This is a genomic window from Streptomyces sp. NPDC059852 (genome assembly GCF_042731455.1).
Lineage (GTDB): Bacteria > Actinomycetota > Actinomycetes > Streptomycetales > Streptomycetaceae > Streptomyces.
Window position 1 is genome coordinate 362,470 of the sequence record NZ_JBHWJK010000003.1, and the last position, 46,508, is coordinate 408,977.

Annotated in this window: 51 protein-coding genes and 1 riboswitch (1 of these 52 running past the window's edge); of the genes, 26 read left to right on the forward strand and 25 right to left on the reverse strand. The window is 73.1% G+C overall.

Annotated features, from left to right (window positions below):
• Window positions 1–417, reverse strand: the 5' portion of a protein-coding gene (locus ACFV46_RS05970) for a maleylpyruvate isomerase family mycothiol-dependent enzyme (RefSeq protein ID WP_385497141.1). The gene continues 258 nt to the left of window position 1, outside the view; only the first 417 of its 675 coding nucleotides appear in the window; its start codon is at window positions 415–417; its stop codon lies off the left edge, out of view.
• A 46-nt stretch (window positions 418–463) separates the two neighbouring features.
• On the opposite strand from ACFV46_RS05970, the gene ACFV46_RS05975 reads away from it, so the two are divergent.
• Together ACFV46_RS05975 and ACFV46_RS05980 are read left to right on the forward strand one after the other, a co-directional pair.
• A complete protein-coding gene (locus ACFV46_RS05975) occupies window positions 464–1,105 on the forward strand; it encodes a hypothetical protein (RefSeq protein ID WP_385497142.1) in 642 nt (213 codons plus the stop codon).
• 27 nt (window positions 1,106–1,132) lie between these two features.
• Window positions 1,133–2,257, forward strand: coding sequence for a GNAT family N-acetyltransferase (locus ACFV46_RS05980; protein ID WP_385497143.1), 1,125 nt, complete (start codon window positions 1,133–1,135; stop codon window positions 2,255–2,257).
• Here the strand turns inward: ACFV46_RS05980 and ACFV46_RS05985 are convergent.
• Together ACFV46_RS05985 and ACFV46_RS05990 are read right to left on the reverse strand one after the other, a co-directional pair.
• The gene (locus tag ACFV46_RS05985) at window positions 2,251–2,520 is read right to left on the reverse strand and encodes a DUF4031 domain-containing protein (protein WP_108707483.1); all 270 of its coding nucleotides are present in this window, start codon (window positions 2,518–2,520) and stop codon (window positions 2,251–2,253) included. The genes ACFV46_RS05980 and ACFV46_RS05985 overlap by 7 nt on opposite strands.
• A complete protein-coding gene (locus ACFV46_RS05990; protein ID WP_361922811.1) occupies window positions 2,517–2,900 on the reverse strand; it encodes a hypothetical protein in 384 nt (127 codons plus the stop codon). Before ACFV46_RS05990 ends, ACFV46_RS05985 begins: the two co-directional genes overlap by 4 nt.
• Window positions 2,901–2,955: 55 nt before the next feature.
• Here ACFV46_RS05990 and ACFV46_RS05995 point away from each other — a divergent pair, with 55 nt between their 5' ends.
• Window positions 2,956–3,858 (forward strand): MurR/RpiR family transcriptional regulator, encoded by a 903-nt coding sequence (locus ACFV46_RS05995; RefSeq protein ID WP_385497144.1) that lies wholly within the window; start codon window positions 2,956–2,958, stop codon window positions 3,856–3,858.
• Between the two features lie 38 nt (window positions 3,859–3,896).
• A complete protein-coding gene (murQ, locus tag ACFV46_RS06000; RefSeq protein ID WP_376727101.1) occupies window positions 3,897–4,832 on the forward strand; it encodes an N-acetylmuramic acid 6-phosphate etherase in 936 nt (311 codons plus the stop codon).
• Here murQ and ACFV46_RS06005 read toward each other — a convergent pair.
• Entirely contained in the window at window positions 4,780–5,022 is a 243-nt protein-coding gene (locus ACFV46_RS06005) for a hypothetical protein (protein WP_361923707.1), read from the reverse strand. The genes murQ and ACFV46_RS06005 overlap by 53 nt on opposite strands.
• Window positions 5,023–5,137: 115 nt before the next feature.
• Between ACFV46_RS06005 and ACFV46_RS06010 the strand changes: the two genes are divergently transcribed.
• The 4 genes from ACFV46_RS06010 to ACFV46_RS06025 are packed head-to-tail and all read left to right on the forward strand — an operon-like array spanning window position 5,138 to window position 7,335.
• Window positions 5,138–5,977 carry a Scr1 family TA system antitoxin-like transcriptional regulator gene (locus tag ACFV46_RS06010; protein WP_385497145.1) on the forward strand — a complete coding sequence of 280 codons (840 nt, stop codon included), beginning with the start codon at window positions 5,138–5,140 and terminating at the stop codon, window positions 5,975–5,977.
• Window positions 5,961–6,164 (forward strand): DUF397 domain-containing protein, encoded by a 204-nt coding sequence (locus ACFV46_RS06015; protein WP_361922799.1) that lies wholly within the window; start codon window positions 5,961–5,963, stop codon window positions 6,162–6,164. The genes ACFV46_RS06010 and ACFV46_RS06015 overlap by 17 nt, the downstream gene beginning before the upstream one ends.
• 25 nt (window positions 6,165–6,189) lie before the next feature.
• On the forward strand, window positions 6,190–6,723 hold the full coding sequence (locus ACFV46_RS06020; protein ID WP_376727099.1) for a DinB family protein: 534 nt from the start codon (window positions 6,190–6,192) through the stop codon (window positions 6,721–6,723).
• 42 nt (window positions 6,724–6,765) lie between these two features.
• Window positions 6,766–7,335: a hypothetical protein gene (locus ACFV46_RS06025; protein ID WP_361922794.1), complete on the forward strand. Its 570-nt coding sequence runs from the start codon at window positions 6,766–6,768 to the stop codon at window positions 7,333–7,335.
• A gap of 3 nt (window positions 7,336–7,338) precedes the next feature.
• On the opposite strand, the gene ACFV46_RS06030 is transcribed toward ACFV46_RS06025, so the two are convergent.
• The 6 genes from ACFV46_RS06030 to thrC form a co-directional block, all read right to left on the reverse strand.
• Window positions 7,339–8,814 carry an MFS transporter gene (locus ACFV46_RS06030; protein ID WP_385497146.1) on the reverse strand — a complete coding sequence of 492 codons (1,476 nt, stop codon included), beginning with the start codon at window positions 8,812–8,814 and terminating at the stop codon, window positions 7,339–7,341.
• Between the two features lie 177 nt (window positions 8,815–8,991).
• Window positions 8,992–10,119, reverse strand: a complete 1,128-nt coding sequence (locus ACFV46_RS06035; RefSeq protein ID WP_385497147.1) for an NADH:flavin oxidoreductase — start codon at window positions 10,117–10,119, stop codon at window positions 8,992–8,994.
• A gap of 220 nt (window positions 10,120–10,339) precedes the next feature.
• On the reverse strand, window positions 10,340–11,962 hold the full coding sequence (gene groL, locus ACFV46_RS06040; protein WP_361922785.1) for a chaperonin GroEL: 1,623 nt from the start codon (window positions 11,960–11,962) through the stop codon (window positions 10,340–10,342).
• Window positions 11,963–12,272: 310 nt separating this feature from the next.
• Window positions 12,273–12,479 (reverse strand): cold-shock protein, encoded by a 207-nt coding sequence (locus tag ACFV46_RS06045; protein WP_007493268.1) that lies wholly within the window; start codon window positions 12,477–12,479, stop codon window positions 12,273–12,275.
• A gap of 444 nt (window positions 12,480–12,923) precedes the next feature.
• Window positions 12,924–13,199 (reverse strand): MoaD/ThiS family protein, encoded by a 276-nt coding sequence (locus tag ACFV46_RS06050; RefSeq protein WP_108707492.1) that lies wholly within the window; start codon window positions 13,197–13,199, stop codon window positions 12,924–12,926.
• Window positions 13,196–14,479: a threonine synthase gene (gene thrC / locus ACFV46_RS06055; protein WP_361922781.1), complete on the reverse strand. Its 1,284-nt coding sequence runs from the start codon at window positions 14,477–14,479 to the stop codon at window positions 13,196–13,198. The genes ACFV46_RS06050 and thrC overlap by 4 nt, the downstream gene beginning before the upstream one ends.
• Window positions 14,480–14,497: 18 nt before the next feature.
• A riboswitch (SAM riboswitch) is annotated at window positions 14,498–14,667 on the reverse strand.
• Between the two features lie 186 nt (window positions 14,668–14,853).
• Between thrC and ACFV46_RS06060 the strand changes: the two genes are divergently transcribed.
• Both ACFV46_RS06060 and ACFV46_RS06065 read left to right on the forward strand, forming a co-directional pair.
• Window positions 14,854–15,798, forward strand: coding sequence for a glucosyl-3-phosphoglycerate synthase (locus ACFV46_RS06060; RefSeq protein ID WP_361922778.1), 945 nt, complete (start codon window positions 14,854–14,856; stop codon window positions 15,796–15,798).
• 94 nt (window positions 15,799–15,892) lie between these two features.
• Window positions 15,893–17,305 (forward strand): trehalose-6-phosphate synthase, encoded by a 1,413-nt coding sequence (locus ACFV46_RS06065; RefSeq protein ID WP_385497149.1) that lies wholly within the window; start codon window positions 15,893–15,895, stop codon window positions 17,303–17,305.
• Window positions 17,306–17,327: 22 nt separating this feature from the next.
• On the opposite strand, the gene otsB is transcribed toward ACFV46_RS06065, so the two are convergent.
• From otsB to ACFV46_RS06080, 3 genes are read right to left on the reverse strand one after another with little or no spacing between them, the layout of a single operon-like run.
• Window positions 17,328–18,218, reverse strand: coding sequence for a trehalose-phosphatase (gene otsB / locus ACFV46_RS06070; protein WP_385497151.1), 891 nt, complete (start codon window positions 18,216–18,218; stop codon window positions 17,328–17,330).
• 41 nt (window positions 18,219–18,259) lie between these two features.
• Window positions 18,260–18,511, reverse strand: a complete 252-nt coding sequence (locus ACFV46_RS06075; RefSeq protein WP_062669042.1) for a DUF3263 domain-containing protein — start codon at window positions 18,509–18,511, stop codon at window positions 18,260–18,262.
• A 36-nt stretch (window positions 18,512–18,547) separates the two neighbouring features.
• Window positions 18,548–19,768, reverse strand: coding sequence for an extracellular solute-binding protein (locus tag ACFV46_RS06080; protein WP_361923671.1), 1,221 nt, complete (start codon window positions 19,766–19,768; stop codon window positions 18,548–18,550).
• A 179-nt stretch (window positions 19,769–19,947) separates the two neighbouring features.
• Here ACFV46_RS06080 and ACFV46_RS06085 point away from each other — a divergent pair, with 179 nt between their 5' ends.
• The 3 genes from ACFV46_RS06085 to ACFV46_RS06095 all read left to right on the forward strand — a co-directional run bounded on the left by ACFV46_RS06085 (window position 19,948) and on the right by ACFV46_RS06095 (window position 23,199).
• Window positions 19,948–20,892 (forward strand): ROK family protein, encoded by a 945-nt coding sequence (locus ACFV46_RS06085; protein WP_385497152.1) that lies wholly within the window; start codon window positions 19,948–19,950, stop codon window positions 20,890–20,892.
• The gene (gene nagA, locus ACFV46_RS06090) at window positions 20,892–22,127 is read left to right on the forward strand and encodes an N-acetylglucosamine-6-phosphate deacetylase (RefSeq protein WP_361922767.1); all 1,236 of its coding nucleotides are present in this window, start codon (window positions 20,892–20,894) and stop codon (window positions 22,125–22,127) included. Before ACFV46_RS06085 ends, nagA begins: the two co-directional genes overlap by 1 nt.
• A 142-nt stretch (window positions 22,128–22,269) precedes the next feature.
• A complete protein-coding gene (locus ACFV46_RS06095; RefSeq protein WP_385497153.1) occupies window positions 22,270–23,199 on the forward strand; it encodes a 1-phosphofructokinase family hexose kinase in 930 nt (309 codons plus the stop codon).
• A gap of 28 nt (window positions 23,200–23,227) precedes the next feature.
• On the opposite strand, the gene ACFV46_RS06100 is transcribed toward ACFV46_RS06095, so the two are convergent.
• Window positions 23,228–24,169, reverse strand: coding sequence for a CBM35 domain-containing protein (locus ACFV46_RS06100; protein ID WP_376727094.1), 942 nt, complete (start codon window positions 24,167–24,169; stop codon window positions 23,228–23,230).
• Between the two features lie 117 nt (window positions 24,170–24,286).
• Window positions 24,287–25,942, reverse strand: a complete 1,656-nt coding sequence (cdgB, locus tag ACFV46_RS06105; protein ID WP_361350267.1) for a diguanylate cyclase CdgB — start codon at window positions 25,940–25,942, stop codon at window positions 24,287–24,289.
• Between the two features lie 433 nt (window positions 25,943–26,375).
• On the opposite strand from cdgB, the gene ACFV46_RS06110 reads away from it, so the two are divergent.
• Both ACFV46_RS06110 and ACFV46_RS06115 read left to right on the forward strand, forming a co-directional pair.
• Window positions 26,376–26,867, forward strand: a complete 492-nt coding sequence (locus ACFV46_RS06110; RefSeq protein WP_376727293.1) for a flavin reductase family protein — start codon at window positions 26,376–26,378, stop codon at window positions 26,865–26,867.
• A gap of 76 nt (window positions 26,868–26,943) precedes the next feature.
• A complete protein-coding gene (locus tag ACFV46_RS06115) occupies window positions 26,944–27,435 on the forward strand; it encodes a GNAT family N-acetyltransferase (protein ID WP_376727093.1) in 492 nt (163 codons plus the stop codon).
• Between the two features lie 18 nt (window positions 27,436–27,453).
• Here the strand turns inward: ACFV46_RS06115 and arfB are convergent, their stop codons facing one another.
• Window positions 27,454–27,891 carry an alternative ribosome rescue aminoacyl-tRNA hydrolase ArfB gene (arfB, locus tag ACFV46_RS06120; RefSeq protein WP_055625125.1) on the reverse strand — a complete coding sequence of 146 codons (438 nt, stop codon included), beginning with the start codon at window positions 27,889–27,891 and terminating at the stop codon, window positions 27,454–27,456.
• Between the two features lie 171 nt (window positions 27,892–28,062).
• On the opposite strand from arfB, the gene ACFV46_RS06125 reads away from it, so the two are divergent.
• The 3 genes from ACFV46_RS06125 (at window position 28,063) to ACFV46_RS06135 (ending at window position 30,158) form a co-directional block, all read left to right on the forward strand.
• Window positions 28,063–28,638 carry a TerD family protein gene (locus ACFV46_RS06125; RefSeq protein ID WP_048459028.1) on the forward strand — a complete coding sequence of 192 codons (576 nt, stop codon included), beginning with the start codon at window positions 28,063–28,065 and terminating at the stop codon, window positions 28,636–28,638.
• 89 nt (window positions 28,639–28,727) lie between these two features.
• Window positions 28,728–29,687, forward strand: a complete 960-nt coding sequence (locus ACFV46_RS06130; protein WP_385497155.1) for a GNAT family N-acetyltransferase — start codon at window positions 28,728–28,730, stop codon at window positions 29,685–29,687.
• Window positions 29,688–29,693: 6 nt separating this feature from the next.
• A complete protein-coding gene (locus tag ACFV46_RS06135; protein WP_385497156.1) occupies window positions 29,694–30,158 on the forward strand; it encodes a hypothetical protein in 465 nt (154 codons plus the stop codon).
• A 26-nt stretch (window positions 30,159–30,184) separates the two neighbouring features.
• On the opposite strand, the gene ACFV46_RS06140 is transcribed toward ACFV46_RS06135, so the two are convergent.
• Window positions 30,185–31,594, reverse strand: coding sequence for a M1 family metallopeptidase (locus ACFV46_RS06140; protein ID WP_376727090.1), 1,410 nt, complete (start codon window positions 31,592–31,594; stop codon window positions 30,185–30,187).
• Between the two features lie 42 nt (window positions 31,595–31,636).
• Here ACFV46_RS06140 and ACFV46_RS06145 point away from each other — a divergent pair, with 42 nt between their 5' ends.
• Window positions 31,637–32,137 carry a hypothetical protein gene (locus ACFV46_RS06145; protein ID WP_376727292.1) on the forward strand — a complete coding sequence of 167 codons (501 nt, stop codon included), beginning with the start codon at window positions 31,637–31,639 and terminating at the stop codon, window positions 32,135–32,137.
• A 19-nt stretch (window positions 32,138–32,156) separates the two neighbouring features.
• On the opposite strand, the gene ACFV46_RS06150 is transcribed toward ACFV46_RS06145, so the two are convergent.
• Window positions 32,157–32,858: a pentapeptide repeat-containing protein gene (locus ACFV46_RS06150; RefSeq protein ID WP_385497157.1), complete on the reverse strand. Its 702-nt coding sequence runs from the start codon at window positions 32,856–32,858 to the stop codon at window positions 32,157–32,159.
• Between the two features lie 146 nt (window positions 32,859–33,004).
• Here ACFV46_RS06150 and ACFV46_RS06155 point away from each other — a divergent pair, with 146 nt between their 5' ends.
• The 3 genes from ACFV46_RS06155 (at window position 33,005) to ACFV46_RS06165 (ending at window position 36,787) form a co-directional block, all read left to right on the forward strand.
• Window positions 33,005–34,165: an NAD(P)-binding protein gene (locus tag ACFV46_RS06155; RefSeq protein ID WP_385497159.1), complete on the forward strand. Its 1,161-nt coding sequence runs from the start codon at window positions 33,005–33,007 to the stop codon at window positions 34,163–34,165.
• Window positions 34,166–34,244: 79 nt separating this feature from the next.
• Window positions 34,245–35,222 carry a zinc-binding dehydrogenase gene (locus ACFV46_RS06160; RefSeq protein WP_385497160.1) on the forward strand — a complete coding sequence of 326 codons (978 nt, stop codon included), beginning with the start codon at window positions 34,245–34,247 and terminating at the stop codon, window positions 35,220–35,222.
• A 68-nt stretch (window positions 35,223–35,290) separates the two neighbouring features.
• Window positions 35,291–36,787, forward strand: coding sequence for an MFS transporter (locus tag ACFV46_RS06165; protein WP_361922736.1), 1,497 nt, complete (start codon window positions 35,291–35,293; stop codon window positions 36,785–36,787).
• Between the two features lie 4 nt (window positions 36,788–36,791).
• Here ACFV46_RS06165 and ACFV46_RS06170 read toward each other — a convergent pair whose 3' ends face one another.
• Window positions 36,792–38,198 carry an NAD(P)/FAD-dependent oxidoreductase gene (locus ACFV46_RS06170; RefSeq protein ID WP_385497161.1) on the reverse strand — a complete coding sequence of 469 codons (1,407 nt, stop codon included), beginning with the start codon at window positions 38,196–38,198 and terminating at the stop codon, window positions 36,792–36,794.
• A gap of 53 nt (window positions 38,199–38,251) precedes the next feature.
• Between ACFV46_RS06170 and ACFV46_RS06175 the strand changes: the two genes are divergently transcribed.
• Together ACFV46_RS06175 and ACFV46_RS06180 are read left to right on the forward strand one after the other, a co-directional pair.
• Window positions 38,252–39,136: an aminoglycoside phosphotransferase family protein gene (locus ACFV46_RS06175; RefSeq protein WP_385497162.1), complete on the forward strand. Its 885-nt coding sequence runs from the start codon at window positions 38,252–38,254 to the stop codon at window positions 39,134–39,136.
• Window positions 39,137–39,145: 9 nt separating this feature from the next.
• Complete coding sequence (locus ACFV46_RS06180; protein WP_361922728.1) at window positions 39,146–39,634, forward strand: GNAT family N-acetyltransferase; 489 nt, start codon at window positions 39,146–39,148, stop codon at window positions 39,632–39,634.
• 1 nt (window position 39,635) lies between these two features.
• Here ACFV46_RS06180 and ACFV46_RS06185 read toward each other — a convergent pair whose 3' ends face one another.
• From ACFV46_RS06185 to ACFV46_RS06210, 6 genes are all read right to left on the reverse strand, one after another.
• On the reverse strand, window positions 39,636–40,919 hold the full coding sequence (locus tag ACFV46_RS06185) for a wax ester/triacylglycerol synthase domain-containing protein (RefSeq protein WP_385497163.1): 1,284 nt from the start codon (window positions 40,917–40,919) through the stop codon (window positions 39,636–39,638).
• Window positions 40,920–40,970: 51 nt separating this feature from the next.
• On the reverse strand, window positions 40,971–42,179 hold the full coding sequence (locus tag ACFV46_RS06190) for a beta-ketoacyl-[acyl-carrier-protein] synthase family protein (protein WP_385497164.1): 1,209 nt from the start codon (window positions 42,177–42,179) through the stop codon (window positions 40,971–40,973).
• Entirely contained in the window at window positions 42,176–42,457 is a 282-nt protein-coding gene (locus ACFV46_RS06195; protein ID WP_385497166.1) for an acyl carrier protein, read from the reverse strand. The genes ACFV46_RS06190 and ACFV46_RS06195 overlap by 4 nt, the downstream gene beginning before the upstream one ends.
• 34 nt (window positions 42,458–42,491) lie before the next feature.
• Entirely contained in the window at window positions 42,492–43,760 is a 1,269-nt protein-coding gene (locus tag ACFV46_RS06200; RefSeq protein WP_385497167.1) for a wax ester/triacylglycerol synthase domain-containing protein, read from the reverse strand.
• A 153-nt stretch (window positions 43,761–43,913) separates the two neighbouring features.
• Window positions 43,914–44,195 (reverse strand): hypothetical protein, encoded by a 282-nt coding sequence (locus ACFV46_RS06205; protein WP_062669066.1) that lies wholly within the window; start codon window positions 44,193–44,195, stop codon window positions 43,914–43,916.
• A gap of 54 nt (window positions 44,196–44,249) precedes the next feature.
• On the reverse strand, window positions 44,250–45,053 hold the full coding sequence (locus tag ACFV46_RS06210) for a hypothetical protein (RefSeq protein ID WP_385497168.1): 804 nt from the start codon (window positions 45,051–45,053) through the stop codon (window positions 44,250–44,252).
• 361 nt (window positions 45,054–45,414) lie between these two features.
• Between ACFV46_RS06210 and ACFV46_RS06215 the strand changes: the two genes are divergently transcribed.
• Together ACFV46_RS06215 and ACFV46_RS06220 are read left to right on the forward strand one after the other, a co-directional pair.
• Window positions 45,415–45,915: a hypothetical protein gene (locus tag ACFV46_RS06215; protein ID WP_385497170.1), complete on the forward strand. Its 501-nt coding sequence runs from the start codon at window positions 45,415–45,417 to the stop codon at window positions 45,913–45,915.
• Between the two features lie 156 nt (window positions 45,916–46,071).
• On the forward strand, window positions 46,072–46,365 hold the full coding sequence (locus ACFV46_RS06220) for a hypothetical protein (protein WP_055625143.1): 294 nt from the start codon (window positions 46,072–46,074) through the stop codon (window positions 46,363–46,365).
• Window positions 46,366–46,508 lie beyond the last annotated feature (143 nt).

Genomic DNA, 46,508 nt, shown 5'->3' on the forward strand with positions numbered 1-46,508 from the left:
CGCCCCCGGCTCGCCCAGCGCCTCGCGCACGTCACCGGCGTGCACCCACTCGCCGAGCCCGACCCCGTCCAGGGCCCCGCCCGCCTTGGCGATCACCGGCCCCGCCTCCGTCATCGCGTGCTCCAGCTCGTCGACGATCCGGGCGGTGCTCCATCCGGCCCGCTCGGCGATGTCCCGGTCGTTGGAGGCGGGCGAGAACACTCCTTCCTCCAGCCGGTCGTCCACGACCCGGGTCAGCGCGGCCGAGCAGTGCGCCAGCACGTCCCGCACCGACCACCCCGGGCAGGCGGCGGCCGGACGGGCGAAGTCCTCGTCGGTCCGGGTCCGCAGCAGCGGGACCAGGGTGTCCCGCTCGACGGCCAGCAGCCGCCCCGGCCGCTCTGGATCCCGTACGTCGTACACGTCTGCAGAAGTCATGCCGACCACGCTAGGGGCCGGAAGCGCCGGTGGGCAGAATGACGTCATGGCCGATCTCGATGATCTCCGCGCCCGCTGGCTGCGCACCCTGCTCGCCGCGCGCTCCGACGGCACCGCAGCGCCCGAGCCGTACGGGGAGGCGTTGCTGAAGCGCTGGTCCGAGCCGCAGCGGCGGTATCACACCGTGGACCATCTGGCGGCGGTGCTCGAGCACGTCGACGTGCTGGCCGAGCACGCCCGGGACGTCGAGGCCGTACGGCTCGCCGCCTGGTTCCACGACGCCGTGTACCTGCCCGAGCGGTCCGAGAACGAGGAGCGGTCCGCCCGGCTCGCCGAGCGGGCCCTTCCCGAGGCCGGGGTGCCCGCCGAGCGGACCGCCGAGGTGGCCCGGCTGGTGCGGCTCACCGTCACGCACGATCCGGCGCCCGACGACCCGAACGGCGAGGTGCTGTGCGACGCCGACCTCGCGATCCTCGCCGCGCCGCCGTCGGCGTACGCCGCCTACACGGCCGCCGTCCGCGAGGAGTACCACTTCGTCCCGAACGACGCCTTCCGCGCCGGGCGCGCCGACGTGCTGCGTCAACTCCTGACCCTGCCCAGCCTGTTCCGCACGCCGTACGGCCGGGAGACGTGGGAGGCGACCGCCCGCTACAACCTCTCCTCGGAGCTGGAAATGCTGTCGCTCTGAGCCATGCGGAGCCGTAGCCTGCACGGCATGCGACACATGGGCGGGGAACGCGTGACCGAGGCCGTGGCCGATGCCGTGGCGCTGCTGCGCACGGTGGCGGACCGGGACTGGGACGGGGTGAAGGCCGGGCGTCTGGACTGGAGTTGCCGTGCCACGGCCGAGCACGTCGCGGGTGACCTCATCGCCTACGCGGGGCAGCTCGCGGGGCGGGCGCGGCGCGCGTACGTCCCGTTCGAGATCACCCTGGACGAGGGCACCGGCAACGACGGGCTGCTCGACGTCGTCGAGACGACCGGCGTCCTGCTCACGGCGGTCCTGCGCACCACGCCGCCCGAGGTGCGCGCCTTCCACCCGTACCCGTTCCGCAGCGCGAACCGCGAGGGGTTCGCCGCGATGGGCGTCGCCGAGGTGCTGCTGCACACCCATGACATCGCCGTCGGGCTGGGGCTGGCCTACGAACCCCCGGCCCACCTCCCCCGGTTCGTGCTGACCACGATCTTCCCGGAGGTCCGCCCGGACGCGGATTCCTGGCGCACCCTGCTGTGGGCCACCGGACGCGGCGACCTGCCCGGCCGCGCCCCGGTCGACGCCTGGCGCTGGAAGAACGACCTCGTCCTCACCTCCGGGCGGCTCACCCTGCAGGGGCTCACCCCGGCCACGGCCGCCGATCTCGCCCAGGGCGGCGACGGCGGGTTCGACTGGGTCGTCGGCGGCCCCTACGAGGGGACGCGGGAGGCCGCCGGGATGCTGACGCAGGCGTACGAGGCGGGTCTGCACCGCCCCGAGTTCGGCGTGTTCGTCCTCGTACGGCGGGAGGACGGCCTCGCGGTCGGCGGGATCGGCTTCCACGGCGCCCCGGACGAGGAGGGCCGCGCGGAGATCGGCTACGACCTGGTGGAGGGCGCCCGCGGCCGGGGCTACGCGACGGAGGCGCTGGACGCCCTGTCCCGGTGGGCGCTGGCCCGCGACGACGTCCACAGCCTGTGCGCGACGGTCGAGGAGGACAACGCCCCCTCGCAGCGCGTCGCCGAGCGCGCCGGATACGTCCGCGCCGGCGCCGAGGAGGAACGCGCGGTCCAGGACCGGCACGAGTCGGAGGGCGCGCTCCTGCTGTACGTCCGCCGGGACCCGGGCACGCCGTCCGGTCAGTGACGCATGTCCTTCTTGCGCCGGCGCAGCCCGGCCCCGTACAGCAGCCGCACCACCTCGCGGCTGCTGACCTCCACCGCGCCGGCCCGGACCGCGTCGGCGTACCGGTGCGCGGGGAGGTCGTAGTGGTCCCGTTCGAACGCCCGGCGCGGGACGCCGATGCCGTCGGCGAAGCGGTGCAGCTCGTCGTAGGAGACGTCGCTGACGACGTGCGACCACAGGCGGCCGTGGCCCGGCCAGGTGGGCGGGTCGATGTAGATCGTCACGCGGGCGGCGTCCCGCCGAGCGCGGACCCGAGCGAGCCGACCGCCGCGACCTTCACCCCGGCCTTGTGGCACACCCAGTGCGGGTCGGGGCCCAGTTCGGGCTCGACGTCCAGCGCGTGCGGCTCGCCGGTGCCGCACGCCGGGCACAGCGGCCAGCGGCCGTGCCGGTCCAGCAGCGCGTCCTGCACGTCCTGGGCGACCAGTCCCGCCACGTACGCGGCGCCGTCCGGCCACTGCTCCACCCACCAGCGCCGTTCGGCGACGGACTGCTCCACCAGGGAGACGACGTCCGCCTCGGCGACCTCGTCGGCGGCCAGGTCGGCGAGCACCAGGGCGCGGGCCGTGTGCAGCGCCTGTTCGAGCGGGGTGACGGGGTCCATGCGTCTATTGTGCGCACTCTTGACCACGACCCGGCATTGAAAATACGTTTCATATGTGACCAATGACGTGAAGGAAACTTTCGGCCGCGCGCCCGCGCCCGCCGCCCTCGCGGCCAAGGTGCGCACGCTCGCCCCGTCGATGACCCGCTCCATGCAGCGCGTCGCCGAAGCGGTGGCGAACGACCCTGCGGGCTGTGCCGCCCTCACGGTCACCGGACTCGCCGAGCTCACCGGCACCAGCGAGGCCACCGTCGTGCGCACCGCCCGCCTCCTCGGCTACCCCGGCTACCGCGACCTGCGGCTCGCCCTGGCCGGCCTGGCCGCCCAGCAGGAGTCGGGCCGCGCCCCCGCCATCACCACCGACATCGCGGTGGACGACCCGATCGCCGACGTCGTCGCCAAGCTGGCCTACGACGAGCAGCAGACCCTCGCCGACACGGCGGCCGGTCTCGACACCGTCCAGCTGGGCGCGGCGGTCACCGTCGCCGCGGCGGCCCGCCGGATCGACGTGTACGGCATCGGGGCGAGCGGGCTGGTCGCCCAGGACCTCACCCAGAAGCTGCTGCGGATAGGGCTGATAGCGCACGCGCACAGCGATCCGCACCTCGCGGTGACGAACGCCGTCCAGCTGCGCGCCGGCGACGTGGCCATCGCGATCACGCACTCCGGCTCCACCGGGGACGTCATCGAGCCGCTGCGGGTCGCCTTCGAGCGCGGGGCCACCACCGTCGCGATCACCGGCCGCCCCGACGGCCCGGTCACGCAGTACGCCGACCACGTCCTCACGACGTCGACGGCCCGCGAGAGCGAGCTGCGCCCGGCCGCGATGTCGTCCCGCACGAGCCAGCTCCTCGTCGTGGACTGCCTGTTCGTCGGGGTGGCCCAGCGGACGTACGACACCGCGGCACCGGCGCTGGCCGCCTCCTACGAGGCCCTGGCCCACCGGCACCGCCGCTAGCGTCACCGTCGTCGAGCAACGAAGAGAGCCGCCCGCGCATGACCTCCGCTTCCACTCCTCGTGACCTCCGCGCCGAGCTGGAGACCCTGACCACCGAGGCGTTCCGGCCCGAGTTCGCCGAGATCGACCGGCTGCCGACCCTGGACATCGCCCGGCTCATGAACGGCGAGGACGGCTCGGTGCCCGCCGCCGTCGCCCGGCGGCTGCCCGAGATCGCCGCCGCCGTGGACGCCGTGGCGGAGCGGATGGCGCGCGGCGGGCGCCTCGTCTACGCGGGCGCGGGCACGGCGGGCCGGCTGGGCGTGCTCGACGCCTCCGAGTGCCCGCCCACCTTCAACACCGATCCGGGGCAGGTCGTCGGCGTCATCGCGGGCGGCCCGCAGGCCGTCGTCACCTCCGTGGAGGGGGCCGAGGACTCCGCCGAGCTGGCCCGCGCCGACCTCGACGCCCTCGCGCTGACCCCGCTCGACACGGTGGTCGGCGTCTCGGCGTCCGGACGCACCCCCTACGCCGTCGGCGCGGTCGAACACGCCCGGCGGCTCGGCGCGTTGACGATCGGCCTGTCCTGCAACGCGGACAGCGCGCTGGCGGCCGCCGCCGAGCACGGCATCGAGGTCGTCGTCGGCCCCGAGCTGCTGACCGGCTCGACCCGGCTGAAGGCCGGCACCGCCCAGAAGCTGGTCCTCAACATGCTGTCGACGATCACGATGATCCGGCTCGGCAAGACGTACGGGAACCTGATGGTCGACGTCCGCGCCTCCAACGAGAAGCTGCGGGCCCGCTCCCGCCGGATCGTCTCCCTCGCCACGGGCGCGGACGACGCGGCCGTCGAACGGGCCCTGACGGAGGCGGACGGCGAGGTCAAGGCGGCGATCCTCGTCCTCCTCGCGGACGTCGACGGCCCGAGGGCCACCGAGCTGCTCAGCGCGGCGAAGGGGCATCTGCGGGTGGCGCTGCGAGAGGCGGGCGCCTGACCTCCGCCGCGTCCCGGAGCACGGCCAGCAGCCGCTCGGCGGTCCGTACGTTGCAGCGCCCCAGCTGCACGAGCGCGAACGGCTCCTTGCCGGCCCCGGTGACGGGGTCCACGCACAGGGAGGGCAGGACGACACCGACGGCCGCGAGCGCTTCACGCAGGGCCGCGACGATCTCTTCGGACGACCTCATGGGCGGTCACCTCTCCACGCTGAGTCACTGATTCGGTACACAGAGTGGCGGGTGAGTGCCTAGGCTGGCCAGAGGGGGTGTCCCAACACCCTCGGCTGTCCGACCGGGAGGTGTCATGCCGGGTCCCAAGGATCTCGATCCGTCGTCGTCGCCGCGCGCGCTGCTCGGCGCCGAGTTGCGCCACGCGCGCGAGAAGGCGGGGCTGAGCCAGGAGAAGCTGGGGCAACTGCTGTTCGTCAGCGGTTCGTTCGTCGGCCAGCTGGAGACCGGCACCCGCCGGATCCAGACCGGGCAGGCCCGCGTGCTGGACGAGGTGCTGGGGACCGGGGACTTCTTCCAGCGCAACTGCCGGGTGACGGCCACCTCCCGGTATCCGGAGCACTTCGCACAAGCGGCGGAGGCCGAGGCGACCGCCACAGAGATCCGCGAGTACGCACCGCTTCTCGTCCCCGGCCTGTTGCAGACGCCCGCCTACGCCGAGGCGGTGTGCCGCGCCTACCAGCCGACCGCCCCGCAGGAGACCATCGACCGGCTGGTGAGCGCGCGGATGGAGCGGACGCGCCTGCTCGGCGATCCAACACACCCGTTGTTGTGGGTGGTTCTGGACGAGGCCGCGCTGCGGCGGCTCACCGGCGGGCCCGAGGTGATGGCGGAGGCCCTGCGGCACATCGCCGCCCTCGTGCGCCGCAGCCGGGTCATCGTCCAGGTGCTGCCCTTCGAGGCCGGGGCCCACGCCGCCATGCAGGGCGCGCTCAAGCTGATGGACTTCGCCGACGCACCGCCGCTCGTCTACTTCGAGGGGATCGGCACCGGACGGCTGGAGGACGACCCCGCCACGGTCCGCCGCCGACGGCACACCTACGACCTGCTCGCGGCCTGCGCGCTCTCTCCCCGGAAGTCCCTGGCCCTCATCGAGGCCATGGCCCAGGATTACGCGCATGAGGAGCATCCCTGAGCAGGACCTGAAGGCGGCCACCTGGCACAAGTCCCGTCACAGCGGCGGCGACGGCGGCAACTGCCTCGAAGTCACCCACGACTTCCCCTCCGTCGTCCCCGTCCGTGACTCCAAGACCCCGCACGGCCCCACCCTCGTCTTCTCCGGGACCGTCTGGGCGACCTTCGTCGAAGCGGTCAGGATCTGACCTAATCGGCTTCTACGGTGGGCTCATGACCGACACCACGAACACCACCGTCGTAGACGAGCGCGCCGACCTGCTGGAGGCGCTCGCCAAGCACCGGCACTTCCTGCGGTTCACCACGCGTGACCTGACCGACGAGCAGGCCGGCGCCCGGACCACCGCCAGCGCGCTGTGTCTGGGCGGGCTGATCAAGCACGTCGCGTCGGTGGAGCGGAGCTGGGCCGCCTTCATCGTGGAGGGGCCGTCGGCGATGCCCGACTTCTCCGCGATGACCGAGGCGGACTTCGCGAAGCGGGCCGACGAGTTCAGGATGCTGCCGGGCGAGACGCTGGCCGGTGTGCTGGCGGAGTACGAGGAGGTCGCCCGGAGCACCGACGAGCTGGTCGCGAAGCTCCCGGACCTGAACGCCTCCCACCCGCTGCCCCGGGCGCCGTGGAACGACGCGGACGCCCGCTGGTCGGCCCGCAGGGTGCTGCTGCACATCATCGCCGAGACCGCGCAGCACGCCGGGCACGCCGACATCATCCGGGAGTCCCTGGACGGTGCGAGGACGATGGGCTGACGAGATGGCGTAAAGGGGTGGGGACTGCCCAGACTGGGGTCCATGAACCACGCCCAGATGACCGCCCTGGGCCGTGCTCTCCGTCTCGTCGGTGAGCACGGCGACGCCCTCACCGCGGACACGCCCGACGCCCGGCTGCACGAGATGAAGGCGGATCTGCGCCGCGCGCTGGAGCTGCTGGACGAGAGCGTCACCGGCGCCGCGCCCGCGACGCGCTGCCCCGAGCATCCGAACGGGCCGGTCGACGAGAACGCGCACGACCTGTGTCTGCTCTGCGAGACCCGCCGCCGGGCCGCGCGGCGCTCGGAGTTCAACGGCCCGGACGTGCCCCGCTCCCCCGAGCGCACGGCACCCTCCCGGTACGGGGTGCGGGGCGACCGCCCGCAGCCCCAGCAGCGCTGGCTGCCGGAGCTGTGGAACGGGCAGGAGTGGCAGTTGTGCGGCACACCGCGCCGCGACCGCCGGGAGGCCGAGCTGTATCTCGCCGCCCAGCGGCGCGGGCCGCGCCCCGCGATGGCCTACCGGCTGGTGCACGAGTTCACCGACTACGAGGTGCTGCGGATCTGGGGCACCCCGGTGAAGGTGGACATCGAGCCGCTGGGCAATCTGTAGCCGCTACTTCACCGTGGCGGGCTCGGGGGCCGACTCGGCGGCGGGCTCGCCGGGGCCGGAGGTGTCCGGCTTCGGGATGAAGGACGCCACCACGAACGCGAGCAGTGCCGCGCCGGCGCCGACCGCGAGGACCACCTTGAAGGCGTTCTCGGACGGCAGGGCGTAGCCGCCGAGGTCCGTGGTCATCTGGGCGAGGATCACCCCCGCGACCGCGCTCGCGGTCGACGTGCCGAGGGAGCGCATCAGCGTGTTGAGGCTGTTGGCGGCGGCCGTCTCCGACGCGGGGACGGCCCCCATGATCAGGGCCGGCATGGAGCCGTAGGCGAAGCCGATGCCCATGCCGATGACGCAGGCCACCAGGATGAAGTGCCAGACCTCGGACATCAGGACGATGTTGAGGCCGTAGCCCGCGGCGACGACGAGGACGCCGATCATCAGCGTGACCTTGGGGCCCCTGGTCCGGGAGATCGCCGCCGACACGGGGGCCGTGACCATCATGACCAGGCCGGAGGGGGCCAGGCACAGGCCCGCGACCAGCATCGACCTGCCGAGGCCGTAGCCGGTCCCGGCGGGCAGCTGGAGCAGCTGCGGGAGCACCAGGCTCATCGCGAACATCGCGAAGCCCACCGCGATGGACGCCAGGTTGGTGACGAGCACCTGGCGGCGGGCCGTCGTGCGCAGGTCGACCAGCGGCTCGGCGGTGCGCAGCTCCCACCAGCCCCACACGAGCAGGATCACGACGGCCGCCACGAACAGGCCGACCGTGGTGCCGCTGCCCCAGCCCCAGTCGGCGCCCTTGGAGATGACCAGCAGCAGGCAGACGAGGCCGGCCGCCATGCCGACGCCGCCGACGACGTCGAAGCGCCCGCCGGTGCGCACCCGCGACTCGGGGACGAACAGCAGCACGCAGATCAGCGCGACGACCCCCATGGCCGCCGACGTCCAGAACAGCATGTGCCAGTCGAAGTTGTCCGCGATGAGGGCGGCGGCGGGCAGGCCGAGGGCGCCGCCGATGCCGAGGGAGGCGCTCATCAGGGCGGTGGCGGAGCCGAGCCGCTCGGCGGGCAGTTCGTCGCGCATGATGCTGATGCCGAGCGGGATCACACCGGAGGCCAGGCCCTGGAGGACACGTCCCACGACCATCGGGACGAGCGACTCGCTGAACCCGCACGTCACGGACCCGACGATCAGCAGGACGACGCTGACGAGCAGCATCCGCCGCTTGCCGTACATGTCGCCGAGGCGGCCCATGACGGGCGTGGCGACGGCGGCGGCGAGCAGCGTGGCCGTGACCGCCCAGGCCGTGTCGGAGGCCGGGGCGTCCAGCAGCTTCGGCAGTTCCGGGACGATCGGGATGACCAGGGTCTGCATCAGCGAGACGACGATGCCCGCGAAGGCCAGGACCGCGACCACGGCGTTCGCCCTCGGCGGGGTGTCACCCCCGGCCACCGCGGTGGGAGGGGCAGGGGTGTGGGACATGGGATGCCTCCGTCGGGCGTGCGGGCGTGAGGGCCACGCACTGATTGACGAAGGCAACCTTAAGTCAGTTGATTGACTTACTCAACCGAACATGAGGGGACCCCCGGCCGTGCGGCACGGGGGTCGTGGGCCCGAGGGGGCCGGGGGTCAGCTGCCGGGGGTCGGCTTAGCCGGGGGTCAGCTGAGGGTCTTCAGCGACGCCGCGTCGTACGGCTTCAGCTCGTCGAAGCGGCCGTCGAGGACCTTCGCGGCCCACTGCGGGTCCTGCAGGAGGGCCCGGCCGACGGCCACCATGTCGTACTCCTCGCGCTCCAGCGCGTCCAGCAGGTCGTCGAAGCCCTTGGTGACGGAGCCCTCTCCGGCGAACGCCCGAATGAAGTCGCCGTCGAGGCCGACCGAACCGACCGTGATGGTGGCCTTGCCGGTCAGCTTCTTCGTCCAGCCCGCGAGGTTGAGGTCGGAGCCGTCGAACTCCGGGATCCAGTAGCGGCGGGTGGAGGCGTGGAAGGCGTCGACACCGGCCGCGGCGAGCGGTGCCAGGATGGCCTCCAGCTCCTGCGGGGTCTCGGCGAGGCGCGCGTCGTACGCCTCCTGCTTCCACTGCGAGTAGCGGAAGATCACCGGGAAGGAGGGGGACACCCGCTCGCGCACGGCGGCCACGATCTCCGCGGCGAAGAGCGTGCGGGCGACCGGGTCGCCGCCGTAGGCGTCGGTGCGGCGGTTGGTGCCCGACCACAGGAACTGGTCGACGAGGTAGCCGTGGGCGCCGTGGATCTCCACGCCGTCGAAGCCGATGCGCTCGGCGGCCGCGGCGGCGTCGGCGAAGGCGCCGATCACGTCGTCCAGGTCCTGCCGGGTCATCGCCCGGCCGGTGGGCTCGTCGGCACCGATGCGCAGCCCCGAGGGCCCGACGGCCGGGGCGTCCGTGAAGGGCGGCTGGCCCTGCTCGCGGACCATGCCGATGTGCCACAGCTGCGGCACGATCGTGCCGCCCGCCGCGTGCACCGCCTCGGCGACCTTCGCCCACCCGGCGAGCTGCTCCTCGCCGTGGAACCGGGGCACCCGGCCGCTCTGCCCGGCCGAGGGGTGCCCGACATAGGTGCCCTCGGTGACGATCAGGCCGACGCCGGCCGCCGCACGCCGCGCGTAGTACGACCGGACGTCCTCACCGGGGACGCCGCCCGGCGAGAACATCCGGGTCATCGGCGCCATCACGATGCGGTTCGGGACGGTGAGGCCGTTGATCACGGCGGGCCGGGACAGGATCTCGGCCGCTCGGGAGGCGGTGGGCTGGGCGAGGGTCATACGGGGGGCTCCTCGGGAGGGGTTCCGGTCGACTGACCGAGCAGTATGTGCATGTGCATTGTTGCACCACCTTAAGCACTTCTCGGTGCCTCGCGCACCCCGCTCGCCGCCCCGCCCCGCTGTGAGCCCGGACACGCCGAAGGGCGGCACCTCCTGCGAACAGGAAGCACCGCCCTCCGTGTAGGACGTGGACCGTCCGGAGCCGGAGCCCCGTGGACGATCAGAAGTCCATGTCACCGCCCGGCATGCCGCCGCCGGCCGGGGCCGCGGCCTTCTCCGGCTTGTCGGCGATGACGGCCTCGGTGGTGAGGAACAGCGCGGCGATCGACGCGGCGTTCTGCAGCGCGGAGCGCGTCACCTTGGCCGGGTCGATGATGCCCTCGGCGACCAGGTCGACGTACTCACCGGTCGCGGCGTTCAGGCCGTGACCCGGGGTGAGGTTGCGGACCTTCTCCACCACGACGCCGCCCTCGAGGCCGGCGTTGACCGCGATCTGCTTCAGCGGGGCCTCGAGCGCCAGCTTCACGGCGGCGGCACCGGTGGCCTCGTCGCCCTCCAGCTCCAGCTTCTCGAAGACCTGGGAGGCCTGCAGCAGGGCCACGCCACCACCGGCGACGATGCCCTCCTCGACGGCCGCCTTGGCGTTGCGCACGGCGTCCTCGATGCGGTGCTTGCGCTCCTTGAGCTCCACCTCGGTGGCGGCACCGGCCTTGATGACCGCGACACCGCCGGCGAGCTTCGCCAGGCGCTCCTGCAGCTTCTCGCGGTCGTAGTCCGAGTCGCTGTTCTCGATCTCGGCGCGGATCTGGTTGACCCGGCCCTGGACCTGCTCGGAGGAGCCGGCACCGTCGACGATCGTGGTCTCGTCCTTGGTGATGACGACCTTGCGGGCCTTGCCCAGGAGGTCCAGGGAGGTGTTCTCGAGCTTGAGACCGACCTCCTCGGAGATGACCTCGCCGCCGGTGAGGATGGCGATGTCGTTCAGCATCGCCTTGCGGCGGTCGCCGAAGCCCGGGGCCTTGACCGCGACGGACTTGAAGGTGCCGCGGATCTTGTTGACGACCAGGGTCGACAGGGCCTCGCCCTCGACGTCCTCGGCGATGATCAGCAGCGGCTTGCCCGACTGCATGACCTTCTCCAGGAGCGGGAGCAGGTCCTTGACGTTGGCGATCTTGGAGTTCGCGATCAGGATGTACGGGTCGTCGAGGACGGCCTCCATACGCTCCATGTCGGTGGCGAAGTACGCCGAGATGTAGCCCTTGTCGAAGCGCATACCCTCGGTGAGCTCCAGCTCCAGACCGAAGGTCTGGGACTCCTCGACGGTGATGACGCCTTCCTTGCCGACCTTGTCCATGGCCTCGGCGATGAGCTCGCCGATCTGGGTGTCGGCGGCGGAGATGGAGGCCGTGGAAGCGATCTGCTCCTTGGTCTCGACATCCTTCGCCTGCTCCAGCAGGGCGGCGCTGACGGCCTCGACGGCACGCTCGATGCCGCGCTTGAGGGCCATCGGGTTGGCGCCGGCGGCCACGTTGCGCAGGCCCTCCTTGACCAGGGCCTGGGCGAGGACGGTCGCGGTGGTCGTACCGTCACCGGCGACGTCGTCCGTCTTCTTGGCGACTTCCTTGACCAGCTCGGCGCCGATCTTCTCGTACGGGTCCTCGAGCTCGATCTCCTTGGCGATGGACACACCATCGTTGGTGATCGTGGGGGCGCCCCACTTCTTCTCGAGGACGACGTTGCGGCCCTTGGGGCCGAGCGTCACCTTGACGGCGTCCGCGAGCTGGTTCATGCCGCGCTCGAGGCCGCGCCGCGCCTCCTCGTCGAACGCGATGATCTTGGCCATGTGAAGTGGTCCCTCCAGGACTGGGGGTGATTCCTTCGGACCGCGCCCGCGCCCGCGACGGACGGCTCGCCGGCCGCGTGGTTCCTTGCCCCACCTGGCCTGCGGGCCTCACCGACCCGGTCCTCCTTTGTCACTCTCACCTTCAGAGTGCTAACGCCAATGATTAGCACTCGGGGTACGAGAGTGCAAGGCGCCCGGGCCTCGCGCCCGTCGGCACACGGGGGCGCGAGGGCACGGCGAAGGGCCCGCGCCCCCCAGGAGGCGCGGGCCCTTCGAAGAAGAACGTCGCTGCTGTTCGTCGACGCGTGCTTCAGCCGGTCGCCAGCCGGACCATGTCCGCCTGCGGCCCCTTCTGACCCTGCGAGATCTCGAAATCGACCCGCTGGCCCTCTTCCAGGGTGCGGTACCCGTCCATCTGGATCGCGCTGTAGTGGACGAAAACATCCGCACCACCGTCGACCGCGATGAAGCCGTACCCCTTCTCCGCGTTGAACCACTTGACGGTGCCCTGAGCCATGCCTAACTCCCCTATTACTGGCCCTTGCACAGATCCACACTTCGCGGATCCGGGTCAGACCTCACCCCCCAAATCGGTCGGGGGCGTGCGCCGGAACGCGTCGACCGCGGCTGAATGTATCTGCCCAACTGCCGTCTGCAACAGGTCAATCGGACGAGAAATCCGGGCACGACCGGTCGGGAATGTGGCGACAATTCCGCTGACTTCAGGTCAAGTCGGGCCGGGCAAACGGAACAAAAGCCGCATAGGACCCGCGGAGTTTGGCTACTTCTTGTCGGGTCGGCGGCAGAAATCAAAGACGGCCGGTCCGGGGACCGGCGGTGCGTTCCCCAACTGTACCCCGCTCAATCACACAGAATTGCCTCCTCCGCTTCTCTCACGGAGGAGGCAATTCGATGAACGCTCGGTAACCGGGATTACCGAAGGTAATGTTCGGTCATCCGGTCAGCCGCCGGCGACGGCCGGAATGATGGAGACGCCGGCACCGTCCGGGGTCGCGGTCTCAAGACCCTGCTCGAAACGCACGTCGTCGTCGTTGACGTAGACGTTGACGAAGCGCCGGAGCTTGCCCTGGTCGTCCAGCACCCGGGCCGCGATCCCCGTGTGGTTCTTCTCGAGGTCGGAGATGACCTCGGCCAGGGTGGCGCCCTCGGCGGCGACCTCGGCCCGCCCGCCGGTGTAGGTGCGCAGGATGGTCGGGATGCGAACGGTCACGCTCATGCGAGGCCAGCCTCTCGGAAGGAGTCAAGGTTGGGACGAATCGTCGCGGTGAGGCCCGTACCCGCCACCGCGTCCAGCGTCTTGAGGCCGTCGCCGGTGTTCAGGACGACGGTGGTCTTGGCGGGGTCGAGCACCCCGCTCTCGATGAGCTTCTTCGTGACGCCCACGGTCACGCCGCCCGCGGTCTCGGCGAAGACGCCCTCGGTCCGCGCGAGCAGCTTGATCGCCGCGACGATCTCGGCGTCCGTCACGTCCTCCACCGCGCCGCCCGTGCGGCGGGCGATGTCCAGGACGTAGGGGCCGTCGGCCGGGTTGCCGATGGCGAGCGACTTGGCGATGGTGTCCGGCTTCTGCGGGCGGACCACGTCGTGACCGGCCTTGAAGGCGGTGGACACCGGCGAGCAGCCCTCGGCCTGGGCGCCGAAGATCTTGTACGGCTTGTCCTCGACCAGGCCGAGCTTGATCAGCTCCTGGAGCCCCTTGTCGATCTTCGTGAGCTGCGAGCCGGAGGCGATCGGCACGACGAGCTGGTCCGGCAGCCGCCAGCCGAGCTGCTCGCAGATCTCGTACGCGAGCGTCTTGGAGCCCTCGGCGTAGTACGGCCGCAGGTTGACGTTCACGAAGCCCCAGCCCTCGCCGGCGGGGTCGCCGATCAGCTCGGAGCAGAAACGGTTCACGTCGTCGTAGTTGCCCTCGATGCCGACGAGCTCGCCGCCGTAGACCGCGGCCATGACGACCTTGCCCTGCTCCAGGTCGTGCGGGATGAACACGCACGAGCGGAAGCCGGCGCGGGCCGCGGCGGCGCCCACCGCGCCGGCGAGGTTGCCGGTCGACGAGCAGGACAGGGTGGTGAAGCCGAAGGCGCGCGCGGCCTCCAGGGCCTGCGCGACCACGCGGTCCTTGAAGCTGTGCGTCGGGTTGCCGGAGTCGTCCTTGACGTACAGGCCGCCGGTGACGCCCAGTTCGCGGGCGAGGTTGTCGGCCTTGACGAGCTTGGTCCAGCCGGGGTTGATGTTCGGCTTGTCCGCCACGTCGGCCGGGACGGGCAGCAGGGGCGCGTAGCGCCAGATGTTCGCGGGGCCCGCCTCGATGCTCTGACGGAGCTTCTCGGTGTCGTAGCCCGAGAAGTCGTAGGCGATCTCCAGCGGGCCGAAACACTCCTCGCAGGCGAAGACCGGGCCGAGCGGGACCCGGTGGCCGCACTCGCGACAGGACAGCGCGGCGGCGGGACCGAGGTCTACGGTGGAGTCGGTGCTGCTTGCAACAGTCTGCACAGCCATGTGAGGCGAGGCCCTTTCTCCTCATCTTCCTCACGACGCATCTCGCCGTGAGACGGATTTGGCACCTTCCCTAGCCGGGAGCCTCGCGGAGACGATCAACGGTGACGATCGACGCTGATCTACGAGAACCGACTGGAGGGTTGCCGGGGCTTCATCGGGCCGTGTCCCTCTGCCCCTCTGGATGAGCGGTATGCGGTTGTCCTGCGGTTGTGAACGCCGGGCGACCCTGACATGCGATGGTCACTCGCGTTGTTCAAGACTGTAACCGAAGGCCAGGACAGTTGAGAGAGCAGTCCGAACCGCGAGATGGATCACCGAGGTCGTTCGACCGATTCGTCAGTTCGACAGAATGCGACAGTGAGGAGCCGCCGACCGTGCTGGAAGAAGTCGAGCGCTGGCTGATCAGCCGCTCCTGGTCCCTGGCCGACCGTCCGCTGCACCATGTGCTGGCCGCCAAGCAGCGCTCGGGCCAGTCGGTCTCGGTCGTCCTGCCCGCCCTCAACGAGGAGGAGACGGTCGGCGACATCGTCGCGATCATCGCCCACGACCTCGTGCACCAGGTGCCGCTGGTCGACGAGATCGTCGTCGTCGACTCCGGGTCCACCGACCGCACCGCCCAGGTCGCCGCGGCGGCCGGGGCGCGGGTCGTCCACCGCGACGACATCCTGCCCCGCATCCCCGCCGTGCCCGGCAAGGGCGAGGTGCTGTGGCGCTCGCTGCTGGTGACGGGCGGGGACATCGTCTGCTTCGTCGACGCCGACCTGCGGGAATTCTCCTCCGACTTCGTCCTCGGCATCGTCGGCCCGCTGCTCACCGACCCCGGCGTCGACCTGGTCAAGGCGATGTACGACCGCCCGCTCGGCGGCGCGTCCGGGCAGGGCGGCCGGGTCACCGAGCTGATGGCCCGCCCCCTGCTGAACATGCACTGGCCGCAGCTGGCCGGATTCGTGCAGCCGCTCGGCGGCGAGTACGCGGCCCGGCGCAGCCTCCTTGAGCAGCTGCCCTTCCCGGTCGGGTACGGCGTCGAGCTGGGCATGCTGGTGGACGCCCTGCATCTGGTGGGCCTGGACGCCCTCGCGCAGGTGGACGTCGGGGTGCGCAAGCACCGGCACCAGGACGGGCAGGCGCTGGGGCGCATGTCCGCGGCGATCTACCGCACCGCCCAGCTGCGGCTGGCGCGCGGGCATCTGGTGCGCCCGGCGCTGACCCAGTTCGAGCGCGGCCAGGACGGTTTCGAGCCACGGACGTACTCGGTGGACACCGAGGAACGGCCGCCCATGGTGGAGATCGCGGAGTACGCGGCGCGCAAGGTCGCGTGAACGCGGCATCCCGGCCGTATACAGCGCGTACGTGAGCCCCCACTGAGCCGAACCGCACGTTTGAGCGTTTCCGGGCCGGGCTAGGTTGAGGCGTATGGCTTCCTCGCAGACTGCTGCCCAGGTACTGGTCGCCTCGAACCGCGGCCCGGTCTCGTACGAGGTGCGCGACGACGGTTCGCTGCACAGCAAGAGGGGCGGCGGAGGCATGGTCTCCGGGCTGTCGGCGATCGGGCCGGACGCGGGCGCCCTGTGGGTGTGCTCGGCGCTGTCCGACGGCGACCGCGAGGCGGTGCGCCGCGGCGCCGGCGAGGACGGCGTGCTGATGCTGGACATCCCGGCGGACGTGCACGCGGACGCCTACAACGGCATCGCGAACTCGGTCCTGTGGTTCGTGCACCACATGCTCTACCAGACCCCGGTGGAGCCGGTGTTCGACGCGGAGTTCCGGCGGCAGTGGGCCTCGTACGAGACCTACAACCGCGCCTTCGCCGAGGCCCTGGCCGAGCGGGCGGCCCCCGGGGCGGCCGTGCTGGTGCAGGACTACCACCTGACGCTGGTGCCCGGGATGCTGCGCGAGCTGCGCCCGGACCTGCGGATCGGGCACTTCTCGCACACGCCGTGGGCGCCGCCGGAGTACTTCGCGATGCTGCCCGACGACATCGCCCGGCAGGTGCTGGGCGGGATGCTCGGCGCGGACCGCCTCGGCTTCCTCACCCGGCGCTGGGCGGACGCCTTCGAGGCGTGCTGCGAGCGGTTCGCCGGCGGGCTCGGCGGCACGCGGACCGGGGTGCACGGGCTGGGCGCGGACGCCGACTTCCTGCGGGCGCGGTCGCACGAGGACGACGTGGCCGAGCGGATGACGGCGCTGCGCGAGGAGATCGGCACCGCCCCCGACGGCTCGCCCCGCCGCACGGTGGTCCGGGTCGACCGCACCGAGCTGTCGAAGAACATCGTGCGCGGGCTGCTGGCGTACCGGCAGCTGCTGGACGACCATCCCGAGTGGCGCGAGCGGGTGGTGCACGTCGCCTTCGCCTACCCCTCGCGGCAGGACCTCGCCGTCTACCGCGACTACACGGCCGAGGTGCAGCGGGTCGCCCGGGAGATCAACGACGCGTACGGGACGCCCGGCTGGACGCCGGTCGTGCTGCACGTCAAGGACGACTTCGCGCGCTCCCTGGCCGCGTACCGGCTGGCCGACGTGGCTCTGGTGAACCCGATCCGGGACGGTATGAACCTGGTCGCCAAGGAGGTGCCGCTCGTCTCCGACGAGGGGTGCGTCCTGGTGCTGTCCCGCGAGGCCGGCGCCTTCGAGGAGCTCGGCGAGGACGCCGTCCCGGTCAACCCGTACGACGTGATCGCCACGGCCGAGGCGCTGCACGAGGCGCTGTCGGTGCCGCCGGCGGAACGGGCTGAACGCTCCAAGCGCCTTGCGGCCGCGGCGACGGCCCTGCCCCCCGCCCAGTGGTTCCTGGACCAGCTGAACGCGCTGCGCGACGAACAGGACTGAGCCGGGGGGCCGACGGTGAGGGTCAGCCGGTGGCCGACTTGATGCTCTCCGCCAGCGTGCGGAGCAGGGTGACGACGCCCTGCGGGCCGTTCACCACCAGGTCCGCGCGTTTCGAGAGGGCCGTGACCTCCTCGCTGCCGCTGCAGACCAGGAGGCCGGGGACGCCCTTGGCGCGCAGGTCGTCGACGGCGGCGTAGGCGGGGAGGTCGCCGAGGTCGTCGCCGGCGTAGAGGACCGCCTCGGCGCCCAGGTCGTGGGCGAGGTCGCGCAGGGCCTTGCCCTTGTCCATGCCGGGCGGGCGCAGTTCGAGGACCATCCGGCCGGGCTCGACGATCAGGCCGTTGCGTCCGGCGAGGTCGGTGAGCGGGCCGCGCAGGGCGTCGAAGGTGCCCTGCGGGTCGGCGGCGCGGCGCGTGTGCACGGCGACCGCGTGCCCCTTGTCCTCGATCCAGGTGCCGTCCTCGTGGCCGGCCAGCACGGCGGGCAGGGCCGCGCGGACGGCCGCGACCCCGGGGTGCGGGTCGGGCGCGGACACCTCGCCGCTCACCGCGTCCCAGCGCTCGGCGCCGTAGTGCCCCAGCACCACCAGGTGCTCCAGACCCGCGACCCCGGCGAAGCCGCCGTGGTGCACGGCCACCTCGGCGGGCCTGCCGGTGATCACGGCCACCGCGGCGACCTCGGGCGCGAGCGCGGCGAGCGCCGGCACCGCCTCCGGGTGGGCTCGGGCCTTCTCGGGGTCGGGCACGATCGGTGCGAGGGTCCCGTCGAAGTCCAGCGCGATCAGCGCGCGGGCGGGCCGGGCGAGCAGCGCGGCGAGCCCGTCCCGGCCGGGTCCGGTGGCCGGCTCCGGGAGGGTCGCGCCGCGCGAGGACGGGGACGGGGTCGGGTCGGTCTGGTCGTTGTGACGGGCCATGTTCGTGACCCTATCCAGCGGCGCCGGACCTATCCCTGCCGTCAGCGCTCCGCCCGGCGCGCCTCGCGCACCCGGCGCAGCCGGTTCACCGTCACCGGGTCGTGGGCCAGGGCCCGCGGGTCGTCCAGCAGGGCGTTGAGCAGCTGGTAGTAGCGCACGGGGGCGAGGCCCAGCTCCTCGCGTATGGCGCGCTCCTTGGCGCCGGGGCCGGAGAAGCCCCGGCGCTCCAGGGCGAGCACGGCCCGTTCGCGGTCGGCGAGGGCGGCGTCGGGCCGGTCCTGGTGCTGGTCCATGCCTGGCACCGTAACCCCCGCCACCGACAGCGGCTCCTACTCGGCCCCGTCCAGCCTGGTCGCGGTCGCCTGGAGCCGGGCCAGGACCGCCGAGGGGCTGCCGCCGGAGGCGACCGCCGAGCCGATGGTCTTCTTGACGTCCGCGCTGACCGCGGCCCAGGAGGTCCGGCCGACCGGGTACAGCTCGGAGGACGGCAGTTGCTCCAGGAAGGGCTTGAGGTCGGCGTCCTGCTTGGCGCCGGCCATCACCTCGGACGCGGAGGTGGTGACGGGCAGCAGGTCGTAGCGCCGGGAGAAGTCCAGGACGTTCTGCGTGTCGTAGACGAAGTCGAGGAACGTGCCGATCTCCTCGGCGTGGTCGTTCTGCTTGAACGCCATCATCCAGTCGGCCACACCCATGGACAGCTTGGTGGGACCGTCGACGCCGGGCATGGGCACCATGCCGACCTTCACGCCCTTCTTCCGGGCGGTCTGCATCAGCGAGGGGTGGCCGTTGAGCATGCCGACGTCCCCCTTCGCGAAGGCGGCGAAGGCGTCGGCGCGGTTGAGCTCGCCGGGCGCGACGGGCCCGGTGAGGCCCTTGCCGACCAGGTCGTCCTTCAGCCAGGTGAAGGTGGCGACGTTCTCCGGGGAGTCGATGCTGTAGGTGCCGAGCTGCGGGTCGGTGTAGCCGCCCCCGCCGCTGAGCAGCCACTGCATGGTCTCGGCCTGCGCCTCCTCGGACCCGAGCGGCAGCGCGTACGGGTACGTCACGCCCCGTGCCTTGAGCGCGGCGGCGTCGGCCGCCAGCTCCTTCCAGGTCCGCGGCGCGGTGAGGCCGGCCTGCTCGAAGAGCGACTTGTTGTAGAAGAGCAGCCGCGTGGAGGACGCGAACGGGATGCCGTACTGCACGCCGTCGACCTGGCCCGCCTCGGCGAGCTGCGGGACGAGGTCGGCCTGCACCGGGATGGAGAGCAGGTCGTCGGCCTCGTAGAGCAGGTCCTTCGCTGCGTAGTCGGCGTAGGCGCCGATCTGCGCGAGGTCGGGCGCCTCGCCCGCGGCGACCATCTCCTTGACCTTGGCGTCGACCTCGTTCCAGGAGTACACCTCGACGTCGACGGTCACCCCGGGATGCTCGGCCTCGTACGCGTCGGTGAGCTTGTCCCAGTACGCCCGTGAGCTGGTCGCCTTGCCGTCGCCGTAGTCGGCGGCCACCAGCTCGAGCGTGACGTCGTCCGAGCCGCCGGTCACCCCGCAGCCGCCGAGCACCGCCGTCATGTCCAGCGCGGACACCACCGCCACGACCGCTCCTGTACGCCTCCGACCACGCCGCTGCACGCGAATCCGCCCCACGCCTCTGTTCGAAATCTTCGAATCGTCATACATATTGCCCCCACAGGTCTACACCACGTAAGTGGACTAGACCTCTCGCGGGTCGGCAAGCCACACTGTCCCCCGTGAGACATGTCATCGCCCTCGACGTGGGCGGCACCGGGATGAAGGCCGCCCTGGCCGGAGCGGGCGGTGAACTGCTCCATCAGGCACGCCGCCCGACCGGCCGCGCCCGCGGCCCGGAGGCGGTCGCCGAGGGCATCCTCGACTTCGCCGCCGAGCTGCGCGCCTACGGCGAGGAGCACTTCGGCGAGCCCGCGGCCGCCGCCGGGGTGGCGGTCCCCGGGATCGTCGACGCCGAGCGCGGCCTCGCCGTGTACGCCGCCAACCTGGGCTGGCGGGACCTCCCGCTGCGCGACCTGCTCGCCGAACGGCTCGGCGGCATCCCCGTCGCCCTCGGCCACGACGTCCGCACCGGCGGCCTCGCCGAGGGCCGCGTCGGCGCGGGCCACGGGGCCGACCGCTTCCTGTTCGTGCCCCTCGGCACCGGGATCGCCGGCGCCATCGGCATCGACGGCCGGGTCGAGGCGGGCGCGCACGGCTTCGCCGGCGAGATCGGCCATGTCGTCGTCCGGCCCGGCGGCGCCCCCTGCCCCTGCGGGCAGCACGGCTGCCTGGAGCGGTACGCCTCGGCGGCCGCCGTCAGCGAGGCGTGGGCCGCCGCCTGCGGCGACCCGGACGCGGACGCGGCGGACTGCGCCAAGGCCGTCGCGTCCGGTGACCCGAACGCCGTCCGCGTCTGGCAGGCCGCCGTGGACGCGCTCGCCGACGGCCTGGTCACGGCCCTCACCCTGCTGGACCCGCGCACCCTGATCATCGGTGGCGGCCTGGCCGAAGCGGGGGAAACCTTGTTCACACCCCTGCGGGACGCGGTCCGGCAGCGGGTCACCTTCCAGAAGCTGCCGTCCATCGTCCCCGCGGCCCTGGGCGACACGGCGGGATGCCTGGGTGCCGGGCTCCTGGCGTGGGATCTCCTCGACAACACCGACCGTACGGAGGTAACTCCCTGATGGCGAACGCCCTAGGGGCCCGGGACAGCGCCGAAGAGCGGCTCCGCCGCGGAGCGCGACCAGCCACGACGCACCCGCGGCCGACGGCGGACGAGGTGCCCCTCATCCTGTCCGGCGCCAACGTGGTCCTGCCGACAGGAACGCTCGAAGAGGGCCAGGTGATCGTCGACGGCCCCCGGATCGCCGGCACGGCACCGGAGAACGCCCACCGCGTCGACCTCACCGGGCACTGGATCGTGCCCGGCTTCGTCGACATCCACAACCACGGCGGCGGCGGGGCCTCGTTCACCTCCGGCACGCCCGACGACGTCCTCAAGGGCATCCACACCCACCGGCTGCACGGCACCACCACCCTGGTCGCCTCCACCGTCACCGGCGACATGGACTTCCTGACCCGCCGGGCCGGGCTGCTCGCCGAGCTCGCCGAGCAGGGCGACATCGCGGGCATCCACTTCGAGGGGCCGTTCATCTCGCCGTGCCGCAAGGGCGCGCACTCCGAGGAGCTGCTGCGCGACCCGGACCCGGCGGACGTCCGCAGGCTGATCGACGCGGCCCGCGGCCACGCGGCGATGGTCACCCTCGCCACCGAGCTGCCGGGCGGCATCGACTCCGTACGGCTGCTGGCCGAGCACGGGGTGATCGCCGCGATCGGGCACACGGACGCCAGCTACGAGCAGACCGTGGAGGCGATCGACGCCGGCGCGACGGTCGCCACGCACCTGTTCAACGCGATGCCCCCGCTCGGCCACCGCGAGCCCGGCCCGATCGTCGCCCTGCTGGAGGACGAGCGGGTCACGGTCGAGCTGATCAACGACGGCACGCATCTGCACCCGGCCTCCCTGGAGCTGGCGTTCCGTCACGCGGGCGCCGGCCGGGTCGCCTTCATCACGGACGCGATGGACGCCGCCGGCTTCGGCGACGGCCGCTACATGCTCGGCCCGCTGGAGGTGGAGGTCGCCGACGGTGTGGCGCGCCTGGTGGAGGGCGGTTCGATCGCGGGCTCGACCCTCACCCTGGACCGCGCCTTCAAGCGGGCGGTGACGATCGACCGGCTGCCGGTCGGGGACGTGGTGGCGGCCCTGTCGGCCAACCCGGCGAAGCTCCTCGGCCGCCACGACCGCGTCGGCTCCCTGGAGCCCGGCAAGGACGCCGACCTGGTGGTCCTGGACGCCGACTTCGACCTCAAGGGCGTGATGCGCCGGGGCGAATGGGTGATCGATCCCCAACTGGGGTGATGTGTCCCGCTGTTGAGGGCGGCGGTTGTCCTGGGAGACTGTGACGGCCGCCGCCCTTTTGGCATGATCGTGACGCCCGGACAGGACGTCCGCCGGGCGACGGCACACGTATCGAGAACTTCTTCGGGGGAGGTCGGCCCAGGTGATCCTGACGGTCACGCTGAACACCGCTCTCGACATCACCTACCGGGTCGGGGCGCTGCGCCCCCACGCCTCCCACCGGGTCTCCGAGGTGACCGAACGCGCCGGCGGCAAGGGCCTGAACGTGGCCCGCGTCCTGGCGGCCCTCGGGCACGAGGTGACGGTAACCGGCTTCGCGGGCGGCGCGACGGGCCGGGAGGTGCGCGAGCGGCTCACCGCCGCCCCCGGCGTGATCGACGCCCTGGTGCCGGTGACGGGCCCGACCCGGCGCACCGTCGCCGTGGTCGACGACCGCACCGGTGACACGACCCAGCTCAACGAGCCCGGCCCGACCGTCTCCCCCGCCGAGTGGTCCGCCTTCCAGGAGGCGTACGGCACCCTCCTCCCCTCCGCGGCCGCGGTGGCCCTGTGCGGCAGCCTGCCGCCGGGGGTGCCGGTCGGGGCCTACGCCGGACTGGTCCGCTCCGCCCGGGCGGCCGGTGTGCCCGTGCTCCTCGACACCAGCGGGGAGGCACTGCGCCGGGGCGTCGCCGCCCGCCCGGACGTCCTGAAGCCGAACGCCGGGGAACTGGCCGAGCTCACCGGCTCGCACGAGCCGTCACGGGCGACGCAGGACGCGCGGCGGCGGGGCGCCCGCGCGGTGGTGGCCTCCCTCGGGGAGGGCGGACTGCTCGCCGCCACCCCGGAGGGCCGCTGGCGTGCCGCCCCGCCCGCCCGGCTGCGCGGCAACCCGACGGGCGCCGGCGACGCGGTGGTCGCGGGTCTGCTGTCGGGCCTCGTCGAGGGGCTGGCCTGGCCGGACCGGCTGGCCCGGGCGACGGCGCTGGGCGCGGCGAGCGTGGTGGCCCCGGTGGCCGGCGAGTTCGACCGCCGCACCTACGAGGAGCTGCGGGAACGGGTGGCGGTGACCGGCGAGGCCACCGCCGCCTGACGGCTTCCGGGAACGCCTAGGAGACGACCTAGGACTTGACCCAGCCCTTGACGAGCCACACCTGGTCGAGCAGGGCGTCGCACTGGTTGCCCTCCTCGCACGACACCTTGATCGTGTTGGTGCCCTTGTTGAGCTGGATGTAGTTGTAGGTCTTCGTCCAGCCCTTCTCGTAGTCGCCCTCGCCCGCGTGCGCGTAGTTCTTGAGGTTGACCGGCGCCGTGGAGGGCGTGCCGTTGACCGTCAGGGTGGCGTTGCCGTCCTTGCCCGGGACGCTGTAGCCGACGTAGACGGTGTACTTGCCGCCCTTCGGGATGCCGTTCACCGTCCAGGTGACCGACGAGCCGACCTGGTTGAAGCCGGTGACGTACACGCCGCCGTCCGCCTGGGCGCCCTTCACGTCGGACGCGGTGGCCGCGGTGCCGCCGAGGGCCAGCGTCTTCGCGTCGCTCTTCGGCAGCTCGACCTCGTCGCCGGGGTCGGCCGTCTGCGACGGCTTGGAGCCCTCGGTCTGGGACTGGGTCGGGGTCGCCGGCGTGTCGTCGCCCTTGGCGTCCTTGTCGTCGTCACCGCCCAGCATGGCCACGCCGATGCCGATGACGACCGCCGCGACGACGGCGATGGCGCCGATCAGCAGGCCCTTGGTGTTCGGCCCGCGGCCGCGGCCGCCGGATCCGGTGCCGGTGCTGTACGACGTCTGGGTCGTCGGCGCTCCGCCGGGCAGGGTCTCCGGGGCCGCGTAGTGCGCGTTCGGCTGGCCGTAGGAACTCTGCTGCTGCGGTGTCTGGCCGTACCCGGCCCCCGGCTGCTGGCCGTACTGGCGCTGGCCGACCGTACGCACCCGGTTGACGGCGTTCGGGTAGCCGTAGCCACCGGACGGCGGCTGGGCGCCATTGGCCTGCCCGTCGGCGTAGAGGTAGCCGAACGGGTCGTCGTCCTCGGGCGTAGTGGCGCCGTTGTTGCCGGACGTCATCCCTTGGTACTCCTCACCAGGTGCGGGCTGCGATGCATGGGGTCAGAATGGCGAGCCTACCCGCTCCTGTGCGCCCAAACGGGTGACTCACACCGCACCAGCTCGCTGACCTGGACTTCATCCCGCCCGTCTGTGCTGTTTGGGACGAGATCGTTTCTCTACGTACATCCGCTCGTCGGCGGACTTCAACACTTCGTCCGCGGTCATTCCGCAGTGTGCCCATCCGATGCCGAAACTGGCGCCCACGCGCACGGCCCGTCCCTCGGCCCGGATGGGCTGGATGATCTCGTTGCGCAGCCGGACGGCGAGGTCCTGGGCGTCGGCCCGGCCGAGCCCGTCCGCGAGGATCACGAACTCGTCGCCGCCGAGCCGGGCGACCGTGTCGCCGTCGCGTACGCCGCGGGTCAGCCGCCGGGCCACCTCGATGAGAACCGCGTCACCCGCGTTGTGCCCGAACCGGTCGTTGATCGACTTGAAGCCGTCGAGGTCGCAGAAGAGCACCGCGAGGCCCTTGGTGCCGTCGTCGCGCTCGGACTCCTCGGGCGCGACGGTGTGCACATGGTGGTCGTAGGCGTCCAGCGCGGCCGAGCCGGGGAAGTCGAAGCCGTGCCCGTTGGCGTCGAAGACGGCCGGATGCCCGTAGGCCGCGTCCGTGGACTCCAGGGCTCCGGCGTGCGCCGGGCGCTTGCACAGCCGGGCGGACAGGCGCGAGCGCAGCTCGGCGGAGTTCGGCAGGCCGGTGAGCGAGTCGTGGGAGGCGCGGTGGGCGAGCTGGAGCTCGCGGCGCTTGCGCTCCTCGATGTCCTCGACGTGGGTGAGCAGGAAGCGCGGGCCGTCGGCGGCGTCCGCGACGACGCTGTTGCGCAGGGAGACCCAGACGTACGTGCCGTCCCGGCGGGCGAGCCGCAGCTCGGCCCGGCCGCCCTCGGCGGAGGTGCGCAGCAGCGTGCCGATGTCCTCGGGGTGGACCAGGTCGGAGAAGGAGTAGCGGCGCATCGCCGAGGCCGGGCGGCCCAGCAGCCGGCACAGGGCGTCGTTGGTGCGCAGGATGCGGCCGTGCTGGTCGCCGCCCATCTCGGCGATGGCCATGCCGGAGGGCGCGTACTCGAAGGCCTGCCGGAAGCTCTCCTCGCTGGCCCGCAGCGCCTGCTGGTCGCGCTCGAGGCGGACCAGGGCCCGCTGCATATTCGCGCGTAGACGTGCGTTGCTGATGGCGATGGCGGCCTGGAACGCGTACATCTGGAGCGCCTCGCGCCCCCAGGCGCCGGGCAGCCGGCCGTTGCGCGGGCGGTCCACGGAGAGCACGCCGATCAGCTCGCCGCACGCGCCGCCGTGCACGCCGGGCGTGTACATGGGGGCGAAGAGGCGGTCGGCGGGGTGCCACTCGTCCTCGAAGCGGGGCGCGGGGCCTTCCGTGTACCACTGCGGGACGTCGTCGTCGTCGAGGACCCAGCCCTCGGTGTGCGGGATGAAGACCAGGTCGCCCCAGTGCTCGCCCATGTTCAGGCGGCGCTCCCAGGAGTCGCGGGAGCCGACGCGGCCGGTGATGAGGGCCTCGGCGGCCGGGTTGCCCGCGAAGGCGGCGACCACGAGATCGCCGTCGGGACGCACCAGGTTGACGCAGGCGAGTTCGTAGCCGAGGCCGTTGACGACGCCGTCGGCGACGGTCTGGAGGGTGTCGGCCAGACTGCGAGCCGTGTTCATGTCAGCCATGACCTGGTGCAGTTGCCGCAGGGTCGCAAGACGGACGTACGGTTCCGACTCGGTCTCCATGCTCGCCCTCCCCCCGAGACCTCGCAGCGCTTCAAGGGTGCTCTTCGGCATATCGTCCTTGCTGGGTTCCCCGCCACTGAATCACAGCGCGCTGCCCACTCGGTACACAGGGTCAACAATTAATGCCTCTTGTGACTCAAGTCACAGAGAAACGTGAACAATTGACCGGCGTTTCTGCGTTTTTCCCGTGTGTTTACGCAACGCGAACCGGGAGTGTGTGGAGGTGCCGCGAAACGCCGCGCAAGACGGTAGGGCGCGAGTCCTAGGTCCGCTCTCGTCCGCAGGCCCGATGTGACCGCACCGGGGCCGGGATTAGCGTTTTACCGTGCAGAACTTCACCACTCCCCCGCAGCCCGTCACCGCCGTCCTCCCCGCCTCCCGCTCCCCCCACGGGCATGCTGAGGGAGTGAGCAACGACGAGTTCCGCGCCGCCATGTCGCGGCTGGCCGCGGGTGTGGTGCTGGTGACCGCGCTGGAGCCGCCCCTGGACCCCGGCGACCCGCACGCACCGGCCGGCGAGGACGTCGGGATGACGGCCACCGCGTTCCTGTCCGTGTCCCTGGACCCGCCGTTGGTGCTGGTCAGCCTGCGGGAGGGGTCCCGCATGGACGACCTGCTCGACGAGCAGCCGCTGTGGGCGGTCTCCGTCCTCGCCGAGAGCCAGCGGCACATCGCGGGCCGCTTCGCCATGAAGGGCCGGGTCAGCGACCGGCTGCTGTTCGCCGACATCCCGTACACCCGCGGCATCGAGACGGGCGCCCCGCTGGTGGGCGGCGCGCTCGCCACGCTGGAGTGCCGCACCGAGCAGCGCGTGACGGCCGGCGACCACACCCTCGTCATCGGCCGGGTCCTGACGGCCTCGCTGCCGAGTCCGGACGGCGGGCCGCTGACGTATTTCCGGGGGCGTTACCGGCAGTTGAGGTGATCTCCTCGCGCGATGAGCGGTCGCGGCGGAAGAAATTCCCGCGCCCGCGGAAGATCACGCGGCTTACCCTCCCGGGATGACACCGCTCACTTCCTCGCCGCGACTTGAAAAGATCACACCTGGAAATCTCGAGTCCGCCACGGGCATTAGGGTCCGCCCCGACCAGGAACACGCGGTGACCCCCGTCGTGGAGTCCCTCGCCGAGGCGTACGTCCATCCCGCCGGCGTGGCCTGGCCGAGGCTGATCATGGACGGGGAGCGCCCGGTCGGCTTCCTGATGGCCTTCCTCGACATCGACTGGCGCGGCGACGGCGGCAGCGTGCGCCGCTCGGGGCTGTGGCGGCTGAACATCGACGCGCGCGAACAGGGCCGGGGCTACGGCAGGTTCGCGGTCGCGAGCGTGGCCGCCGAGATCCGCCGCCGCGGCGGCCACGAGCTGTACGTCACCTGGCACCCGGGCCCGGACGGCCCCGAGGGCTTCTACCTCGGCCTGGGCTTCCGTACGACCGGGGAGACCTCCGGCGACCAGACGGTGGGCGTGCTGGACCTGACGACGGCGAGTCTCTAAGAGCTGGCCCGAGAGCCTTCAGTTCCAGTCCCGGCCGGAGCGGCCGCGCTTGGTCTGGGCGCGCTGCTTCTTCTGCTGCAGCCGCCGCTCGTTGATCCCGCGCGGGACGCGCGTGGGGCGGCGCGGCTTGGGCGGCGGGGCCGTCGCCTCGGCGAGCAGCGAGGCCATCCGTACGGCGGCGGTCTCGCGGTTGCGCCACTGGGAGCGGTGCTCGGAGGACCGGACGGTCAGGACCCCGTCGACGAGCCGGCCGGCCAGCCGCTCCAGCGCGCGTTGCTTCCACACCTCGGGCAGCGCCTCGGTGGCCGCGAGGTCGAAGCGCAGCTCGACCTGCGAGTCACTGGTGTTGACGTGCTGGCCCCCGGGACCGCCCGAGCGCGAGAAACGCCACATGAGCTCGGCCTCCGGGAGGGAGACGGAGCCGCGGATGACATGGGGACCGGACATGTCCTCCATGGTCCCGCGCCTGTCCCGTCCACGTCACGCGAATATCGGCGGCGGTTGCCCCCTGCGGGCGTACTTCGGCAAAGAAAGTAAAGACACCTGGAACTGCGGTACCGCTCCCCGCGTTCATAGGGGTAGCTGTAGCTTCTAGCCGTACCGCAACGAGGGAAGGGACTCCCAACAATGGCTGTAAGCCTGTCCAAGGGTGGCAACGTCTCGCTCACCAAGGAGGCTCCGGGCCTGACCGCCGTCACCGTGGGTCTCGGCTGGGACGTCCGCACCACCACCGGCACGGACTTCGACCTCGACGCCTCGGCGATCGCGGTCAACACCCAGGGCAAGGTCTACTCGGACGCCCACTTCGTCTTCTTCAACAACAAGCAGACGCCGGACAACACCATCGTCCACACCGGTGACAACCGCACCGGCGAGGGCGAGGGCGACGACGAGGCGATCAACGTCAACCTGGCGGCCCTCCCGGCCGACATCGACAAGATCGTGTTCCCGGTCTCCATCTACGACGCGGAGAACCGCTCGCAGAACTTCGGCCAGGTCCGCAATGCCTACATCCGCATCGTCAACCAGGCCGGCGGCGCCGAGATCGCCCGCTACGACCTGTCGGAGGACGCCGCGACGGAGACCGCCATGGTCTTCGGCGAGCTGTACCGCAACGGCGCGGAGTGGAAGTTCCGTGCCGTCGGCCAGGGTTACGCCTCGGGCCTCGTCGGCATCGCGCAGGACTTCGGCGTCAACGTCTGAGGGTCCCCCGCACCGCCCCGAACCCCCCGGCCCCGCCGGGGGGTTCGGCGTACCCGGGCCCGGCCCTGCCCCTCCGATAGGTTGCCCCCGTGATCCTCGCCCCCCTCCCGCTGACCGCCGACCACGACATCCCGGCCCCGCTCCTCACCGAGCTGACGGCCCTCTACGCCTCCAACCGCGCGTTCCAGGCGCTCAGCGGCGACTTCCCCGACCCGGACGACATCCGGCCGGAGCAGGTCGCGGCGGCCCTCGCCGACGAGCTGGCGGTGCCGGGCGCGGAGGTCCTGCTCGCGCGCAGCGCCGGACGGCTGGTCGGCGTCGTGATCACTCTCGCCCGGCACCCCGACCCCGAGGACCCCGACCCGTGGATCGGGCTGCTGATGGTGGACGCCTCGGCCCAGCGCCAGGGCCACGGCACCCGGCTCGCCGCCCTCGTGGAGGAGCGCCTGCGCGCCGAGGGCCGCACCGGCGTCCGCCTCGCGGTCCTCGACGGCAACGCCCCGGCCCTCGCCTTCTGGACGTCCCTCGGCTACGAGCCGATCGGTCACGGCGAGGACCGCGAGCACGGCCGGCCCTGCACGGTTCTGCGCAAGTCCCTGCCCGGCACCCCGCGGGCCGTGCTCGAGGGTGGCCGTGTGGCCGTGCTCGACCCCACCGGCGCGGTGTTCCTGTTCCGCTACGCCGACGACGAGGCCGGCCCGCACTGGGCGCTCCCCGGCGGTGCCCCGGCCGGCGACGAGAGCCCCCGCGAGGCCGCCGCCCGCGAACTGCGCGCGGAGACCGGCTGGACGGACCTGGAGCCGGGCCCCCTCCTGGCCACCTGGGACCACGACTTCACCCACCAGGGCATCCCGATCCGCCGCCGTGAGCACATCTACCTGGCGCTGACCGAACGCCGCGAGCCGACGGGCCCGCGCCTCGGCCCGTCCGGCGACATCCTCGGCTGGCACTGGTGGACCGCCGCCGAACTCGTCGCGCCCCCGGAGCCTTTGTGGCCCCGGGACCTGGCCCGCCTGCTGGCCGCGTACGGCGCGGACGGGGGCGCCTGACCCGCCATGGACTGGACGACCCTCGCCGCCACCGCCCTGGGCGCCTTCGTCGGCGTCGGCTCGACCCTGCTCGCCGACCGCGTCCGCCGGCACCACGACCGGGCCGACCGCACCCGTCAGGAGCGCAGGCAGATCTACGTCACCGTCCTCACCAAGTACCGCCTGGCCTACGAGGACATGCGCGAGGCCGCCCTGACCCGCGACGGCCGGGAGCGCGCGACGGCCGTGCGCCAGGCGTTCCGCTCCTCGGGCTGCGACGAGGCCCGCGAGAGCGCCCTGCTGTGCGCGCCGCGGGAGATGGCGGACGCCCTGGAGGCCGTGTACGCCACCCTGCGGGACCTCCAGGACGCCTTCGCCACCGGCGACCCCCCGCTCGACTCCCCCGCGATGCAGGAACGGCGCCTCAAGCACGCGGAGGCGGTGTGGGCGGCACGGGCGGCGATACGGGGGGACCTGGAGGTGACGGGCTGACGGCGGCCGCGGCCGGTCCGGGGCCGTCAGGGGTGCTCGGGCTTGCCCTCCCCGTACAGCCAGTCCCGCCAGATGGGGGTGAAGTCCTCGTCGGGAGCCGTCCGTTCCACGTAGGACGTGAAGTCGTCGGTGTCCGCGTTGCCGTGGCGGTGCTTCGCCGTCCAGCCCCGTACGAGGTCCCGGAACGCCGTGTCGCCTACGGTCTGCCGGATCTTGTGGAGCACCATCGCGCCGCGCGAGTAGACCGGCTCGTCGGAGATGTGGGCGGCGCCGGACGGCTCGGCGGGCGGGAAGGACCACAGGTCCTCGTACTCGTCCTCGCCGTGGTCGTAGAGCGCGTCGAAGGTCTCCTGCGCGCTGTCGCCGCCGTGCTCCTCCTCCCACAGCCACTCCGCGTACGTCGCGAAGCCCTCGTTCAGCCACATGTCCCGCCAGCTCTCGGGCGTCACCGAGTCGCCGAACCACTGGTGGGCCATTTCGTGCACCAGCAGCCCGGTGCCGGGGGCGCCGGGGAAGACCGGCCGGTACTGCGTCTCCAGCGCGTACCCGGCGTCCCCCTCGCCGGCGACGATCACGCCCGTGGAGGAGAAGGGGTACGGCCCGAACGTGTCCTCGCCCCAGCGCACGACCTCCGGCAGCCGCTCCAGCGCCTCCTCGGCGGGCCCGGACTCGGAGGGGACGACAGCGGACAGGACGGGCAGGTCCCGGCCCGCCGCCGTGCGCACGGTGGACCGGTGAAGGGTGTAGTCGCCGATGGCGAGCGTGGCCAGATACGTGGCCATGGGCTCGGCCGTACGCCAGTGGAAGGCCGTACGGCCGCCGGTGGTGCGCCGCTCGGCGAGCTCCCCGTTGGACACCGCCTCGGTCCCCTCCGGCACGCTCACCGTGATGTCGTAGGCCGCCTTGTCGGACGGGTGGTGGTTGCCGGGGAACCACGCCATGGACCCGGTCGGCTCCCCCAGCGCGAGCGCCCCGCCCCCGGCGGTCGGCAGCCAGCCCTCCTCGGAGCCGTCCGGGTCGGTGAGCGTCCGGGGCGTGCCGGAGTAGTGGACGACGGTCCGGAACGTCTCGTCGGCGTCGAGTTCGTCGTGCGGCCGCACGATCAGTTCCTGCCCGTTGCGGCTGAAACGGGCGGGGCGGCCCTCCACCTCGACCCGGTCCACGTCCAGGCCGCTCAGGTCCAGGTCGAAGGCGGACAGGTCCTGCCCGGCGCGCGCGGTGATCTCGGCGGTGCCCGCGAGGTGCCGCTCGGCGGGGTCGTAGGAGAGGTCGAGCGCGTAGTGCCGCACGTCGTAGCCGCCGTTGCCGGCCTTGGGGAAGTACGGGTCGCGCACGCCCGGACCGCCGGGGGTGCCGTCGACTCCGCCGCACGCCGTGAGGGCGAGGGCGAGCAGGGCGCTCAGGACGGCGGGGACGGCCGCCGCGGTACGGGACACGTCGGTGATCCTATGAGCGGGAGCCGTGACACCATGCCCAGCGTGCTCGACATCGGCTACGCCCTCTCCAACCGCTTCCCCGACCCGCCGCAGACGGACTACCGCCGCGCGGACGTCCGCGCCCTGCGCCACGACCTGTTCTGCGGTGACGTCTACCTCGCCGACACCGAGGCGGACCGGGAGCTGTCCACAGCCTGGGGATGGGTGCCCGTCCTCGACTTCGCGTGGGCGCTGTGCGACATCGTCGAGCGGCTGGACCGGGACCCGGCCGGCTCCCGCGCCTCCCGCCCCCAGCACGCCGAGCTGGACTTCACCGAGTCCACGGACCGGATGCTCTTCGAGCGGCGGTTCGGCTGGGTGGACATCGAGGCGGACTGGATGCCGGCGGAGGAGCCGCCGCTGACCTTCTCGCACTCGGCGCTGCGCCGCGAGGCCCGGGACTTCCTGCACGACCTGCTCGCCGACCTGATCGACCTGCACGAGGACCTGGGCGAGAACCCGGCGATCTGGACGCTCCAGGCCCGCTTCCCCCGGCTGTCGTGAGACGCGGGCCGCGCGCCCGTCACCCCTCCACGCGCAGGCCCAGTTGCGCGGCCAGCGCCGGCGCCAGGTCGAGCAGCTGACCCGTGCTGATCACGGCCCCGGACAGCCGGTCCAGGCCCGCCGCGATGTCCAGCTCGGCCGCCCCGCGCAGATCCACGTCGGTCAGGGTCGCCCCGGTGAGATCGGCCCCGCGCAGCGCGCAGTCCACGAACTCCACCCGCTCCAGACGGGCGCCCCCGAAGTCCGGCTCGACCAGGACGCAGCCCTCGAAGACGACGTCCCTGAGCTTCGCCTTGCGCAGATTCAGGTAGTCGATCTTGCCGCCCCTGACCACCACCCGCTCCAGCACGGAGCCGTGCGCCTGCGCCCCGCCGAGCCGGGCGTCCAGCACCTCGACGTCCCGCAGCGTCGCCTCGGCGAGGTCCGTGCCCACGCCGCGCGGCGCGGAGAGCACCGAGTCCAGGATGCGGGCGTACCGCAGCCGCGTCCCGTCCAGCACACAGCCCCGCAGCGCGCAGTCCATGAACCTCGCGCCCCCGCCGTCCTGCTCGGAGAGGTCCGCCTCCGGGAACTCCAGCCCGTCGTAGTCGCCGTCCGGCTCCAGCCCGCCGCCCCCGTACGGCTCCAGCGGCGGCAGCCGCAGCTCCGGCCGCCGCGCGCCCGGCACACCCCCGCGCCCCGGACCGCCCGCCGCTCCCGCGCCCCTCGCTCTTCTCGCCATGCGCACCATGCTGCACCCCGCCTCTGACAACGCCCGTCACCCGCGGCGATCCCCGCGGTGTCCGCCGATGTCACGTCCGGGCCGCCCGGGCCGTCGTACCGGCAGAAGGCCCACGGGCGCACCCAGAGCGAGGGAGACCCCCAGCCATGCACCGCATCACCGTCATCGGCGGCGGCTTCGCCGGGCTCACCGCGGCCATCACCGCCGCGGAGGCGGGCGCCGAGGTCACCGTGCACGAGGCCCACCACACCCTCGGCGGCCGGGCCCGCACCGCGGAGGGGCCGTACCGCACGAACGAGGGACCGCACGCCCTGTACAAGGGCGGCCCGCACTGGGCGTGGCTCGCCCAGCGGGACCTGATCGGCCCGCTCGCGCCGATCCCGCCGCTGGAGGCGGCCCGGTTCCGGCTGCGGTACCGGGGCACGCTGCGCCGCACCCCGCCCCTCGCACTGCTGAAACTGCTGCGGCCGGGCGTGCCGCAGGCGCCCGTCGACCTGGACTTCCGGACCTGGGCGACCGGCGTCGCGGGCGAGGAGGCGGCGCGGGTGGCCGCGCACTACGCGGCGGTCGCGCTGTTCCACCACGATCCCGGCGCCCTGTCCGCCGCGTTCGTGCAGGAGCGGCTGCGCCGGGCCACCCGGCTGCCCCCGGAGGCGCACTACCCGCGGGGCGGCTGGGCGGCCGTGATCGACCGGATGGCGGCGCGGGCGTGGAACCTCGGGGTGCGTGTGGAGACGCTGTCCCGGATCGACACCCTGCCGACGGACACCCCGGTGGTCGTCGCGACCTCGCTGGCCGCCGCCCGGCGTCTGCTGCGGGACGACTCGCTGACCTGGCCCGGCGGCCGGACGGCCCTGATCGACCTGGCGGTCCGCCGCCGGCGCGGCGACGCCTTCGTCGTCTCCGATCTGGACGCGCCGGGCTGGTTGGAGCGGTTCACCGCCCAGGACCCGTCCCTCGCGCCGGCCGGTGAGCAGCTGATCCAGGGTCAGATCCCGCTCGCCCCGGACGAGTCGCGCGCGGACGGCGCCGCCCGCGCGGAGCGGCTTCTCGACCTGGGCTTCCCCGGCTGGCGCGAGCGGGTCACCTGGCGGCGTGACGCCGTGGCGAGCGGCCGGACCGGTGCCGTGGACCCGCCCGGTGCCGGCTGGCGGGACCGGCCGGCCGTGGACCGCGGCGACGGCGTCTATCTGGCGGGCGATCAGGTCGCCGCGCCGGGCGTGCTGTCCGAGGTGTCCTTCACGAGCGCGCTCACGGCGGTGTCCCTGGCCCTCGGTCGGCACGCCCTTGACCTCAAGCGAGCTTGAGGTCGGAGCATCGTCGCAGTGATCCCGCCCGCCCGGGCGGGACGCCCGACCGACCCGCCACAGCGATGGGGGACCCACGATGCACGCCATCCGCCTGCACAGCTTCGGCCCGGCCGAGAACCTCACCTACGAGGAGGTGGACGACCCGCGCCCGGCGCCCGGCCAGGTCCGGATCGCCGTCCGGGCCGCCGGCGTCCACCTCCTCGACACGGCCCTGCGCGAGGGCTTCCAGGGCCCGGCGCCCCAGCCGACGCCGCTGCCCACGATCCCGGGCCGCGAGGTCGCCGGTGTGGTGGAGTCGCTGGGCGAGGGCGTCGCCGCGCTCTGGCTCGGCAAGCGGGTCGTCGCCCACCTCGGCTTCGCGCCCGGCGGTTACGCCGAACTCGCCGTCACCGACGTCGAGCGGGTCCACGAGGTCCCTCAGAACCTGGACTTCGCGCAGGCCGTCGCCATGATCGGCACGGGCCGTACGGCTCTGGGGATCGTCCAGTTCGCCGCGTTCGGGCCGGACACGGTGGCCGTGGTCCCGGCCGCGGCCGGCGGCATCGGCACCCTCCTCGTGCAGTACGCGAAGAGCGCCGGGGCCGTCGTCGTCGGTCTGGCCGGCGGACCGGAGAAGACCGCGCGGGTCCGGGACAACGGCGCCGACCTCGCCGTCGACTACACGGACCCCGGCTGGCCGGAGAAGGTGCGCGCCTTCCTCGGCGGACGGCCCGCCACCCTCGTCCTCGACGGCGTCGGCGGCGACGTGGCCCGCGCGAGCGTGGACCTGCTCGGTCCCGGCGGCCGCCACCTGGTGTTCGGCTGGTCCGGCGAGGGCCTGCGCGGCGGCCCCCACCTGGTGGAGGGCGTGTCCGAGCAGGTCCTGGGCCCCGCGATGCTGCGCCGGGCCGGCGGCCCCGACCCGATGCGGACCCTGGAGCTGCGCGCCCTCACCGAGGCCGCCGCGGGCCGTCTCGTCCCGGCCGTGCAGCGGTTCCCGCTCGCCGCGGCGGCGGCCGCCCACCGCGCCCTGGAGACCCGCGCGACCACCGGGAAGGTGGTGCTGGAACCATGACCGCTCCCCGTCCGCGCAGGGCCACCGCCCCGGATGCGATCCCTCCCGAACCATGGTCTTCTGGCCAGATGACAGTCACCCGAACGGGTGAAACAGCCCGGGAAGCAGACCCCCGTCGCTGGTGGGGTCTGGTGGTCATCGCGCTCGCGCAGCTCATGGTGGTCCTCGACGCGACCATCGTGAACATCGCGCTCCCCTCCGCCCAGGAGGACCTCGGCATCTCCGACGGCAACCGGCAGTGGGTCATCACGGCGTACACGCTGGCCTTTGGAGGGCTTCTGCTGCTCGGAGGGCGCATAGCCGACCTCGCGGGCCGAAAACGCACGTTCGTCATCGGCCTGATCGGCTTCGCGGCCGCGTCCGCGCTGGGCGGCGCCGCCACCTCCTCCGGGATGCTGTTCGGCGCCCGCGCCCTCCAGGGCGCCTTCGCCGCCGTACTCGCCCCGTCCGCCCTGTCGTTGCTGACCACGACCTTCACCGACCCCAAGGAGCGCGGGAAGGCGTTCGGCATCTACGGCGCCCTGGCCGGCAGCGGCAGCGCCATCGGGTTCATCGTCGGCGGCGTGCTCACCGAGTACCTGGACTGGCGCTGGTGCCTGTACGTCAATGTGCCGATCGCCGTGATCGCCGTGATCGGCGCCTTCGCGCTGCTCCACGACAGCCCCGTCCACGAGGGCGCCCGGCTCGACGTGCCCGGCGTGATCCTCGGCTGCGGCGGACTGGTCGCGATCGTCTACGGCTTCGCCGAGGCCGAGCCGCGCGGCTGGACCGACCCGCTCGTGCTGGCCCTGTTCGCGGCGGGCGTCGTCCTGCTCGTGGCGTTCGTCGCCTGGCAGACCCGCGCCCCGGTCCCGCTGCTGCCGCTGCACATCGTCAGGGACCGCAACCGGGCCGGCTGCTTCCTGACCATGGCCCTGGCCGTCATCGGCCTGTTCGGCCTGTTCCTCTTCATGACCTACTACCTGCAGGTCATCCTCGGCTACAGCCCGGTGATGACCGGGCTCGCCTTCCTGCCGCTGACGGCCGCCATCATCGTCGGCTCCACGCAGATCGCCGCCCGCCTCCTGGACCATGTGGCGCCCCGCCTGCTGATGGCCCCGGGCGCCCTGCTGGCCGCGATCGGCATGGTGCTGCTGACGCAGCTCACCGTCGACTCCTCGTACGCGCCCCACGTCCTGCCCGCCCTGATCCTCATGGGGCTCGGCATGGGCCTGGTCTTCATGCCGGTGTTCGCCACGGCGACGGCGGGCGTGGCACCGCAGGACTCCGGGGTGACGTCGGCGACGATCAACACCTCGCAGCAGGTGGGCGGTTCGATCGGCACGGCCCTGCTGAACACCATCGCCACCACCAGCGCGACCGCCTACATCACGGCCCACCTGACGGACCCGGCCCGCCGCCGCCTGGTCACCCAGCAGGGCATCGTGCACGGCTACACGGTCGCCATCTGGTGGGCCGCCGCCATCATGCTCCTGGCCGGCATCGTCGCCGCCGTGATGGTGACGGCCAAGCCGCCGGGCCGTGAGGCCCCGCGCCCGGCCCGCCAGGAGGAACCGGCGACCTGAGCGGTCAGTGCCGCCCCGCCACCCGGTCCGCCAGCCGTGCCAGCCGGGACGACTCGGCGCCGCTCGTGCCCCGCTCCCGGCGGTCGGCCGCGCGGTAGGCGGCGTACAGGCCGTGGACGCCCAGCCAGCGCAGCGGCTCCGGCTCCCACTTGCGCACCTTGTGCCCGGCCCAGGGCAGTTCGGTGAGGTCGGTCCTGCCGCCCTGCCCCGAGTCCTGCTGGACGAGGTCGCGCAGGGTGCGGGCCGCCAGGTTCGCGGTGGCCACGCCGGAGCCGACGTACCCGCCGGCCCAGCCGAGGCCGGTCGACCGGTCCAGCGTCACCGTCGCGCACCAGTCGCGCGGCACAGCGAGCACCCCCGACCAGGCGTGGGCGATCCGCACCCCGGCCAGCGACGGGAAGAACCCGACGAGCACGTCCCGCAGCGCCTCGACGGTCTCCGGCCGGGTGCGCCCGTCGTCGTCCGTCCGCGACCCGAAGCGGTACGGCACCCCCCGCCCGCCCAGCGCGATCCGCCCGTCGGCCGTGCGCTGCGCGTACATGTAGGCGTGCGCCATGTCCCCGAGCGTCTCGCGCCCCTCCCAGCCCACCGACGCCCACTGCTCGCCGGTCAGCGGCTCGGTGGCGATCATCGAGGAGTTCATGGGCAGCCAGGTCCGCCGCTGGCCCTTCAGACTCGCCGTGAACCCCTCGGTGCAGCGCAGCACATAGGGCGCGCGCACCGTGCCGTACGGGGTGACGGCGTGCTTCGGCCGGATCTCGGTGACCGGCGTCAGCTCGTGGATGGTCACGCCCAGCGCCTCGACGGCCCCCGCGAGCGCCTTGACCAGCTTCACGGGGTGCACACGCGCGCCGTGCGGCGTCCACGTCGAGCCGACCGCGTCGGCCACCCGGATCCGCTCGGCCGTCTCCCGGGCGCCGTACAGCTCCCGGTCCTTCTCGCCGTACGACAGCTCGTGCTCGTGGAACGCCTTCAGCCGCGCCCACTGCGCGGGCGTGCGGGCGACCTCCAGGACACCGCCCTGGTGGATGCCCGCGTCGAAGCCCTCCTCCGCGGCCACCCGGACGACCTCGTCGACGGTGTCGTTCATGGCCCGCTGGAGCCGTACGGCCGCCTCGTGCCCGTGCAGCCTCGCGTACCGGTCGCGGCCCGCGACGCCGTTGTACAGCCAGCCGCCGTTGCGCCCGGACGCGCCGTACCCGCAGAAGCGCTGCTCCAGGACGGTGATCCGCAGGAAGGGGACCGCCTTCTTCAGGTAGTACGCGGTCCACAGACCCGTGTAGCCGCCGCCCACGATCACCACGTCCGCCGAGGCGTCCCCGGCCAGCGGCTCACGCACCGCGGGCAGGCCGTCGTCGGCGTACCAGAAGGAGATGCCGCCGTTCACCGCGCCACTGGCCGATCTGCTCATGCGAGGACGGTAATGCGCGGGAGCCGATTCCGGGAGCCCGATAGGGTCCCGGAATGATCGAGGTCCCCGCGGAGCTCGCCGCGTCGCAGCAGGAGTACAACGGGGAGGCGGGCCGCGCCTTCGTCGCCGCCCTCCCCCGGCTCACGGCCGATTTCCTCGACCGCTGGGAGCTGACCGCCGACGGACGGCCGATGCACGGGGTCGCCGCGCTGGTCGTCCCGGTGACCCGGCGGGACGGCACCCCCGCCGCGCTGAAGCTGCAGCTCCTCGACCACGAGACGGAGGGCGAACCGATCGCCCTGCGCCACTGGGACGGCGACGGCGCGGTCCGCCTCCTCGACCACGACCCGGCCACCGGGACGATGCTCCTCGAACGCCTCGATCCCACCCGCTCCCTCGCCCAGCTGGACGCCCATGAGTCGGTGCTGGTCATCGCCCGGCTGCTGGCCCATCTCACGTCGTTCACCGCTCCCCCGGGCGTGCGCCGCCTCGGCGACATCGCGCACGGCATGCTGGAGCGCACCCGGCGCGCCCTGGAGCGGGGCACGGATCCGCGGGCCCGCCGCCTGCTCGCCGACTGCGCCGCCGCCGTACGGGAGGTCGCCGACGAGCCCGGCGACCGCCTGCTCCACTGGGACCTGCACGAGGAGAACGTCCTCGCCTCCGCCCGCGCCCCCTGGCTGGCGATCGACCCCAAGCCGCTCGCCGGCGACCCCGGCTTCGAGCTGTGGCCCGCCCTGGACAACCGCTTCGACGCCGACGACGTCGTGTGGCGTTTCGACGCCATGACCGACGTCCTCGGCCTGGACCGGTCCCGCGCGCGGGCCTGGACGTACGGCCGCCTGCTGCAGAACTGCCTGTGGGACCTGGAGGACGGCCGCCCGCTCGACGAGCACCTGTTCGAGATCGCCGCGCGGCTGCGCCCCGCCGGCGGTTAGCCTCCGACCATGATTCGCACCGCCACCCCCGCCGACGTCCCCGCCCTGCACACCCTGATCCGTGAGCTCGCCGCCTACGAGAAGGTCCCGCACGAGGCCAGGGCGACACCGGAGCAGCTGCACGAAGCCCTGTTCGGCGAGCGCCCCGCCGTGTACGCGCACATCGCGGCCGACGACGACACCGGCGAGACCGTCGGCTGCGCGTTGTGGTTCCTGAACTTCTCCACCTGGCGCGGGGTGCACGGCATCTACCTGGAGGACCTGTACGTCCGCCCCGCCGCCCGGGGCGCCGGGCACGGCAAGGCGCTGCTCACCGAGCTGGCCCGGCTGTGCGTGGAGCGCGGCTACCAGCGCCTGGAGTGGTCGGTCCTCGACTGGAACGCCCCGTCGATCGCCTTCTACGAGTCCCTGGGCGCCCGCCCGCAGGACGGCTGGACGGTGTACCGGCTGACGGACGACGCGCTGGCCGCGCTGGGCGGCGGCGCCGGGCGGTCCTGACTCATCGCGCCCGCACCCCCCGCGCCGGACGCGCGGCCGGTGCCTCGCGCCCCGCGACCGCCGCCAGCTCCCGGGCCACCGCGCCGCCGAGCAGGTCGGCCTCTCCGTCCCGCAGATGGCTGACGACGGTGAGGGTGTAGGTGTCCGCGCAGTGCACCAGGCACAGGTTCGCGGTGCCCGGCGTCGCGAGCTGCGGCAGGGGCACGACCCGGGACAGTGCGTTCCCGTGCAGGCGGCTCGGGTTGTCCCGCCACTTGAAGGCCGTGCACAGGCTGGTGGTCAGCTCGGGACGGGCGAGGCGCCGGGCCATCACCTCGGCCAGCCACGGCATGGCCCGCGCGGTGGCGAGCAGCGGCGGCAGGATCGCCCGGTGCGCGTCGCAGCGGTGGTCGAACGTGGCGACCTCCTCCTGGCAGGCGCGCAGCCGCGCCACCGGCGACTCCAGGTCCACGGGCAGCGGGATGCGCAGCGCGGTGACGCCGTTGCCGAGGCGCTGCGCGTCGTGCCGGCCCCGCAGGTCGACGGGGACGGTGCCGAAGAACGGGGCGGGTCCTGCGGGCCAGGCGCGCAGCGGGCCGTACCGGGCGCGCAGGGCGCCGGCGAAACTGCTGAGCAGCAGTTCGTTGAGGGTGGCGCCCCGGCCGGCCTCGGGCTGGCGGCGGGCCGCGCGCATCACGGGCGCGTCGAGCCGCACCACGGCCACCGAGGGCGCGTACCGCTCCGCCGGGGAGGCGGGCAGGGCGCGGCCCCGGGCGCCGATGACGCGCAGCTCCCGGCCGACGGTGGCGGGGCGGACGGGCCGCCGGCGGGGCGGGGCGCCCGGCGCGGGCGGGCGGGGCGGCGCCGCGTCGTCCATCAGCAGCCGGAACAGCGTCTCCAGGGACCGCCCGTCGAGCAGGGCGTGGTGGGCGAGCAGGACGACGGCGCGCTCACCGCGTCCGGTGGCCCGCTCCGTCACCAGCAGCCGCCACAGCGGCCGGTCCTCGGGCAGCGGCCTGCTCACCGCGTCGGTCAGCAGCGTGTGCAGGTCCCGGTCGTCGGAGGCGATGTGCGCGGCGGGGTCGAACGGCCGGGCCGCCCAACGGTGACCGGAGAACGCGGCCGGTCCGGCAGGCGGGCGCAGGGCGAGGCTCATCCGCTCCAGGCCGCCCCATCGCTCGCGGACCCGGGCCCGCAGCCACGCCAGGTCGATGGGCGGCCCGTCGGCGGGGAACAGCCCCGCGATCCCGATGGTCCCGGGCATCCCGTTGCGCAGGTGCCCTTCCTCGATGGCCGTCAGCCTCATGCCCCGCCGCCTCCCTTCCGCGATTCCCCCTGTCATTGCCGCCGCCGGTGCTCACAGGTGGGGCGAGTCGAGGACGACACAGGCGTTGTGGCCCCCGAAGGCGAAGCTGTTGCTGATCACCGGGCCGTCCGGGATCTTGCGCGGTTCACCGACGACGACGTCCAGTTCGCAGCGCGGGTCCAGCCGGGTCAGATGGGCCGTGGGCGGTGCGATCCCCTCGCGCACGGACAGCGCCGTGACCACGGCCTCCAGCGCGCCGGCCAGCCCCAGCCCGTGCCCGGTCACCGCCTTCGGCGCGGTCACCGGCACCCGCCGCGGCCCGAACAGGCCGCTGATGGCCCGCGCCTCCGCCAGGTCGTTCAACTCGGTCCCGGTGCCGTGCGCGTTGACATGGGTGACGGCGTCGGCGGTGGTCCCGGCGTCGGCCAGCGCCTGCTCCATGCAGGCCCGCGCGCCCGCCCCGTCCGGATGGGGCGCGGTGAGGTGGTAGGCGTCGGAGGTGCGCCCGTACCCGGTGAGCGTGGCGTACACGCGCGCGCCGCGCGCCCTGGCCAGGTCGAGCCGCTCCAGCACCAGGAACGCGGCGCCCTCGGCGAGCACGAAGCCCTGCCGTCCGGCGTCGAACGGCCGTGACGCGCGGGCCGGTTCGGCGCAGGAGGTGACCATCGCGCCGGCCCGCCCGAAGGCCAGCGCGGTCGTCGGCGTCAGGGGGCTGTCGTGCCCTCCGGCCACCACGACGTCCGCGCAGCCCGACCGGATCATCTGCAGCGCCTCACCCACGGCGTGCGTACCGGAGGAACAGGCGGTGGACACCGTGAGGCTGGGCCCGGTGACATCGAGCTTGGCGGTGATCCAGTACGCGCCCGCGTTGTTCATCAGCCGGGGCGCGTAGAGCACGTCGGGCTGCCCGATGCCGTTCTCCTGGCTGATCACCCCGCCGTAGCCGGTGCCGGTGACCACCGCGCGCCGCTCGGAGGGCACATGCAGCCCACCGGCGTCCGTCACGGCGTCCAGGGCCGCGCACACCGCCAGCTGCACCGAACGGTCCGTGCGCCGCACCTCCTTGGGCGCGAGGTACCCGGTCGCGTCGAAGCCGCTCATCGCCGACGCGGGATGCACGACGGTGCCCTCGGCGTCGAAGGAGTGCAGCGAGATCGCCGAACGGCCGTGCAGCAGCCTGTCCCACAGCTCGTCGGGGGTCGAGCCGGCCTCGCAGCGGACCCCGAGGCCGGTGACGGCGACGGCGGGGCGGCCGGTCATCGGCCCACGGGGCTGTGGAGGCCGGGGGCCCCGGCGCGCAGCCGCACGATCAGGTCGGCGACATCACCCACGGTGGACACCCCGCTCTTGTCGGTGCCCCGCAGGGACACCCCGAACATCTCCTCGGACGCCACCTCGAGTTCGGTGATGTCCAGGCTGTCGGCGCCGAGATCGGCGACCAGCCGGGCGTGCGGCACCACCGCCTCCGCCGGCACCGACATCACCCGCGCGCACAGCGGGCGCAGCGCTTCCCATACGTCGCCGTGTTCCGCTTCCATCCAACTGCCTCCCTCTTGTGGTGCCGTGGTGCCGTCAGGGCACTGACGGCGTCGTCGTCCGAGCCCAGGCCCCGAACTCCGTGACGACCGCGTCGGCGAGCCGTCCGGCGTCGTCCGGGCGCAGATGGGACACGACGGTGAGTGTGAACGCGTCCCCCACCTGGGCCAGGGCGAAGCTGGCGGTGCCCGGTCGCTGCAGGGGCGGGAGCCCCACCGTGCGCACGAGGCGGCGCCCTTCGAACGTGCCGGCCGCGCCGGGCCACTTCAGGGCCGTGGTGGCGGTCGCGGCGAAACAGGTGTGCCGGCCCCGGCCGGTGAGAAGCCGGGTCACCCAGGGGCCCGTGCGGCGAACCGCTTCTGCAGCGGGGAAGAGCACGCCGGCGTGGACGGCCGCCCGGTCGGGGACCGTGGCCAGCGCGGCCTGACAGGCCCGCAGCCGGGCCACGGGGCCGTCCACGTCGACGGGCAACGGCACCCGGACGACCGTGACGGTGTTGCCGAGTTCCGTGGTGTTGGTCCGGGTGCGCAGATCGCAGGGCACCGCCGTGTACACGGGTTCGTCCCGTGCGCGCCAGTCCCGGACGGGGCCGTAGCGGGCGCGCAGCGCCCCGGCGACGGCGGCCACCAGCAGTTCGTTGAGCGTGGCGCCCCGGCCGTCGGCGGGCTGGCGGCGGGCCGACAGCACGGTCTCGGCGGCCAGTTCACGCACCGCGACCGACGCGCGGGCCTCACCCGGCGGCCGCAGCGGCACGGACTGCCCGACGGCCGTCATCGTCCTGAGCTCCCGGCCCGCCGCGCGCAGCCCGGGCCGGACCGGCGCCGGCCGGGCCGCGCCGCGCGCCACGGCCGGCTCGTCCACCAGGGCCCTCATCAGCGTCGCGAGGGACCGCCCGTCGAGCAGGGTGTGCTGGGCGACCAGAGCCAGCGCGAAGTCCCCGCCGTACGCGGCGCCGGGGACGACGTACAGCCGCCAGGGCGGGAGGCCGCCGGGCAGCGGCCGGTCCACGCTCGTGTCCCACAGCTCGTCCAACCCGGCCGGGGCGAGGGCGACATGGGCGGCGGGGTCGAAGGGTCCCGGTACGGTCCAGCGCGCGCCGCCCGCGGGGCGGTCCAGCACCTGGTGCATCCGCTCCAGGCCGGACCACCGCTCGGCGACGCGGGCGCGCACCCGGTCCAGGGCGGGCCGCTCGCCGGAGAAGACGGCGGCCAGGCCGATGACTCCGGGGCAGCCGTTGATCAGCAGCATCTCGTCGGCGTAGGACAGTCGGGTGCGGGGGATCTTCAGCAAGGTCGACCTGCCCAAGGGACCACTCCTCGCCGTCCGTTCCGTCGGGCCTCGTGAGCCGACGCGACCAACCATACACGTAGAGTCACACACGTTCACACAGCGTTGCCGGGGCGGCAGTCCAACGCCCGCCCCGTGACGGAGCGGGCGTGAACCGGGCGCTTCCCGCGGCTACTTGAGGGCGGCGCTGTTGCAGCCCATGTCCGAGCCGAGGTGGCTGGGCTGGGCACCCGGGGAGCCCTCGCCGTTGAGGGCGTTGGCCAGCGCGCCGTTCAGGGCGCCGAGGTTGCCGAGGACGTCGATGTTCATGTCGTGCGAGCGGCACTCGATGCCCTGCGTGATGTCCACGTCGTGGGCCCTGCCCTCACCGTGGGCCAGGGCGGTGCCGGCGCCGAACGAGCCGACGCTGCCGAGGACGGCGCCCACGAGGGCCACCTTGTGGAGCTTGCGCATGTTCTCTCCGTTGGTCTTGCGATTGCGGGGGTGTGCGGCGGATCGGTGCGGTGATCAGCCGAGGCGGGGCAGACCCAGCTGGCCCACCGGGGGAGCCGCGACCTGGCCGAGGCCGAGGCCGGGCACCTGCGGCGCGCTGGCCGGTGAGATCAGCGGGTTGATCAGCGGGTTCACCTCAGGGTTGACCTGCGGGTTCACCTGCGGCGCGACACGCGGCGCCGGCTCCGGGCTGAAGACCTGCGGAGCGGACACGTGCGGGGCGACCTGCGGCATGACCTGCGGGGCGGCCTGCGGCGTCACCTGGGGTACGACCTGGGGCGCCGCCTGCTGCGGGGCGAAGGCCTGGGGGGCCGCGGCGGGGGTCGCGGCCTGCGCGAAGCCACCCGAGGTGGCGGCGGCGCTGGCGTAGCCGGCCGGCTCCTGCGGGGCGGCGACCGGGGCGGGCGCCGGGGCGGCGTACTGCGGGGCCGGCTGCGGACGGCTGACGGCCGCGGCGCCCTCGGAACGGGACGTCGCCGCCGCGGCCACCGGTGCGCTCTGCTGCGGCGCCTGGTACTGCGGGGCGGGGGCCGGGGCGTACTGCGGCGCCTGGTACTGAGGAGCCGGAGCCGGGGCCGCGTACTGCGGCGGCGCCTGGTACTGCGGAGCGGGCGCGGGAGCCGCGTACTGCGGCGGCGCCTGGTACGCGGGGGCGGGAGCCGGTGCCGCGTACTGCGGCGCCGGGTATCCGGGAGCGGGAGCCGGGGCGGCACCGCTGTACCCGACGGGATAGTCGGCGGCCTCGCTCACGCCGGCACCGATGGCGGTGAGACCGCCTGCCGCCGCTACGACGAGCGCGGCCTTGTGAAGCTTGCGCATGGAAACCCTCGGCCCTTCATTACCTGTGCAGGGAAATCCGTATTGATTCAGTGGGATGTCGCGTGCGCTCAGTCTGATATTCGTACTGCGCCCTTACAGGGGTAATGCCTGAGCTGTCATGTGGACTTCACGCCTTCCTGCTGGGGAACGACAGGAGGGCAGTCAGGTCACGGCGCGCCGAATTCCGTCACTCAAATGCCACCGGTCGTATCAAAATATTCCGCGGCAAACGGGTGACCGCGTATTCCGGGACGTGACCGCACAAGCCGCCGTGTCGTTCCCCGCACAGGGTCGGAGCGATGTGGTCCATCGCCGTCGCATTTCCGTAGTCCATGCACAGGTCAATGAAGGGCCGAGTTCCATGCGCAAGCTTCACCAGGTCGCGCTCGTCGTAGCAGCAGCCAGTGGTCTGTCGGCGATCGGCGCGGGCCCCAGCCTCGCCGGGGAGACGCCCGCCGGTTACGGCGGCGGCGCCCCCGCCGCGCCGCAGCAGGACGCCCAGGCCGCTTCGTGGACCAACTCCCAGGCCAGCGCGCAGTCCTCCAACCTGCCGACCGCGCAGCGCCAGGCGCCCGCCCCGTCCGCGGCCCCGCAGCAGGGCGCCGAGGTCAGCCCGCAGGTCAGCCCCCAACTGAGCCCGAAGATCAGCCCGCAGGTCAACCCGCAGCCCGCGGCCGCCGCGCCGTCCGGCCCGATCCAGCAGGCCAACCTCTTCCGCCCGTACCAGGAGTGCAGCCCGCAGAGCCTGCTCAACGCGGCCGTCCCGGTCGCGGTGCTCGCCGCCGCCGAGACCCGGGGCATCGACTGCGACCAGGCCAACAGCCAGGCCAACTCCCTCGCGCACGCGCACGCCACGCGCTGACCACGGCTTCACAGGTGCTTCCGGGTGCTTCCGGGGCGACATCGATCAAGTCGGCGTGCCGCTCCGGACATATCGGATAGTTCCTATTAATCTCCGGTAACTGTACGAAGTCGATCTCTCGCGGATCGCACCCCACCTCACTCCACCGGAGATGACATGCACAAGCTTCGCAAGGCCGCCGTCGTGGTCGCGGCCCTCGGCACCGTCGGGTTCCTGGGCGCCGGCACGGCCACCGCGCACGGCGACGAGGGCCACGGCAAGAGCGGCGGCGACAAGTACAGCGTCCTGCAGAGCTCCAACTGCAAGTCGCACGACCTGAACCTGGACGTCCTCGGCGAGGTCGGCATCCTCAACGGCCTGCTGGGCAGCGCGCTCAACGGCGAGGGCAGCCCCGGCGCCCAGGACACCCACCTCGGCTCGACGATGGGCTGCAGCAACAGCGCCTTCTGAGCCACCCGGGGCCGCACCGCCGGCCCGAGCGGCACCAAGTCCCGGGGGGGGGCGCCCCCCGGCCCGGCGCCGCCCCGAGGGTGGCCACCCAGACCGGGGCGCGCGGGCCCTACACGAAACCAAGCACCCCCCCCCGCACACAT

Coding starts and splice junctions, on each gene's coding strand:
- ACFV46_RS05975 (WP_385497142.1), top strand. CDS start 464: ATGGCCGATCTCGATGATCTCCGCGCCCGCTGGCTGCGCACCCTGCTC.
- ACFV46_RS05980 (WP_385497143.1), top strand. CDS start 1,133: ATGCGACACATGGGCGGGGAACGCGTGACCGAGGCCGTGGCCGATGCC.
- ACFV46_RS05990 (WP_361922811.1), bottom strand. CDS start 2,900: ATGGACCCCGTCACCCCGCTCGAACAGGCGCTGCACACGGCCCGCGCC.
- murQ (WP_376727101.1), top strand. CDS start 3,897: ATGACCTCCGCTTCCACTCCTCGTGACCTCCGCGCCGAGCTGGAGACC.
- ACFV46_RS06005 (WP_361923707.1), bottom strand. CDS start 5,022: ATGAGGTCGTCCGAAGAGATCGTCGCGGCCCTGCGTGAAGCGCTCGCG.
- ACFV46_RS06010 (WP_385497145.1), top strand. CDS start 5,138: ATGCCGGGTCCCAAGGATCTCGATCCGTCGTCGTCGCCGCGCGCGCTG.
- ACFV46_RS06015 (WP_361922799.1), top strand. CDS start 5,961: ATGAGGAGCATCCCTGAGCAGGACCTGAAGGCGGCCACCTGGCACAAG.
- ACFV46_RS06020 (WP_376727099.1), top strand. CDS start 6,190: ATGACCGACACCACGAACACCACCGTCGTAGACGAGCGCGCCGACCTG.
- ACFV46_RS06025 (WP_361922794.1), top strand. CDS start 6,766: ATGAACCACGCCCAGATGACCGCCCTGGGCCGTGCTCTCCGTCTCGTC.
- ACFV46_RS06030 (WP_385497146.1), bottom strand. CDS start 8,814: ATGTCCCACACCCCTGCCCCTCCCACCGCGGTGGCCGGGGGTGACACC.
- ACFV46_RS06035 (WP_385497147.1), bottom strand. CDS start 10,119: ATGACCCTCGCCCAGCCCACCGCCTCCCGAGCGGCCGAGATCCTGTCC.
- groL (WP_361922785.1), bottom strand. CDS start 11,962: ATGGCCAAGATCATCGCGTTCGACGAGGAGGCGCGGCGCGGCCTCGAG.
- ACFV46_RS06045 (WP_007493268.1), bottom strand. CDS start 12,479: ATGGCTCAGGGCACCGTCAAGTGGTTCAACGCGGAGAAGGGGTACGGC.
- ACFV46_RS06050 (WP_108707492.1), bottom strand. CDS start 13,199: ATGAGCGTGACCGTTCGCATCCCGACCATCCTGCGCACCTACACCGGC.
- thrC (WP_361922781.1), bottom strand. CDS start 14,479: ATGGCTGTGCAGACTGTTGCAAGCAGCACCGACTCCACCGTAGACCTC.
- ACFV46_RS06065 (WP_385497149.1), top strand. CDS start 15,893: ATGGCTTCCTCGCAGACTGCTGCCCAGGTACTGGTCGCCTCGAACCGC.
- otsB (WP_385497151.1), bottom strand. CDS start 18,218: ATGGCCCGTCACAACGACCAGACCGACCCGACCCCGTCCCCGTCCTCG.
- ACFV46_RS06075 (WP_062669042.1), bottom strand. CDS start 18,511: ATGGACCAGCACCAGGACCGGCCCGACGCCGCCCTCGCCGACCGCGAA.
- ACFV46_RS06080 (WP_361923671.1), bottom strand. CDS start 19,768: ATGACGGCGGTGCTCGGCGGCTGCGGGGTGACCGGCGGCTCGGACGAC.
- nagA (WP_361922767.1), top strand. CDS start 20,892: ATGGCGAACGCCCTAGGGGCCCGGGACAGCGCCGAAGAGCGGCTCCGC.
- ACFV46_RS06100 (WP_376727094.1), bottom strand. CDS start 24,169: ATGACGTCCGGCAACAACGGCGCCACTACGCCCGAGGACGACGACCCG.
- cdgB (WP_361350267.1), bottom strand. CDS start 25,942: ATGGAGACCGAGTCGGAACCGTACGTCCGTCTTGCGACCCTGCGGCAA.
- ACFV46_RS06110 (WP_376727293.1), top strand. CDS start 26,376: ATGTCGCGGCTGGCCGCGGGTGTGGTGCTGGTGACCGCGCTGGAGCCG.
- ACFV46_RS06115 (WP_376727093.1), top strand. CDS start 26,944: ATGACACCGCTCACTTCCTCGCCGCGACTTGAAAAGATCACACCTGGA.
- arfB (WP_055625125.1), bottom strand. CDS start 27,891: ATGGAGGACATGTCCGGTCCCCATGTCATCCGCGGCTCCGTCTCCCTC.
- ACFV46_RS06125 (WP_048459028.1), top strand. CDS start 28,063: ATGGCTGTAAGCCTGTCCAAGGGTGGCAACGTCTCGCTCACCAAGGAG.
- ACFV46_RS06135 (WP_385497156.1), top strand. CDS start 29,694: ATGGACTGGACGACCCTCGCCGCCACCGCCCTGGGCGCCTTCGTCGGC.
- ACFV46_RS06150 (WP_385497157.1), bottom strand. CDS start 32,858: ATGGCGAGAAGAGCGAGGGGCGCGGGAGCGGCGGGCGGTCCGGGGCGC.
- ACFV46_RS06155 (WP_385497159.1), top strand. CDS start 33,005: ATGCACCGCATCACCGTCATCGGCGGCGGCTTCGCCGGGCTCACCGCG.
- ACFV46_RS06160 (WP_385497160.1), top strand. CDS start 34,245: ATGCACGCCATCCGCCTGCACAGCTTCGGCCCGGCCGAGAACCTCACC.
- ACFV46_RS06165 (WP_361922736.1), top strand. CDS start 35,291: ATGACAGTCACCCGAACGGGTGAAACAGCCCGGGAAGCAGACCCCCGT.
- ACFV46_RS06170 (WP_385497161.1), bottom strand. CDS start 38,198: ATGAGCAGATCGGCCAGTGGCGCGGTGAACGGCGGCATCTCCTTCTGG.
- ACFV46_RS06175 (WP_385497162.1), top strand. CDS start 38,252: ATGATCGAGGTCCCCGCGGAGCTCGCCGCGTCGCAGCAGGAGTACAAC.
- ACFV46_RS06180 (WP_361922728.1), top strand. CDS start 39,146: ATGATTCGCACCGCCACCCCCGCCGACGTCCCCGCCCTGCACACCCTG.
- ACFV46_RS06185 (WP_385497163.1), bottom strand. CDS start 40,919: ATGAGGCTGACGGCCATCGAGGAAGGGCACCTGCGCAACGGGATGCCC.
- ACFV46_RS06190 (WP_385497164.1), bottom strand. CDS start 42,179: ATGACCGGCCGCCCCGCCGTCGCCGTCACCGGCCTCGGGGTCCGCTGC.
- ACFV46_RS06195 (WP_385497166.1), bottom strand. CDS start 42,457: ATGGAAGCGGAACACGGCGACGTATGGGAAGCGCTGCGCCCGCTGTGC.
- ACFV46_RS06205 (WP_062669066.1), bottom strand. CDS start 44,195: ATGCGCAAGCTCCACAAGGTGGCCCTCGTGGGCGCCGTCCTCGGCAGC.
- ACFV46_RS06210 (WP_385497168.1), bottom strand. CDS start 45,053: ATGCGCAAGCTTCACAAGGCCGCGCTCGTCGTAGCGGCGGCAGGCGGT.
- ACFV46_RS06215 (WP_385497170.1), top strand. CDS start 45,415: ATGCGCAAGCTTCACCAGGTCGCGCTCGTCGTAGCAGCAGCCAGTGGT.
- ACFV46_RS06220 (WP_055625143.1), top strand. CDS start 46,072: ATGCACAAGCTTCGCAAGGCCGCCGTCGTGGTCGCGGCCCTCGGCACC.